The sequence below is a fragment of the Qipengyuania sp. genome (assembly GCF_043423005.1).
Taxonomy (GTDB): Bacteria; Pseudomonadota; Alphaproteobacteria; order Sphingomonadales; family Sphingomonadaceae; genus Qipengyuania.
This window is the reverse complement of record NZ_JBHWMI010000004.1, coordinates 1-56052: the sequence shown is the minus strand read 5'-3', so window position 1 is coordinate 56052 and position 56052 is coordinate 1. Positions and strand designations below refer to the sequence as shown.

Below are 56052 nucleotides of genomic sequence, written 5' to 3'. Positions count from 1 at the left end.
CGACAAGAAGATCGACGCGCTGGAAAGCGAGATCGACCGGCTGGCGATCCGTATCATCGCCCTGCGTGCGCCCATGGCCGACGATCTGCGCGAAGTCATCGCCGCGCTGAAGATCGCCGGGGTCGTCGAACGGATCGGCGACTATTCCAAGAACATCGCCAAGGCGAGCCGCGAGATCGGCGAGAACCGCAAGAAATTCGAACCCCTGACCCTCCTTCCCGCGATGGCCGAAGTTGCCAGCGAGATGGTCCACGACGTGCTTACCGCCTATGCCGCGCGCGACCCGGCTCTGGCGCTTGAGGTGATCGCCACCGATAATAAGGTCGATGCCTTCTACAACTCGATTTTCCGCAATCTTGTCAGTCACATGGTGGAAAATCCTGCGACCATTTCGAGTGCCGCACAGCTGCTGTTCGTCGCCCGCAATCTGGAACGGATCGGGGATCATGCGACCAATGTGGCCGAGATGGTTCATTTCGCCGCCACCGGAACGTATCCGGCCGATGACGACAGCTGACACAATAGTGTAGCCTTGCCGACATACGAGCCACGCAGGTCGTCAATGGATGTGCGAAAGGCAAAGGCGTGAAACCGGCGAAGCTCCTGTTGGTCGAAGACGATCCGGCATTGTCGGAACTGCTCGAATACCGCTTCGTCAACGAAGGCTATGCGGTCCGCACCACGCCGGATGGTGACGAAGCCCTGCTTCTCGCACGCGAGGACACGCCCGATCTCGTCATTCTCGACTGGATGATCGAGGGGACCAGCGGCATCGAGGTCTGCCGCCGCCTGCGCCGCGAAAAGGCCACGGCGCATGTCCCTATCATCATGCTGACCGCCCGCGAAACCGAAGACGACCGTGTCCGCGGTCTCGATACCGGGGCGGACGATTATCTCACCAAGCCGTTCTCGCCCCGCGAACTGCTCGCCCGGGTGGCCGCCGTCATGCGCCGCATCCGTCCGGCCCTTGCGGGAGAGACCATCGCCGTGGGCGACCTGTCGCTCGATCCGGTGGCCCACCGCGTCGTCCGGCGGGGCGAGACCGTTCGCCTCGGCCCGACCGAATACCGCATGCTCAAGTTCTTCATGGAGAATCCAGGACGGGTCTTCAGCCGCAACCAGTTGCTCGACGGCGTGTGGGGCACCGAAAGCGATATCGAACTGCGCACGGTCGACGTCCACATCCGCCGCCTGCGAAAGGCCATCGAGATCGACGGCGCCGCCGATCCCATTCGCACCGTGCGCAGCGCCGGTTATTCGATCGAGCCCGCCTGATCCGGTTCATTGCGCCGCCAGCCTGACGGGTGGATAATGGCCCCATGCTGGAACGACCCTTCGCAGCTCTCATGGCGTGCATTTCGACCGCCACCCTGCTGTCCTGCGTACCCACGGTGCGCGAGACGCTGAGCGAGGCCGCGGGAGAGAAACCGCCGCCCGAGGCCACCGCCACGCCGCAGGGGCGGGTGCCCGGGCCGGTCGAGGATGCCGACGAGATTGCAGGCGAATGGGATATCGTCCGCTTCGACGGACATGAGCCCCGGCGGATCGGCGGCGGCGTTCGGCAGGCCTTTGCTGATTTCGGCCCTGAGGGAGTCGCCTTGCGGATCGAGTGCAATCATTCGGGTGCCGAAGGCCGTCTCGAAGGCGGTGTGTTCCGCTCAGAACCGGGCGTTCGCACGATGACGCTGATGGGCTGCGGCCCCGAACGCGAAGCGCGCGATGCTGCCCTGTTCGGGTTCTTCGATCGCGCGCCAGTCGCGGAGTGGTTGCCCGACGGCCGCCTTCGCTTCACCGCCGGTAGCACCGAATTGCTTCTCGAACGGCCCGATCGCCGCCGGCTCGCCTATGCCGTCCCGGCCAAAGAGCTGGTCGGAGAATGGCGGATGACCATGATCCATGCTTACGACGGCGGCGGCTATCGCGGGATTGGACTGGGTGAAGTACCGGGGCGCATTGCCATTGGCCCCGATACCATCGCCTACACCCGCTGCCCGCAATACGCGGTGAGCTATCGCCTTGGCGAGGACGCACGGCTTACCAAGACGGGCGGCACCCACCTTCCCGCAACCCGCCCCGCGGACTGCCGCGACCTTTCAAGTCCCAACGAATTCGGTGACATGCCAACCGCATGGGATGCCTTGCGCATCCTTCACGGCGATCCGTCCGTCGAATGGTCAGGCGAGCGGACGATCCACCTGCGCAGCGGGGATCTCGGCCTCGAGCTGACGCAATCGCCGTGCGAATTGCTGGAGCAGTCCGATGATCACTCGCGCACTATTGTCAGGGACTGCGCCTCGCCCCGCTAGCGGCACACGGCCGACCAGCGGGCGTCCATGTCGAGATGAAAGTGATCGGCATGGGCGGCGTTGTAGTCGGGTGAGAGGGTGGTGGCGAAGGCGCTGCACGCGCCATCGCGGGCGGCGCGGAGGAAGCGCGCCTTGTCGCCATCGCCTGCCCAGTCGCCCAGCACGCTGATGCGGGTGCCGTCCTCGAGGACGAAACCGGCGATGTCGATCGCATTCCCGGTAGCGTGTTCGCTGTAGGGGCCATCGCTGCGGCCATAGAGCCGCCGACAGGAATACACCCCTAGATGCTCGACCCGGGCGATGGTGCTGCCGAAGAGGTCCTGCGCCAGTGGCTCGAGCGTATTGCGCTGCCACAGTTCAAGGCCCGCCGCCACCGCGCAGGTCATCGGCGGAGGCGGCGGGCTGAGCGGGTAATCGCCGAGGCGCAGGCGGTCGGGCCGGGCGCAGGCGCCTTCGCCCGCCGGTTCGAGCGAGGTGAAGGCAATATCGCTCCGCCCAAGGACCTCGCGGCACTGGCCCGGATCGCTGCGCATGGCCTGCAGTTTGCGCGGTGTCGCCCAGCCCGGCGGATCGTCGAGATCGAGGGGCGCCCACGGGTCGTGCTGGGGATGCTCGGCCAGCCAGGCGCGGCCGGCCACGAACAGGGCGGCGAACAGCAGCAGGGCGATCACCCGTCGATCGCCCGTGAAACGGCCGATGCGGCGGGAGATATGCCAGGGGTCGATCTTTCGTGCCATGCTAGTGAAAGTCGCGCGACTTGGGGATGATCCTCACATCGCGCGGGTGCCCCTGATGCCAGCCGCATTCGCGGTTGTTCGGCGGCGGCTCCTGCCACGGTTCGACCGGGCGATAGGGGTCGTCCGCCCCTTCGCGCAGATTGTCGCGCGGATTGAACTTCGAGGGCAGTGGGCTGTTGACGTGATCGGCGCGGGCGAAAGGGGCGTTGAGCATTTCGTCAGACAGCTTGTGCAGCTCGGGCGTCGCATCGGTCATGTGATGGGCGATCACGTGGATCACCTCGTCATCATATTCCACGCGGCCGCGCACCTCCATCAGCCGCGCGCCCATCACCACGCGGCGCTGCTTCTCCTTGAGGTCCGGCCAGACGACCAGATTGATGACGCCGGTCTCGTCCTCCAGCGTGATGAAGCACACCCCCTTGGCGCTGCCCGGCCGCTGGCGGATCAGCACTACGCCGGCGACATGCACCATGCTGCGAAACTTGCGCGCGCGCAGATCGCAGGCGCGCACGAAGCCGCGTTCGGCGAGGCTCGCGCGCAGGAACGCCAGCGGGTGCGCCTTGAGGCTGAGGCGAGTGGTCTGGTAATCGGCCACCACCTCTTCCGACAGGGGCATCGCGGGCAACAGGGTGCGGGCTTTCTCGGCCCCCTCGTCCCGGGCCGCGGCGGCGGCGAACAGCGGCAGGTCCGCCCCGCCGATCAGGCTGCGCGCATCCCACAGGGCCTGGCGGCGCGACAGGCCAATCGAACCGAAGGCATCGGCGCTTGCCAGCCGTTCGACATGGGCCGGCCCGATCCGTGCCCGGTCGCGCAGCGCGCGGACATCGGCGTAGGGACCGTTCGCCTCGCGCTCGGCAAGGAGCTGCGCGGCGACTGCTTCGGCCAGCCCGTCGATCTGGCGCAGCCCCAGACGCAGCGCGATGTGCTTGTCGAGCCGGCCACTATCCGGCCCTGCCTCCGCCCCGCCCTCACCCATCCGGACCAGCGTGCAATCCCACTGCGACAGGTTCACGTCGGGCGGCAGGATCTGCACCCCGTGCTCCGCTGCATCGCGCACGATCTGCGCCGGGGCGTAGAACCCCATCGGCTGCGAATTCAGCAGCGCGCAGCCGAACGCTGCCGGGAAATGGCATTTGAGCCAGCTCGAGACATAGACCAGATGGGCGAAGCTGGCGGCGTGGCTTTCGGGGAAGCCATATTCGCCGAAACCGCGGATCTGGTTGAAACAACGCTGGCTGAAGTCGCGGTCATAGCCGCGCTCCACCATTCGCTCGACCATCATGTCCTGCAATTCGTCGACCATGCCGCGGCTGCGGAAAGTGGCCATCGCCTTGCGCAACCGGTTGGCCTCCTTGCTCGAAAACTTCGCCGCATCGAGGGCGATCTTCATCGCCTGCTCCTGAAAGATCGGGACACCCAGCGTCCGTTCCAGAATGCTCGAAAGCTCGTCCGGCGGGCCGTGCTGCGGGCTTGGCGCGGGGATGACCACCTGTTCCGCCCCGCGCCTGCGCTTGAGATAGGGGTGGACCATATCGCCCTGGATCGGGCCGGGGCGCACGATCGCCACCTGGATGACGAGATCGTAGAACTCGCGCGGACGCAGCCGGGGGAGCATGTTCATCTGCGCCCGGCTTTCCACCTGGAACACGCCCAGCGAATCCCCGGTCCGCAGCATGGCGTAGGTTTCGGGATCCTCGCGCGGGACAGTCGCCAGCGTCAGCGTGCGGCCGTGATGATCGTCCAGCAGATCGAGGCATTTGCGGATGCAGGTCAGCATCCCCAGCGCCAGCACGTCGACCTTGAGGATGCCCAGCGCCTCGATATCGTCCTTGTCCCATTCGATGAAGCTGCGTTCGGGCATAGCGCCATTGCCGATCGGCACCGTTTCGCTCAGCGCACCTTCGGTGAGGATGAACCCGCCGACATGCTGGCTGAGATGGCGCGGCATTCCGATCATCTGCTCGGTCAGCTTGAGCACGCGGCGCAGGTGCGGATCGCTAACGTTCATGCCGGTTTCCGCGGCATGGGCCTCGCTGATCTCGTGCCCCCAGCCGCCCCACACCGTCTTGGCAAGGGCGGCGGTGACGTCCTCGGTCAGCCCCATCGCCTTGCCGACCTCGCGGATCGCCATGCGCGGGCGGTAATGGATCACGGTGGCGCACAGCCCGGCGCGGTGGCGGCCGTATTTGCGATAGAGGTACTGGATCACCTCCTCGCGCCGCTCGTGCTCGAAATCGACGTCGATGTCGGGCGGCTCCTTGCGGTCCTCCGAAATAAAGCGGTCGAACAGGAGCTGGTGCTGCGAAGGATCGACGCTGGTGATGCCGAGACAATAGCAGACCGCCGAGTTCGCCGCGCTGCCGCGCCCCTGGCACAGGATCGGCGGATCGACCTTGTTGCGCGCGAAATCGACGATGTCCTTGATGGTGAGGAAATAGCGCGCCAGATCGAGCTTGCCGATCAGCGCCAGTTCCTTGTGCAGCGTCTCGGTCACGCTGTTCGGCACACCGGCGGGAAAGCGCCACTCGGCCCCCTTCCAGGTTTCGCTTTCGAGATAGTCCTGCGGTTCCATCCCGCCGGGATAGAGCTCCTCGGGGTATTCGTAGCGCAGCTGATCGAGGCTGAAGGTGCAGGCATCAGCCACCTCGCGCGTGGCGGCGATGGCGTGGGGCCAGCGTTCGAACAGGCGCACCATGGTTTCCGGCGGCTTGAGATAACGCTCGGCATTGCCGTGCAGGAGGTGGCCGGCCTGCGCCACCGTGGTCTTGTGGCGGATCGCGGTCATGACGTCCTGCAAGGGGCGCTTGTCCGGCGTTGCATAATGCACGTCGTTGGTCGCGAGGATGGAGAGGCCGTTCGCCTTTGCCAGCGCATCGAGCCGCTCGATCCGGGCAATGTCGCTATCGCCATAGAGATAGGCGGCGGCGATGTACTTCAGGCTCGGTAGTTGAGCGGCGAGATGAGGCAGCAGTTCGTCGAGAGTGCCTTCGACGTCCACCGGCTCGATTTCCGGCTCACCATTGAGAGCAACGACATTGCTCTGCGTCGCTATCGTGAACGCCTCTTCGAGATCGGGCGGCGGCAGCAGGATCAGCTGCACCCCCTCGGCATGGCGGGCAAGCATGGCGAGGCTGATGTCGCAGACGCCCTTCTCCTGCCATTCGCCATCGAGATCGCGCATCCGCCCGGCCGAGATCAGGCGGCACAGGCGTCCATAGGCCTTGCGGTTCCGGGGATAGGCGAGGAACGCAAGCCCCTCGACGGTCTCGATCCGGCAGCCGATGCAGGGCTTGATCTTGAGCGTCCTCGCCTCCGTATGCACCCGCACCACGCCCGCCATGGTGTTGGCGTCGGCGATGCCCAGCGCATCGTAGCCCAGCGCACGGGCGCGCAGCACCAGATCGACCGCATCGGATGCGCCGCGCAGGAAGCTGAAGCACGAGACCAGCCCCAGTTCGACGAAGGGTGCGCGCGGCGGCGCGTCGATCAGGTCGGGATCGAGCTCGATCCGCCGCTTGGGTATCTGATGGTCGTTTTCGGGCATCGGCCGCTCATGGCGCTTCGGCCAGCTCCGCCAGCCGTTCCTTCACCGCCGCCAGATCGGCATCGAACAGCCGCGCCTGTTCCTCGCGCGCCGGGCCTTCGAGCCGCAGCAGGTAGGAGGGGTGCGCCGTCACCCACAGCTCGCTGCCATCGTCGAGCGCAATCGGCGCGCCGCGGACCCTGGAAATGCTGACCGTCTTGCCCAGCATGCCCCGCGCGGCACTGGCGCCCATTGCCAGCACCAGCTTGGGCTGGACGATCGCGCGCTCGCTTTCCACCCACCAGCGGCAGGTGTCGATCTCCTTTGCGCCGGGCGACTGGTGCAGCCGCCGCTTGCCCCGCTGGACGTATTTGAAATGCTTGACCGCATTGGTGACATAGGCGGCCCGCCGGTCGATCCCGGCGCGTTCGAGATGCACGTCGAGCAGCTGCCCCGCCGGGCCGACGAAGGGCCGTCCCGACAGATCCTCCTGATCGCCCGGCTGTTCGCCCACGATCATCAGTGCGGCATTGTCGGGCCCCTCGCCCATGACGGCGGTGTTGTCGAGCAGGCCGATGGGGCATTTGCGGCAGGCGTGGATCGCCTTGTCGATCGCGGGGAGCGTTTCGGGTCGTTCCTCGAACTCGAGCGAGCCTGCCTCGACCATCGCGCTTTCCCTCCTTTGCGCCCCCGCCACCAGCTCGGGAATGAGCGCGGCCTCGGGCATGTTCTTCCAGTACTTGCGCGGCATCTCCTTGAGCATCGCGCCGATCTTGAGCCGCGCGGGATTGAAGATCGAGGCGTAATAGCTGCGCCACAGCTCTTCCATCGGATCGCCGCCGGGGGCATCGCCGCGCTGGGCCGGCGGGCCTTCGCGCATGGTCTCGGTATCCCAGTGGAGCGAGCCCTGGGGGGTCAGGATCGACCAGCGCATGTTGGCGAAACGGCGCATGAAGAAGCCGGCATTGGCGCGCAGGATGTGATGATCGGGTTCGAACCAGGCGACGTAATGTTCCTCGCCCGGCTCTTCGCCCTCTTGCGGTTCGACCAGGCGGAAGCGGACGAAGGCGTGCATCTTGTGACTGTCGCGCCGGACCGCCTTGTCGAGCTCCTCCAGCCGCCGCACATCGGGATCGGCCTTGTCCTCCATGATCCGCGGAGTGCCCTGCAGGCGCCAGAGCAGGCGATAGAGCAGCGCGAAGCGTTCAGGCTCGGAATGGAGGATCGCGTTGCGCGCAAGGTTCACGAACCGGCGGTTGGCGCGGACCGGGCGGGCATCCGCCGGCGGCACGGGCGCGCGGCGCTCGCCATGCGAAAACAGGTCGCCATTGCCGCCCGGCTCGACCCAGGCGATCCGATCGGGCGGAACATCGCACTGCACCAGCGCCCGCGCCCGTTCGCGCCAGAACTCGAAATCGTCAGGTTCGGGCATCTGCACGACATAGTAGGTGCCGAGCCTGACGTTCTGGAGGGAACGCGCCTCCTTCATGCGTTCGCCGGACGAAAAGGCCATGCCGGCCTCATGCCGCGAACAGTTCGAGCTGTTCGGTCCTGGGCGCAAGCAGGCTGCGCAAGTCCGCCTTGTCGGTCAGCAGGACGGGCCGCCAGTCGGCCGTGACGATGAACGGCCGCACCTTGGTGACCGACAGCGTCAGCCGGGCCACATCGTCGAGCCGCAGGGTGCGGTGGCGCCGGCTGGCAAGGATCTTGCCGACTGCCTTCACCCCCAGCCCCGGAACCCGCAGCAGATCCTCCTTCGAGGCGCGGTTGACGTCGACCGGAAAGCGTTCGCGGAACTTCAGGGCCCAGGCGAGCTTGGGATCGATATCGAGCGGCAGGTTCCCGTCCGCCTCGGTCGCCTGCATCACCTCTGCCGGTTCGTAGCCGTAAAAGCGCATCAGCCAGTCCGACTGGTACAGCCGGTGCTCGCGGATCAGCGGCGGGCGCTTCAGCGGCAGCACCGCGCTGGCATCCGGAATGGGTGAAAAGGCGCTGTAATACACGCGGCGGAGGCCGAAATTGTCATACAGGCGGCTGGCCTTGCCCATGATATCGGCATCGCTTGCCGCATCGGCGCCGACGATCATCTGGGTCGACTGGCCGGCCGGAGCGAAACGCGGCGCATGGCGAAAGCGCTTCCGAGCATCCTTCGCTTCGACCAGATCGTCCTTCACCTTGCTCATCGCACCTTCGATCTGGCGAGCGTTCTTGTCGGGCGCGAGGCGGGTGAGACCGGCATCGGTCGGCAGTTCGACATTGATCGAGACCCGATCGGCATAGAGCCCCGCCTGATGCACCAGTCCGGGATCGGCTTCGGGAATGGTCTTCAGGTGGATGTACCCGCGAAAATCATGCTTTTCGCGAAGGATGCGGGCAACCTCCACAATCTGTTCCATCGTGTGGTTCGAGCTCTTGACGATGCCCGATGACAGGAACAGCCCCTCGATATAGTTGCGACGATAGAACGCCAGCGTCAGATCGACCACCTCCTGCGGGGTAAAGCGCGCCCGGCGCACGTTCGAGCTCTTGCGATTGACGCAGTAATGACAGTCGAACACGCAGTGGTTGGTGAGCAGTATCTTGAGCAGCGAGATGCAGCGCCCGTCCGGCGCATAGGCATGGCAGATACCCATGCCTTCGGTGGAACCGATGCCCTTGCCGCCGAGCGAGTTCTTCTTCGCCGTTCCGGATGATGCGCACGAGGCATCGTACTTTGCCGCATCGGCAAGGATTTCAAGCTTCTCGAGCGTGGACGGCGACGTCATGTGTTCCATATATGTTCCGCTGTGGGATTCGCCTAGGGGTAATCGCGAAGAAGGGTGGTCCTTGGGCGACCGGGCAGACATTAGCGGAACGATGCGCATCCTTCTCCCGTTCCGATCATTCGCGCACGACCGGTCAGGAGCAACTGGAACGCCCGATGATTACCGCGCCGTTTACCCTGTTTGTTGAAACGGGTTTAACCAGCGGCCCACACATTCCTCGGTCCAGCAGGGGGTCGGCAGATGGCGTTATTCGGTCGCAGAACGGCAGTCGCGCAGCAATCCGAACGACGGCTGGCGAAACGCCGCACGGTGGACTGTGCCGCGCGGCTCAAATTGCTCGGCGGGGAACGCGAAGGCCGTCTTTCCGACCTGTCGGAGGCCGGCGCCCGGTTCGATACGCCCGATCCGCCCGCCAAGGACATGTCGGGCCTCCTCGTCTGGCATGACCATGCCTTCTTCGGCAAGGTGGTGTGGGCGAAGGACGACAGCTGCGGTATCGTTTTCGAACGGCCGATCCCGCACGGCATCGTCGAGCAGACGATCGCCGCCGCCGGCCCGGCGCATGTGCCGCTGGGGCCGGTCGCCCGGTTCGGCCAGATCCCGCTCGGCCAGAAACGCGGGCGGGGCCATCTCGCGATCGTCGAATGATCAGCGCTGATCCACGCGGCTAGGCATAGAGCCCCTGCAGATACCAGTCGGGCAGGTCGCCGCGCCCGTCACCCACGATGCCAAGGCGATAGATCCAGTAGCGGCGGCCCGCCTCGTCCTCGATCCGGTAATAATCGCGCAGCCGGGCCGAACCGCGTTCACGCCACCATTCGGGCGCGATCCGCTCCGGTCCCTCGACCCGCGCGACCTCGTGCACCTTGCCGCGCCAGCGGAAGCGCTTGGGATAACCATCGGGCGTGGCATAAAGCACGGCGATCCGCTCTGCCGTGTCGAGCAGCTTCAGCGGCCGCTTGTGAAAGGCGAGTTGTTCCTGGCTCGCCGGTTCGGGGTCGAGCGGGCGCTGCCAGCGCTGGGCGCGTTCGGGGATGTGGCTGGCGAAGGGCACCGGGCGGCTGACCGCCTTCTCGCCCAGCCGCACGGTCAGCCGGTCGATGCAGGCGGCAAGGCTGGTGCCCTGCGCCTCGGCCGAGGCTTCGATATCGCCCTGCGCCAGTTCGAGCGGTTCGGCCCAGCTGGCCCGTAGCCGTACCATTTCGATCCCGAAGCCGGCATCGACATCGTCGAGCTTCATCGCAAACAGACGGCAGATATGCGCCGCCTCGCGGGTGGCGGCGGCAAGCTCGAGCCGGCGCACCGCCACTTCGCCATCAACGCGCCATAGCCCCAGTTCCAGCCGCCGGGCCCCCTCGCCCCGCCCTTCCAGCTCGCGCGCCATGTCCGCGGCTAGATCGGCCAGCACCCGGTCGAGCAGCGGGCGGTGGCGGATCGGCTCCAGCAACCGCCGCTGAACCAGCGGCATGTCCTGCTGTACCACCGGCAGCAGCGGCTCGGGCACACGGCCGAGCAGCTGGTCCATCCGGATCAGCGGATTGGCCGCCGGGGACTTGCGGTTGCGGAACCGGCGCTGGATCGCGTCGCGGCCGATCGTGCCAAGCTCGCCCAGCCGCTTCAGGCCCAGACGGCGCAACACGGTGAGGACATCGCGGTCGAGCCGGAGCGCCGCCACGGGAAGTCCGGACAGGGCCCGGGCAATGCCTTGCTCCGGGTCGAAATCCGGACCGGCCCCGTCGACGATCGCATCCGGCGGGCCGTAATGCGACAGCGCCCACGCCGCCCCCGCGGTTGGCGCGATGGCGGCACGCACGGTTAGCCGGCGGCCGGCGAAGGCACGGTTCACATCGGCGAGCAGCGCGCGTTCCCCGCCATAGAGGTGGGGCACCGCGGTCACGTCGATCAGCAGCCCGTCGGGCGCGTCGAGTGCGGACCATGGCCCCCAGCGCCTGGCCCACAAGGCCAGCTTCTCGAGAAAGGCGAGATCGGCGGCGGGATCGGCCGGGGCGGTGGCGATCGCCGGGCACAGCGTGCGGGCATCGGCCAGCATCATGCCGCGCTGCGCCCCGGCGGCGCCGGCGTGACGGTTGATCGCCTCGATCCGGGGCCCATGCGCGGTATCGGCGATCAGCACCAGCGGCCCGTGGTCCAGCGCCGCCTGCGTTGCATCCGCCGCCAGCCGCCAGCGATCCAGCGCAAGATCGGGAAGCCACAGCGAAAGGATCCGCCGCCCGCACCCGCCGGTCATGCGGTGAGGGGCGAAGACCGCTGCATTGCCGGGGTTTCGCTATCCCTGTCCCGTTTCGCCGATGTCCGTAGCGCAAGCCTGCCGCCCGCCCCTTCCTCCAGCAACCAGTTGCCGGGCATGTGACTGCGCGCCCGGAACAGCTCTGCCTGCCATACCGGATCGCCCGGTGCCTGCGCGTTCCAGCGCGGTGCGGCAGAGGGGAAGCTGGCCACCTCCCACCGCATGCGGGCAGAGGAAAGGTCGCGCTCCGCATCGAGCCGCACCAGGAACAGCGGCACGCCGTGGCGCTGCGACACCAGGGTCAACCGGCGCGAGGCGGTGAAATCGAGCGCCTTGGGATTGCCTGCGATCTCGCCCATCACGAAGGCGAGTTCACGGCAGCGCAACCCCTCCTCCAGCGCGAACAGCGCATCTTCCGCCCTGTCGGCCAGAACATGAATGACCCGGTGGCGCAGATCCTCCGGCAGCCCGGCACGGTAGGGCCGACCCGACAAGCGCGCCGCATCGCGCGTCTGCACCCACAGTACCGAACGGCGATCCTGCGCCTCGTCGGTGTCCGTGCGGGGCGTATTATGCCAATCGTCGCGCGCCAGGGCCAGCGCCGCCCCGGCCCCGGCCCCCTCGTCTCCGCGGGCGAACAGTTCGCAATGAAAGGCCCGTTCGCCGGTCGCCGCCAGCCCGGGACGCCAGCGATCGCCATGCCGCTTGCACAGCGTCGCCACATCATGGAAAACGGTGGCCGGAAGAGGGGACAGATCGGGCTGGGTCATGCTGGAACGACTCGTCTGTTCTCTTTATGTTCCAACTTTGGCGGAATGACAATCCGCCCTTCTCCCCAGACCGGCGCGTTTCCCACAAGCTGCGGGACCGAACCTGTCGTTCGGCCATTGATAGGCCGGATACAAGGAGACGATCAGCATGAAGTATGCCGAAGGCAACGCCGACAAGCTCAAGGAAAAGTTCTGGAAGGCCCTGGCGGATTCGCCCTATGTCTTTCTCGAACTCGACGGCCGGCCCGACACTGCGGTGGTCATGACCGCCCAGCTCGACAAGGACGCCAACAGCGCCATCTGGTTCTTCAGCCATCGCAACAGCGACTTCACCAAGCTGGGCGGCGCGACGGTCAATTTCGCGGGCAAGGGGCATGAGATGTTCGCCCGCTTCGACGGCACGCTGGCAGAAGAGACCAGCCGCGAGCGTTTCGAGCAGTTCTGGAACAACTTCGTCGAGGCCTGGTACGACGGCGGGAAGGACGATCCCGACATCTTCTTCATGCGCCTCGATCTCGGCAATGCCGAGATCTGGAGCAGCGAACTGGGCGTGCTCAATACCGCGAAGATGGCGCTTGGCATGTATGTCGAGCCCAAGGCCGAAGAGCAGCACGTGAAAAGCACCCCGCTTTAAACCGGCGTACCACTCAACGAAAAGGGCCGCCCCCAATCGGGAGCGGCCCTTTTTTGATGCCGGCGAAGTGCCGCCGGTTCAGCGTCGATCGTCGATCGGCAGCATGGTTTCATGACCCGCCACATCGTCGACCACCTCGACCACGCCGCGCCCGAGATGACTGTTGCGGCGGCTGTAGGAAAAGTAGACCACGGCCCCCACCAGCGTCCAGACCGGCAGCACGATCATTGCTTCCAGGGGGAGATTGAGGAACAGGAACAGACAGCCGGCGATGGTCAGCGGGCCGACGATCATCAGGCCCGGCACACGGAACGGCCGCTTGCGCTGCGGATCGCGCCGACGCAGCAACATCACCGCCACCGCCACCATCAGGAAGGCATAAAGCGTTCCGGCATTGGCGATATCGGCCAATGCGCCAACCGGCAGGAAGGCCGCGGCCACGGCGACCACGATCCCGGTCAGCAAGGTCACCTTGTACGGCGTCTTCCACTTGGGATGCACCGCCGACAGCGTCTCCGGCAGCAGTCCGTCGCGAGCCATCACGAAGAAGATGCGCGTCTGGCCGAACAACAGGATGAGGATCACCGAAGGCAAGGCCAGGAACGCCGCGATGCCGAGCATGTTGCCGATGCCCGAGAACCCGATCTCGCGCAGGACGTGGGCCAGCGCCTCGTTGGAGCAGACCAGCTGGCCCGCATATTGCGGCAGGGCACACTGGCGCGCGAGCTCTTCCGAGCCGGCCGGGAACGGAATGCCATTGGGCCCCATGATCGGCTGTCCACCGATGGTGCCGACTGCACCGGCGGCGACGAGGATGTAGAAGATCGTGCAGATGAGCAGACTGCCGACCAGCCCGATCGGCACGTTGCGTTGCGGGTTGCGGGTTTCCTCGGCCGCGGTCGAGACCGCATCGAAGCCGACATAGGCGAAGAAGATGGTCGCCGCCGCGCCGACCGCGCCCACACCCGAACCGAAGCCGCCGAACAGGCCCGCAGGCAGGAACGGGTTGAACTTGTCAGGATCGAAATAGGCGCTCGTCAGGGTGAGCGCGATGAACACGGTGAGTGCGGTAATCTTGATCGCCACCAGCACCGCGTTGACCCGGGCGCTTTCCGTCGTCCCGATCATCAGCAGCCAGGTGACCAGCAGAGCGATGATCAAAGCCGGCAGGTTGATGAACCCGCCCGCTGCACCGCCCAGCGCCAGCGGCCCGGCACTGAGCCAGGCCGGCAGTTGCACGCCCAGGAACTCATTGAGGATCGTCCCGCTGAAATACCCCGACCAGCCGACCGACACGGCCGAAGCCGCGATCGCGTATTCGAGGACCAGCGCCCAACCCACGGTCCAGGCCAGGAACTCGCCCATCGTGGCATAGCTGTAGGTATAGGCGGACCCCGCCACCGGGATCATCGCCGCGATTTCGGCATAGCACAGTGCCGCGACGATGCAGACCGCGCCTGCGATCACGAAGGCCAGCATAAGCCCCGGCCCGGCCTTCTGGGCGCCGGCGGAGGTCAGCACGAAAATCCCGGTGCCGATGATGCAGCCGATGCCGAACAGCGTCAGCTGCAGGGCACCGAGCGAGCGGTGCAGGGATTTCTTTTCCGCGGTCGCCAGAATGGCGTCCAGCGGCTTCACCCGATCTAGAAACATTGACGAAAATCCTCCCTCTCGGCGCGTCCCTTCGTGCGGCGCGCCTGCGGACGGGTCGGGACGCTAATCGAAAGCGAGCAGTTTACAAGGCGCAAACTGTGCTCTTTCCCCCCATTGCGCCCGCGTCTAGAAGCCCCGCCATGTCGACGACATTCCAGCTCGATACCGCGACCAGCCGCGCCAACCCCACCCCGCAGCCGATGAAACGGCTGACGGTACCCAAGATCCGTGCTCGCAAGACCGACGGGCAGGAGGGCGAACCGCTGGTGATGCTGACCGCTTATACCGCGCGTCAGGCCCAGCTGCTCGATGCGCATTGCGACATGCTGCTGGTTGGCGATTCGCTGGGACAGGTCATCTACGGGCTCCCCTCCACCATCCCGGTCACTCTCGACATGATGGCCGCCCACGCCGCCGCGGTCGTGCGTGGAAGCTATCATGCCGTGGTCGTGGTCGACCTGCCGTTCGGGGCCTATGAACAGTCGAAGGAACAGGCCTTTGCCAGTGCCAGCAAGCTGCTGAAGGAAAGCAACGCCGCCGCGGTGAAGCTCGAAGGCGGGGTGGCGATGGCGGAAACGGTCGCCTTCCTGTCTGCCCGCGGCATCCCCGTGATGGGCCATGTGGGGCTGACCCCGCAGGCGGTGAACTCGCTTGGCGGCTATGCCGCGCGCGGCCGAAGCGACGCCGAAGCGGCGAAGATCATCGGCGATGCCAAGGCGCTCGACGAGGCCGGCGCCTTCGCCATCGTCCTTGAAGGCGTGGTCGAGCCGATCGCGATCGCGGCGACGGCGGCGGTCGCCTGTCCCACAATCGGCATCGGTGCTTCGCCCCGGTGCGACGGGCAGGTGCTGGTGACCGAGGACATGCTCGGCATGTTCGAGCGCGTCCCGCGGTTCGTCAAACGCTACGAAGATCTCGCGAGCGTGATCTCGAAGGCGGCCGAAACCTATGCCGCCGAAGTGCGCGCCCGCAGCTTTCCCGGTCCAGATCAGACCTATCAACCCAAGGACTGAGTTCCCCTCGCCATGCAGACCTTTACCCGTTTCTACGGTTTTTCCGTCATCTTCACGCTCGCCTGCCTCGGACTGGGGGCATGGTACGGGTGGGAAAGCACCGGCACCCTTGGCGGCACGGCAGCGATGCTGTGGATCATCGTCGTCCTTTCGGTCCTCGAGATCTCGCTCAGCTTCGACAACGCGGTGATCAATGCCTCGGTCCTGAAGGAGATGGACGAGGTGTGGCAAAAGCGCTTCCTCACCTGGGGCATCGCCTTTGCCGTGTTCGGCATGCGGGTCGTCTTCCCGCTTGCCATCGTGGCGATCGCAGCGGGTTTGGGACCGCTCGAGACGCTCGACCTGTCGCTCAACAATCCGACCGAATACGAACGCATCGTATCGAGCGCGCATGTCGGCATTGCCGGCTTCGGCGGGGCGTTCCTGGCCATGGTGGGGCTGAAATTCTTCTTCGATCTCGACAAGGATGTGCACTGGATCGACGTGATCGAGCGGCGGCTGTCGGCGGTGGCCGCCCTTCCGGCGATCGAAATTGCGCTGTTGCTGCTGGCGCTGTGGGGGATTTCGACCATGCTGCCCGAAGAGGAAGCGCTGACCTTCGTCGTCGCCGGGATCCTCGGGCTGGTCGCGTTCATCGCGGTTGAGGGGATCAACGCCTATCTCGAACTGCGCGAGGAAAAGGCCCGCCTGGCGGGGGCCATGGTCCGCAGCGGGCTGGGCGGCTTTCTCTACCTCAACGTGCTCGACGCAAGCTTCAGCTTCGACGGCGTGATCGGCGCGTTCGCGCTGTCCAACAACATGATCGTCATCGCGCTGGGCCTGTCGATCGGGGCGATGTTCGTGCGTTCGATGACCATCCATCTGGTCAAGCAGGGCACGCTGTCGGCCTATCGCTTTCTCGAGCATGGCGCGTTCTGGGCGATCATCGTGCTGGGGGCGATCATGCTGCTGTCGGCGCGGTTCCACATTCCCGAAACCATCACCGGACTGATCGGCGCGATCCTTATCGCTCTTTCGCTGTGGTGGTCGGTGCGCTGGAACCGGCGTCATCCCGAGGTCGTGCCAGCCGGCTAGAAAGCGGCGCGGCAAGCACCAGCTGCAACAGGTGATATAGAAGCAGCGGCACGACCACGAAGCCCGCCGCGTCGGACGAAAACAGCACAGCGGCGAGGGGAACGCCGACCGCCGCCGATTTCTGCGCGCCGGCAAACATGAACGATATACGCTCCGCCCGATCGAGGCGGAGCATTCTGCCCGTCCCCCACGCTCCGGCATGGGCGATGGTCAGCATCGCCAGCACGAGGACGCCGATCGCCGCCCAATCCGCGGCGCCGACCCGCGATCCGATGCCCTGCACCACCGCGCCTGATACCGCGACATAGACCGCAAGCCCGATGATCAAGCGGTCCATCCAGACGATCCTGTCCCGCTGCGCCGCCACGAACGTGCGGGTACGGGTCTGGACAAGCTGCCCGATGGCAAAGGGCAGGATCAGCACGAGGAAGATCTTGAGCGCAGTTGCCCCGCTCACCGCTCCCTCTCCGCTCCCGCCCAGCGCGACGAATAACGGAACCGATACGATCACGCCGAGGATATTGAGCATCGCCGCAGCAATGACCGACAGCGCGACATTGCCGCCGGCCAGCGTGCTGTAGGACGTGGCCGACTGCACGGTCGACGGGAGAACACCGAGATAGAGGAAGCCTGTCGCCAGCAGCGGCGGGACCATGCCTTCGGCCACACCTGCCGCCCCCGCGCCGAGAATGGCCATCGCGCCGAACACCCAGAGGACGAGCGGCCCGAAAAAGCGCCAGTGGCGAAAGCCGGCGATCATGTCGCTCCGCGCGACGCGCATGCCGTTCAGGAGGAACAGCACGAAGATCGCGCCGTCGGCGATCGCCGCCGCCGCGGTGCGGGCCTCGCCTTCGACCGGCAGGACGATGGCCAGCAGGATCGCCCCGACAAGGATGCGCAGCATCGGGTCGCCAGCGAGAGTGCTCAGGATCATGTCGGCGCCCCTGCCCCTGGCCCGCCACCCTGTCCAGCGCGGGCTTTTGTCAGGCCTGCAGGTCGTACTGCTTCATCAGGTCGTAGAGTGTCGGGCGGCTGATGCCCAGCAGCCGCGCAGTACCGGAGATGTTGCCTTCGCTGCGCGCCAGCGCGTGACGGATCATCCGCCGGTCGGCCTGCTCGCGCGCATGCTTTAGGTTCAGTACCCCTTCGCCTTCGTCGTCGTGCTCGGCAAGGTCGAGATCCTCGGCCGTCACGAGCCGGCCATCGGCCATGATCACCGCTCGCTTGACCCGGTTTTCCAGCTCGCGGACATTGCCGGGCCATGGCCAGCCGTCGATCGCGGCAAGGGCATCGGGGGTGAAGCCGCCGACCCGGGGGTTCATCTCCCTGGCAAAGCGCTGAAGGAAATGCTTGGCCAGCAGCACGGCATCGCCCGCCCGCTGGGCCAGTGTGGGGATGCGGACCACCACTTCGGCCAGCCGGTAGAACAGATCTTCGCGAAAGCGCCCTTGCGCGATCATCGCCTCGAGATCCTGATGGGTCGCGCTGACGATCCGCACGTCGACCGGGATCGCCTTGCGACCGCCGACCCGTTCGATCACCCGTTCCTGCAGGAAGCGCAGCAGCTTGACCTGCAGCGGCAGCGGGATGTCGCCCACCTCGTCAAGGAACAGCGTGCCGCCATCAGCCAGTTCGACCTTGCCCTCGCTGGTTCGCACCGCGCCCGTGAAGGCGCCCTTTTCGTGGCCGAACAGCTCGCTTTCCAGCAGGGTTTCGGGGATCGCCGCGCAGTTGATGGCGACGAACGGGCCGGCCTGCCGATCGCCATGATCATGCAATCCGCGGGCGAGCAGTTCCTTGCCGGTTCCGCTGGCTCCCAGCAGCATCACCGAAACGTTGGTGGGGGCAACCCGCTCGATCGTGCGGGCGACCTTCGCCATTTCGGGCGCGGCGGTAATCATCTGGCCGAGGATGCGGCGATCATCGCCCACCCGCCCTGCGAGCCGGCGGTTCTCTGCCTCGATCCGGTGCAGCGCGAAGGCCCGCCTGACGATCAGGCCCAGTTCGTCGATGTCGACCGGTTTCTTGTAGAAGTCGTATGCCCCCCGGCCAATCGCATCGAGGGCACTCTCGCGTGCCTCGTGGCCCGACGCGACGACCACCTTGGTATCAGGCTTGAGGTCCATGATCGCGTCGAGGACGGCGAAGCCCTCGCTGGTTCCGTCGGGGTCGGGCGGCAGGCCCAGGTCCAGCGTGACGACGGCCGGCTCCTCCGCTCGCAACAGGGCCAGTGCCTGCTCGCGATTGTGTGCGCTCAGCACCTCGTAATCCTCGTAGGCCCAGCGCAATTGCGCCTGCAGCCCCTCGTCGTCCTCGACCACCAAGAGCCGGGGCTTGCGCGGTTCACAGCTCTTCATCAGGCAGCTTCCGCCGCGCGGGTTTCGGCCGCCGCCAGCACCTTGCGCGCGGCGCTGAGGGGGAGGCTGACGGTAAAACGCGTTCCAAGGCCGATCCGGGATTCGACATCCAGCGTTCCCCCCATCGCGCGGATGGTTTCGCGCGCTTCGTAGGCGCCGATCCCGAACCCGCCGGCCTTCGATGAAACGAAGGGTTTGAACAGTCCGTCGCGCAGGAAGGCCGGGGTCATGCCGGTCCCGCTGTCGATGACGCTGATCATGCCGCGCAGCCCGTCGCTATAGGCTTCGATCAGGATCGGCGCGTCATCGCTGCTCGCGTCGATCGCGTTCTGGACGAGATGGGCGAGCGCCTGCTCCAGCGCTTCGCTCCCCCCGATGACGCCGGCAGGTTCGGCGCGAACGATGCGGACGGCATGCAGCGCGGCGAACCGCTTGGCGACCGCGGCGGCGATGTCCCTCAGTTCGAAAGCGGTACCGGGTTGCGCAGGCCCGCTGACATAGCGCCCCAGGCGGCTCAGCAGTGCTTCGAGCTTGCCCGCGCTGTTGCGCACGGTGAGGATCATGTCGCGCTGGAATTCGGGCTTGTCGGCATGGCGTTCGGCATTGCGGGTCAGCAGCGACAACTGGCTCGCAAGATTCTTGATGTCGTGCATGACGAAGGCCATCCGGCGATTGAACTCGTCGAACCGCGCCGCTTCCATCAGGGCGGCCTGGCCCGCCCGCTCGGCGAGGTAGCTGGCCAGTTGGCGCCCGACGATCTCCAGCATGTCGAAGTCTTCCCAGTCGAGCTTGCGCTCGTAATCCGGACGGGCGAGCACGACGATGCCGACCAGGCGATCGAAATGCATCAGCGGAACCGCCGCCCAGGCATGGGGGCAATCGAGCAGCCACGGCGGGGTGATGACCCGCTCGATCTCGGGATCGGGCGAGATCCGCTGCACGGCGATGTCGACCACCGCGGCCTTGACCTCCATCAATCGCGCATGGGCGGCGGGAAAGCTGCGCCCTTCCAGCGCATCGTCGGGCCAGTTCCAGTGCGCTGCCCGGGTGAAGTCGCGGCCTTCATCGGGCGCGAAGAGTAACCCGCCGGGGCTGTCGGTCAGATCGGCCAGCGCCTTGATCGCCCGTTCGGGCAGATCCGCATCGCTGGCGTTGCCACCTTGCGCGATGGTCTGGGTGAACCGCATCCACTCGGCACGGTAATCGTAACGGTGACGGAAAAAATGCTTGAGGACCGTGATCCGCAGATACTGGCGGGCCGACTTTGCCGGCAACCACACCAGCGCCAGCGCCCCCGCCGCCGCCAGCGTGCCCAGTTGCAGGAGCATCGACACATCGGCCGAAAGCACCGCCAGCCAGCGCGCAACGAACACCAGCACCACGAGGTATCCGCTCGTTATGATCAACGACAGGACATGGAATGTCGCGGTGCGCGAAGGGCGGAATTGCAGGCCGCTGACCGAGCGGCTGAACCCGCAGGCGAACGCCAGCGCGCATAGCATGACGACCATGGCGTGGACCGGCACCAGCGCTGCCGGAACCTCGCTCGTCAGCCATGCCAGCATCGAGAAATTGAGCGCGAACGCCCACAGCGCCAGCATCGCCGCGATGTTCCAGCGCAAGAGAATGCGCGATGTCATCGCCGCGCCGCGATAGGCGTTGTGCACGATGACGAGCGCGCCCGTTGCCAGGAGCACACGAAGGATCGCCGAGGTATCGAAGGCCAGGGTCGCGAAAGCCGGATCGCGGCTTGCCAGCCTTGCCGCAAGCAAGCCGGCCTGCATCAGTTCGAGCAGCACCAGCGCGGCGATCGCCGGGCGGACCGGACGCAAGGTTTCGTGCCGGCCATCGTTGGCAAACAACCGGTAGAGCGCGAACAACCATGCAAGATTGCGGACGATCTCCATCGTCTGGGCAAAAGACGATGCAAAACCGGTGCCGGCAACGCAGATGCACCACGCAGAGGTGGCGAGCATTGCCAGCACCGCGGCGCGCCGGTCACGCCGCACGCCCTTGCCCGCGCGGGCGATCCAAACCGCGGCAGCGATGCACGATGCGGAGGCCACCAGATATGCGGCAAGATTGAAGGCGGAGAAGACCTGATCGTTCATCCAGGCCCTCGCCGTCCCGTTGGCGGCGCCTCGCGAAGGTTCAACCTGTTTGCGCTACCCGCCAAGACCCGACCCGCTTTACCGTCATTCTTCGAACGTCGGGGCTAGCAGCCGATGGTAAACACCGGGTAAAATCGGGCCTCTGATGCGCAAAGGCGGCGCCCATGATCGGGAACGCCGCCCATGCTTCGATTAACCCCTACTCGGTAACCGCGTCGCTCACGTTCTCGGCAGCGGCACCCACTGAATTTGCGGCGTCCGCGACGGCGTTGTCCTTCGCCACTTCCGCCCCGCTCATTTGCGAGAAGATCAGGAACGCCGCGACAGCAGCCAGTGCGACGAGCAGGAGCAGACCCCATTTCGCCCCGCCGCCGGAACGTCCGCGATCGTCGGTGACGACGGTGTGGGTGGTATGCGTATCGCCGGAGGGCGTACGGGTTTCAGTTATGCGTTCTTCGGTCATGAGTGCATGTCCTTCCCTGTTATCGCCGCCGAAACGTCCGGTATTCGGCCGCGGTTCCGCGAGGGATGGTTAACGATCGGCAAAGTCGAAGGGAGTGCGTCCGCGCTGCATTGGCGGGAACGCCAGCCGCCGCCCGCCCGGCGGCAGCGACCGTTGGGCGCAACCCTCTCTCAGGCACCGGGCACAACCCGGGCCGATCGGCTGGGCGTCCTGCGGGCGCAGCGACAGTCCGCGTGAATGGGCCAGCTCATTGGCGAGGACTGCCTCGATCCCGAGCGCAACGACGAACCGTGACGAGCCGGGCGCCCCTGACCCTTCGACGCTGCGGGCAAGGGTCAGCCACGCTCCGGTTTCGTCTTCGCCTTCCAGCGCCACCAGTTGGACAAGCGTTTCGCCCGCTCGCTCGAAGGCGCGGTGCACGTCCCACAGGGGGCAGGTCACGTCCTGTGCAACGAACCGGGCGGAGCTCGCGCCGACGAAGCGTTTGGAAAACTGGCCCGCCCGATCGATCCGGATCATGAAGAAAGGCAAGCCCCGCCGCCCCACCCGCTGCAGCGTGGTAAGGCGGTGGGCCAGTTGCTCGAAACTCACAGCGAAGCGCCGCTCGAGGATGACGAGGTCATAGCCGGTCGCCTCGCACGCGCGCAGGAAGCGGCCATAGGGCATCAGCAGCGCGGCGGCGAAATAGCCTTCGAGATGGCGCCGGAAAAGCGCCCGCGCAGCTTCGTCCGGCAACCGGGCGCCCTGCGCCAGCGTCGCAATCATCTCGCGCTGTTCGAGCTGACCGAGTTGCACTGCCAGGTGGAAATTGCGCGAAGCGGGCGGCAGCAGTTCCGACAGCTGGATTTGCCGGGCATGAAGGTCCAACCGGGACAGTGCGTCGGGCAGCACTTCCTGCGGCAGGATGCGCACCGAAAGCTGGTGGTGTTCGCGCAGGCGTTCGGCGAGGGCCGAGCCGATGTCGCCGCGCGAGAGGCGCATCTGGTCGGCGAGGGCCTCTGCCGCATGGTCAAGATCGGCGAAGTGGTTGCGCCACCGCTCGATCTCGCGGCGCGATGCCGATAGCGGATCGTCTTCGGGCAGAACTCCCCGTTCGCCGCCATCATAGAGGCGGGCGAAGGCGGCGGCAGCATTCGGGGCCGTGGCGAGGAATTCGGATACCTCCTCGCGATCGACGCCAAGGTCCCGGAAGCGATCGTCCGCAAGACGCCGGGCCAGGCCGCCCACCCCGCCGATCGCCTCGTCCTCCTTGAGGGCGGCCGGATCGATGCCGAACTCCTCGACCAGACCCATCACGACCCGGGCGGTCAGCGGTCTCTGGTTACGCTCGATCAAGGTGAGATAGGTCGGCGAAATACCGAGACGCGCGGCCATCGCGGACTGGGTCAGCTCGGCCTTGCGCCGCAAGCGGCGGACTTGCGGCCCGGCAAAGATCGCGCGCTGTGCCATGTAACGTTCCTTACATAATTACTTGCTGCTGACCAAGATTTAACCGCTTGCTTACAGCGCGAATTGTAAAATTTCGTATCGCGCGGTGATGTCCTGGTCAAAGTTGCGGGCAAGGCATCTGCCGAATCTTATGGAGCGAACATGACCTATCAGGCCCGCATCGAAGACATGCAGCAGCACCTGGACCGGGCGGGCTTTTCCGTCGCCGGGATCGACGGCGTCAACGCAGCGAGGATGGCGGCACAGAACCCGTTCCAGACGGGTCTCGACATCGCGCGCCATACCGCCCGCGTCATGCGCGAGGACATGGCTGCCTACGACGCGGACCCTGCCGCCTACACCCAGTCGCTTGGCTGCTGGCACGGCTTCATCGCGCAGCAGAAGATGATCGCGATCAAGAAGCATTTCGGCACCACCAAGCGCCGCTACCTCTATCTTTCCGGCTGGATGGTCGCCGCGCTGCGCAGCGAGTTCGGCCCGCTGCCAGACCAGTCGATGCATGAAAAGACCAGCGTGCCCGCGCTGATCGAGGAGCTCTACACCTTCCTCAAACAGGCCGATGCGCGCGAACTGGGCGGGCTGTTCCGCGAACTCGACGCCGCGCGTGAGGCAGGTGACGAGGTGAAGGCGCGCGAGGTCCAGAACCGGATCGACAATCACGAGACTCATGTCGTCCCGATCATCGCCGATATCGACGCGGGCTTCGGCAATGCCGAGGCGACCTATCTGCTGGCGAAGAAGATGATCGAGGCGGGCGCCTGCGCGCTCCAGATCGAGAACCAGGTGTCGGACGAGAAGCAGTGCGGCCACCAGGACGGCAAGGTCACGGTGCCCCACGAGGACTTCCTCCAGAAGATCCGCGCGATCCGCTATGCCTTCCTCGAACTCGGCGTGCCCGAGGGCATCATCGTCGCGCGCACCGACAGCCTCGGCGCGGGTCTGACCAAGCAGATCGCCTATTCGACCGCTCCTGGCGACCTTGGCGATCAGTACAACGGCTTCCTTGATTGCGAGGAGGTCGATCCCGCGAACGTCACCAACGGGCAGGTGTTCATCAGCCGCGAGGGCAAGCTGCTGGCGCCCAGGCGTCTGCCGAGCAACCTCTACCAGTTTCGTGCCGGCACCGGCGAGGATCGCTGCGTGCTTGATTGCATCACCGCGTTGCAGCATGGCGCCGACCTCCTGTGGATCGAGACCGAGAAGCCGCATATCGAGCAGATCGCCGGCATGGTGGATCGCATTCGCGAGGTGATCCCCAATGCCAAGCTCGTTTACAACAACTCGCCCAGCTTCAACTGGACGCTTAATTTCCGTCAGCAGGTGTTCGATGCCTGGACCGCGGCGGGCAAGGATGTCTCGGCTTATGTTCGCGACCGGCTGATGAGCATCGACTACGACGGCACCGACCTGGCCATCGAGGCGGACGAGCGGATCCGCACCTTCCAGGCGGATGCGGCGAAGCGGGCGGGCATCTTCCACCACCTCATCACCCTGCCGACCTATCACACCGCCGCCCTCAGCACCGACAATCTCGCCCGCGAGTATTTCGGCGAGGCGGGGATGCTCGGCTACGTCAAGAACGTGCAGCGCGAGGAGATCCGCCAGGGCATCGCCTGCGTTAAGCACCAGAACATGGCCGGCAGCGACATCGGCGATGACCACAAGGACTATTTCGCCGGCGAAGCGGCCCTCAAGGCGGGCGGCAAGGACAATACGATGAACCAGTTCGCCGCGGCGTAAGGAGAGAGAGGATGACCACGATGACCGACGAGACCACCACTACGCCCAGCGAGCCGGGCCGCGCCCGCGCCCTGTTCTCCACCGCGGACTTTCGCCTGCTGCGCACCGCGCTGATGCACTATGCGCGCCAGACCGACGACCGTGACGAGCTAGCCAGGATCAATGCGCTGCATCACCGCCTCGGCACCTACGTGCCGACCGGGGACTAGCGCCCGACCGGTTCTCCTGGGGAGGAGAAGCGGCCGCCGCGGCCTTTGGGGCTGCGGCGGCCGTCATCGTCAAACGCTCATCCGCCCGAACGCGGCATCAGGTCGAGCGCGGCCGCCGCCATCGCCTCTGCCCCGGTGGCCACCACCTTCTCCGCGTCGGGTGCCCAGAACGGCGAATGGAGCGAAGGCAGCGGCGTGCCCTTCTCCTTCAGCGCGGTCAGCATGGGTGCGGGTGTGCCGCTGATCCAGAAAATCACCGACTTCACGTCCTCGGGTGCGGCGCGGCGGAACTGGCTGAAATCCTCGCCCCCCATCACCGCCGGCCATTCCTGCACCCGCTCCGCCCCGAAACGCTGCGCGAACCGGCCCATCACCTCCTTGCTGAAATCGGGATCGTTGTAGGTCGAAGGGGTATAGGGGTCTTCGACCGTCAACACCGGCATGAGATTGTCCGGCAGCCCCGCCGCGATCGCCTCGCCCCGGGCCACACGCTTGATCCCTTCGAGCAGCTGGTTGCGGCTTTCGTCGGAATAGCTGCGCACGGTCAGTTGCAGCTTCGCCTCGTCAGAGATGATGTTGTGCTTGGCGCCGGCATGGAAGCTGCCGACGGTGATCACGGCCGGGTCGAGCGGGCTCGATTCGCGGCTGATCACGGTCTGCAACTTCATCACGATCGCGCTCGCCAGCACGATCGGATCCTTGGTCGTATGGGGATAGGCGCCATGCCCGCCCACGCCCTTCACCGTGATATCGACACTGTCGACATTGGCGAGCGCATAGCCCGGCGTGACCCCGATGGTCCCCGCCGGAACAGGGGCGGCGGCATCGTGAAAGGCGATGGCGTAATCGGGTTTGGGGAAACGGGTGTAAAGCCCGTCCTCCAGCATGGCGAGCGCGCCGAGGCCGATTTCCTCGGCCGGTTGCAGCACCATCACGAGGGTGCCCTGCCACTGATCCTTGCGTTCCGCGAGAAGCTGCGCCGCCCCGATGAACGCGGCCATGTGGGTATCGTGCCCGCAGGCATGCATGACGCCCGTGGTTACTCCCGATGCCGGCGTCGCCATGACCTTGGAGGCATAGGGCAAGCCGGTCTGCTCGATCACCGGCAGCCCGTCCATGTCGGCGCGCAGCAGGATCACTGGCCCGTCGCCATTCTTCATCACCGAGACGACCCCGGTCTTGCCGACCTTCTCGGTCACCTCGAATCCGAGCGCGCGCATCCGCTTGGCGAGCTTGGCCGCCGTCTTGACCTCTTCGAAGCTCAATTCGGGGTTGGCATGAAGATCGCGGTAGAGTGCCATCAGATCGGGCAGGTCCTCGGCCACGGCAGCGGACAGATCCTTCGCCTGCGCCGGTGGCGCAAGGGCGAGAGTCAGAACGGCGGCGAGCGTCGGAAGGGTGTTGGAAGTCATGCGCGGTTTCCCCTTGGCTGTCACACGTGGCACATAGTCCTGGCGCGAAAACCGGGCTGCCCGGCCGGCCCCTGAATCTGATGGCACAATGAACTCGTCGGGGGGCTTAGGAAAGCCGCAAACTGGCGGCCTGCCGCCGCGCCTCCACAGGGGGAAGACAGCCGCGCCGCACATGACAAGGGCGGGAGCGTCATCAAAACGCCCCCGCCCCGGTCGGCGGTCAATCCACCCGATTCAGGATCAATCCTGCTTGGTCTTGCTCTCGCGGTCCCACAGCCGCAGCTTGCCGCAGGCATCGATGAAGGACTTGGCATTGCCTCCGCCCGACACATCGAAAAAGCCTTCGTCCTTCTTCGCCCAGACCCAGGCCGCCTCGAACAGGGGCTGCGTCTCGGGGACATAGGCGATGAACTTTGCATGGGCGAAGGCATCGCTGACGAAATCGAGGCTGGGCTTGTCATTGGCGAACCGCTTTGCCGAAGCTTCGCTCATCACCACCGCGACCGCATCGTAGACAACCGAGGGGCCGCCATCGATCTTCTGGTCCGCCTTCGCCATGCTGCCGTCCGAAAGCTTGGCCCCGGTGATATGCGGGGCGACGATCTCGGCCATCGCGCCGGCAGCCTTGGCCGCCTCCTTCAAGGCATTCACCACCCCGGCATCGCCGCCTTCGGCGACATAGATGCCGAGCTTGCGGCCCTTGAAGCTCTGCGGCCCGTTCTTGATGATCGAGAGGGCGTCGCTGGGCGCAAGATCGGTGCGCGGCTCCAGTGCCAGCGGAACCTTGGGTGGCATCTCGGTGAGGCCCAGCCCGTCGGCCACGTCCTTGGCCAGCGTCCCGTCGATGTGCAGCAGGTGGCCGACCACCCGCTTGCGGATATCGGCGCGTTCGCATTTCGACAGCTCGAACACCAGCGCGTTGGCGAGGTGGGTCTGTTCGACCGGAGTCTGCGAGACATAGAACTGCCGCGCCTGGCTGTAGTGATCGGCAAATGTCTCGCTGCGATGGCGAACCTTGGGGCTCGGCACCGGCGCCTCGTAGGACTTGAAGCCGCGCATCGGGCAGGCACGGGGCCCGCGATCCTCGTCCTCGCCATCGCCCGAACCCCAGCTGTTGGGCTCGTAGTTCACCCGCCCCTTGGGGTTGGTCATCGCCATGTGCCCGTCCTGCTGGAAATGCCGTACCGGGCAGCGGGGTGCGTTGATCGGTATGTGGGTAAAGTTCGGGCCACCAAGCCGCTTCAACTGGGTGTCGAGATAGCTGAAATTGCGCCCTTGCAGCAGCGGATCGTCCGAAAAATCGATCCCCGGCACGATGTTCTGCGTGCAGAAGGCAACCTGTTCGGTTTCGGCGAAGAAATTGTCGACATTCCCGTCGAGAGTGAGCGTACCGATGATCTCCACCGGCACCTGCTCTTCGGGAATGATTTTGGTGGCATCGAGCACGTCGAACTCGAAGTTTTCGGCAAACTCGTCATCGAAGACCTGAATGCCGAGATCCCATTGCGGGAAGTCGCCGGCTTCGATCGCATCCCACATGTCGCGGCGATGGAAATCGGGATCGGCCCCGTTGATCTTGACTGCCTCGTTCCACACGACCGATTGCAGCCCGAGCCGCGGCTTCCAGTGAAACTTGACGAAATGGGCGTCGCCCTGCTCGTTGATCAGGCGGAAGGTGTGGACCCCGAACCCTTCCATGAACCGGAACGAGCGCGGGATCGTCCGGTCGGACATCTGCCACATGATCATGTGCATCGATTCCGGGGTCAGCGAGACGAAATCCCAAAAGTTGTCATGCGCGCTCTGCGCCTGCGGGAAGGCGCGATCGGGTGCGGGCTTCACCGAATGGACAAGGTCGGGAAACTTGATCGCGTCCTGGATGAAGAACACCGGGATGTTGTTGCCGACGATGTCCCAGTTGCCTTCCGGGGTGTAGAACTTGGTGGCAAATCCGCGCACGTCGCGGGCCAGGTCAAATGAGCCCTTGCTGCCTGCGACGGTGGAGAAGCGAGTGAAGGTCGGCGTCTTGACGCCGGTCTCGTTGAGCACCCGCGCGTGGGAATACTGCGGGATCGCCTTGGTCAGCTCGAAATGGCCGTGAACGCCATAGCCGCGGGCATGGACGACGCGTTCGGGGATGCGTTCGTGATCGAAATGGAAAATCTTCTCGCGCGCGATATGATCCTCGAGCAGCATCGGCCCGCGCGCCCCGGCCTTGAGCCAGTTCTGATCGTCGGCGATGGGCGAACCCTGCGCGGTCGTCATCACGTCGTCGTCGCCAAGGGGTTTCTGGTGGTTGACCCCGCTCTTATCGAGATCGAATTCTATGGCCATGAGGCTCTCCCGCTGGAATGGTTAATGCATTCCGAACGCGGTCCGGGCGCTTTCGTGCCGCGAAAAACCGGCAAGCGACAGAGGCTTGATGCAGGTTAAGTCGAAATGTCGCGGAAGCGCCGGCTGCGGCGTGGTACCCCTGGCCGGACTCGAACCGGCACTTCAAAGAAACTCGATTTTGAGTCGAGCGCGTCTACCAATTCCGCCACAGGGGCACTGGACTGTGGGCACTGGGCGCTGGGCTCAGGGCGTGGCGGGGTTAGCCGTCCGCCCCTTGCGCATCAAGCGTTTTGACCCGGCGCCTTGATCGCGCCGGCCACCATCTTGTGGAGGCGCGAATGCAGCGCATCGTTGGCCGCCAGCACCTGCTCCGAATGGATCGGCAGCGAACGGCCGCGATAGTCGGAGACGAAGCCGCCCGCCTCGCGCACGATCAGGCAGCCGGCCGCGGTGTCCCAGTCGCTCAATCCGCTTTCCCAGAAGCCATCGAAGCGTCCGGCGGCGAGCCAGGCGAGGTCGAGCGAGGCGGCACCATAACGGCGGATCCCGGCGACATTGGGCCCGATCGCAGCGAAAATGCGCGACCATTCGCCAAAATCGCCGTGACCCTGGAACGGAATGCCGGTGGCAATCAGCGCCTCGGACGGATTGCGCCGGGCCGAAACCCGCAGGCGCCCGTCGTGAAGCCACGCGCCGCGGCTCTTTTCGGCCCAGAAGCTTTCATCGGTGATCGGGTTGTAGACGAGGCCCGCCGTCACCTCGCCCCAGCCCCCACCGCCCGGCTTCGGTTCCTGCACCGCGATGCTGATCGCGAAATGCGGGATGCCGTGCAGGAAGTTGCTCGTCCCGTCGAGCGGATCGATGATCCAGCGCGGCTTGGTTTCGTCGCCTTCGATGATGCCCGCCTCTTCCAGCACGAAGCCCCAATCCGGGCGGGCGTGGAGCAGCTCGTCGTAGATCGTGCGTTCGGACACCTGATCGGCCTTGGACACGAAATCGGCCGGTCCCTTGCGGCTGACCTGCAGATGCGCGACCTCGCCGAAATCGCGGCGCAACCGCCCGCCTGCCTTGCGGGCGGCCTTTTCCATCACGCGGATCAAACCGGAAATTGCGGCCATGGAACTCTCTTATTCGGTCAGGACGCGGATCGATCGGGCCTGCAGGTGGATGTCTCCCCACTCGCAGGCCATGTCGAACTTCGTTCCTTCGATGTTGAAGGTATCGATTGCAAAGCGCCGTTGCCGGCCCTCGCCCGGGTTGGCCTCGCGCCGCTCGATGGCGAGCCGCGAGATGCCGGCAAAGCGCAGCATGCCGGGGTGGAAGCAATGCTCCTCCCCCGCCCCCGGCGCTTCGTAATCGGGGTGCTGCGGCAGCAGGCAGAAATCCATTTCCAGCGTCAGCTCGTCGTCATTGATGATGACCGCGCGAAGGCAGCTGTCCTCGATGGCGATGTGATCGAACCGGCTGGCGATGGATTTGCCCATGCGGCGTCTCAGCCGGCCTTGCTGACATAGGTGCGCTCGTACACGTCGACCACGATGCGCGTTCCGCTTTCGATATGCGGCGGGACCATCACCCGCACCCCGTTGTCGAGCACGGCGGGCTTGTAGCTGGACGAGGCAGTCTGCCCCTTGACCACCGCATCGGCCTCGACAATCGTCGCCTCGACCTGTTCGGGCAGCGCGACCGAGATCGGCTTTTCGTCCCACAGCTCCAGCGTCACGTCCATGCCGTCGGTCAGGAAAGCCGAGGCATCGCCGAGGAGGTCGGCCGGCAGGTTGATCTGCTCGTAGCTGTCCTTGTCCATGAAGACGAGGCTGTCGCCATCGTTGTAGAGGTACTGAAACTCCTTCTGGTCCAGCCGGACGCGTTCGATGGTATCGGCGCTGCGGAAGCGGACATTGGTCTTGCGGCCGTCCTGCAGGTTCTTCATCTCGACCTGCATGTAGGCACCCCCCTTGCCGGGCTGGGTATGCTGGATCTTGGCGACCTTCCAGATGCCGCCTTCATACTCGAGAATATTGCCCGGACGAATGTCCACGCCGCTGATCTTCATGGGGATACCTTCGATTGGAAAGAGCGCCCGCCGCACAGGGGCGCCGGGCTATCGGCTGCGCGCCTTACAGGACCATGCCCGCCGGGGCAAGCGACTGGCTTTTGGCAGGAGCAGTGCCTATGGTGGGGCCAGGATTGACGATGGCCCGGTCGCTCGCCCTCCTTTCGGCCCTGCTTGCCGCAGCGGCATTGCCCGCCCCCGCCGGGGCGCAGGGCCGCCTGAACCTGCTGCCCACGGGCGAATACCGCTGCGCCCTGCCGGGCAGCGCCGCGGGGCGGGCCTGGATCGATCAGCCGGAGCGCGGGTTCACCATCGTGCGCGCCTCGCGCTATCGCAGCGCGGACGGCGCGGGCACCTACCTGATGACGGGGCGCGAAGTGCGCTTCACCGGCGGCCCGATGAAGGGCACGCGCCTGCTTCGGGTGTCGGGCAGGATGCTGCGCGAGATCGATGCCGAGGGGGTGCCGGGGCGGCTCCGCTGCCTCAGGACCGGCCCCATCCCCGATCGCCGCTAGCCCCCGCCGGTAAGCAGCGGATAGGGATTGATCGGGTTCGTCGTCTCGGACCAACCGGCCTGCGGAGTGGTGGCGAACAAGGCGAAGTGGAGATGAGGGGCGGCAGGATCGGCATTCCCGCTCGACCCCACGGTGCCCAGCACCTGCCCCTGTCCGATGCGCTGCCCTTCGCCCAGCCCCTGGGCATAGGCATCGAGATGGGCGTAGTAATGGATCATGCGCCGGTCCTGGGAGCGGACATAGATCGTCTTGCCTCCGTCGTCCGACAGGAACAGTTTTTCCACCGTGCCCGGTGCCGCCGCGAGCACCGGGGTGCCGACAGGAGCCATGATGTCGATCGCTTCGTGGGCGCGCGTGCCCCCGCCCCGTTCGGCGTTCCAGGTATCGGTAAGCGCATTCGCCGCCACCCCGGCGACCGGGATCGCCAAGGCCGCGCCCGGCGCAATGGTGCCGCGGGCTTGAGGCATGCCCGGCGCTGTGACCTGCCGCTGTTGCGGCAAGCCGGCCGGCACCGGACCCGCCCCGCCAGACGACACCGCCCCTGACACCGCCGAATCCGCACTATCAGCGCGCTCCAGCAGCGCCGGCCCCGCCACGATCCAGACGAGGCTGGTTATCGTGGCGGTGACGACGATGGTGAGAAGGCGATCGAGCCCCGACATCAGACGCTGCCTGCCCCGCATCCTACGCCTCGAAGATGACCTGCGTATCCTGGGACACCATCTGCGCCAGTCGGGCGGCGTCCCAGTTCGTCAGCCGGACGCACCCGCTGCTCTGGGCGCGGCCGATGGTATCGGGCTCGGGGGTGCCGTGGATGCCGTAATGCTCCTTGCTGAGGTCGATCCAGACGACGCCGACCGGGCTGTTCGGCCCCGGCGGCAGCTTGTAGGTCTCGCTGTCGCCGCCATCCTTGCCGAGCACCTCGGGATCGTAGCTGTAGGGCGGATTGTACGCCTCGCCCAGGATCTTCCATTCGCCCAGCGGCAAGGGAAACTCGCTCGAACCCGAGCTGACGGTGAACAAGGCGACCAGCTTGTTGCCCTGATACGCCTTCAGCGTCTTACCCGCCTTGCTGACGACGATGCGGTCGACCTCGGGCTGCTTGGAGCCGACGCCCAGTGCCGCAAGCGTCTGTTGCCAGCCGCGCTCGCCGATCGCGCCCGGTTCGATGCGGTCCCCGCCGATGTTGGGCACACGAATTCGCTGGCCCGGCTTGAAGAAGGATTGCGGCCCGGGCTGCGGGGCGAAGCCCTCGCCGCTGGCCGACGCGCTCGGCCTGGGCGAGGCGGTCGCACTGGCGGTGGGGGCCGGCGTCGGGCTCGCCGAGCCCGTGGCGCCTGCCGCGGGTGCTGGTGCCCCTGCAGGGCGGCCACCGGGGTTCAGTTCTTTCAGCACGTCGACGGTGGTGTGAAACCGTTCGGCCAGCTTCTCGTCGAGCGAGACATAGCCGAGCTGCTTCATCTTCGCCTGATCTTCCGGTTCGTCGGGCATGGCGAAATAATCGAGTTCGGCCCAGTTCGCCGGGATCGTCACCACTCGGGTCGCCGGAATGCGGTCCCATTTGGCCAGCGCCGCCTTGGTCGCTTCGTCCAGTTCGCCCGTTTCGGCAAGATTGTTGGCGATCTGGAACCCGGTCAGCGCGTTGGTGGTGCTCATGCCCATCCTGCCGTCGATCACGCCGGGGCCGAAACCGATGCGGTCGAGCACGACCTGCGCCTGCATGATCGGACGTTCTTGCGAATCGGGGATGGCATCGGGGCTGGTGGCGCCGTCGCTCGACGCCATGCTGTCGGCAAGGTTGTCGTCGCTGAAGGTGTCGTAACCGTAATCCGTGCCTGCGCTGGCGGTGGTCTGCGCGTCCTCGCCTTCGGCATTGTCCTGCCCGTGCATTCCGCATGCAGCGAGAGCGAGCGACGATACGGCAAGCAGCGACAGTCGGCGGAACGGAATTCTACGCATGAACATCTCCTCGGACGCCCACCGGCGGGCGCCTTCCTGTTGCGCAGAATAACTTACGAGGCGGCGATTTGCTCCGCGAAGGCACGCACCGCGGCGGCTTCGTCACCGTTCCAGACCGCTCCCGAGACTGCGAGGAAATCGGCCCCGGCCTCGATCAGCGGACGGCAATTGGCCGGGGTGATGCCGCCAATCGCGACCGACGGGATCTCGACCATCTCGTGCCACCATTCGAGCAGTTCGAGCTCGGCCCGGTGCTCGCTATCCTTGGTGGTGCTGGGAAAGAAGGCTCCGAAGGCGACATAATCCGCCCCCGCCTCGCCTGCCTCGAGCGCCAGATGGCGCGAGGCGTGGCAGGTGACGCCGATCTGCGCCTCGCGCCCCAGCGCATCGCGGGCTTCCGCAACCGTGCCGTCGCTTTGCCCGAGATGGACGCCATCCGCGCCGAGCCGCCTGGCCAGCGCGATGCTGTCGTTGACGATAAAGGCAACGTCGCGGGCGGCGCACATCTCCTGCAGCGGGGCGGCTAGCGCGGCCGCCTCGTGCTGGTCGACGCCCTTCACCCGGAACTGGAACGCGGTGACGATCCCTGCCCCCGCATCAAGCGCACGGGCGAGCCGGTCCGGAAAGGTGCCGCCTACGTCGAGGGGGGATATGAGATAGAGCTGGCATGGCGTTTCGGTCATGGCGAAGCGCCTTAGGCGTCCTGCCGATGCCCGCCAAGCGTTCGGGTGGCGTTCATGGGCGGCAGCACACCAATTCGCCATGTCCGGTATCTTCTCCACGCTCGCCGCAGGTCTTGCCGCCACTTTCACGATGGCCGCCGCCACGGTTTCGGCAGTCGCGCTCGGCGAAACGCAGCAGTTGGCTCCCGACATCGCGATCACCCCGCTCGCGGTGGTCGAGGACAGCCGCTGCCCGCCCGATGTAAGGTGCATCCAGGCGGGCAGGCTGGTGGTCGAGGCGGAACTGCGGCACGGTGCCGACACAAGCCGCCCGATCCTGGCGCTGGGCGAACAGATGCGCGTGAAGGGCGGGATGCTGACCTTCACCTATGCGACGCCTCCTGCGCCGGCGCGGGGCGGAAGCGGCGATGAGACACCGCCGCTTCGCCTCGGCTACAGTTATACGCCCGATACTGCGGGCTGACCCTTAGGCCACGCTGGCGGCGTGGATCTGGTCGATCGCCTTGCTCAAGGTGCCGTCGAAATCGCTATCGCTTTGCTGATGGCGCAGTTCCTGGAGCAACCCGCGGCTGAAGCTGGCGATCATGCCGGGGTTCTGCGCCAGCTTCTCGCAGGCTTCATCGGTCGAGAAGCCGCCCGACAGCGCGACCACGCGCAGCACCCTGGGGTGGCTGATGAGCGGCGCATAGAGCCCCGCCTCGCTCGGGATCGACAGCTTGAGCATCACCTGCTGGTCATCGGCCAGCGTATCGAGATGCCGCAGGATCGCGTCGCGCAGCAGGGTCTCTCCCTCCGCCCGGTCGTCGGCGGTGATGTCGTATTCGGGTTCGAGAATCGGCATGAGACCGGCGCCGAGGATGCGGCGCCCTTCCTCGAATTGCTGCGCCACGACAGCCTCGATTCCGCCAGGGCTGGAGCGCTTGATGACGCTGCGCATCTTGGTGCCGAATACGCCCTTGGCCTTTGCCCGGGCACATAGCGCCTCGAGATCGGGCATCGGCTTCATCAGCTGGACCCCGTCGGCCTCGTCCTCGAGCCCCTTGTCGACCTTGAGGAACGGCACCACGCCGCGCTCTGCCAGACGCTGCGGCACCGGCACGCCGCCGCTGGTTCCGTCCATCGTCTTTTCGAACAGGATCGCGCCGATGACCTTGCCATTGCCGAAGCACGGGCTTTCGATGATCCGTTCGCGCATCTGGTGGATGAGGCCGAACATCTCGTCCTCGTCAGCCCAGCTGCCGTCTTCGATCCCGTAGCCCTTGAGCGCCTTGGGTGTGGAGCCGCCCGACTGGTCCAGCGCCGCGATAAAGCCCTGCCCGTCACGCGTCCGCGCTGTCATCTGCTCGAAATTCATGTGTCCTCGCTTGCCAGAAGGTGCATTCGTATGCGGACGGCGCATAGCGAGGTCGCCCAAGGCCCGCAACGGCGAGGTTTTATATCTCCGTGCGGGACAAAGCGTGGTCGCGCTCGGTAATCTTGCGGATGATTCCGGTGAAGGCGAGCGCGGCTCGGCCGTTGGCCAGCAGCGTGCCGCGCGCATAGATCGTCTTGCCGCCGGCGCGCACGACCTCGCCGGTCGCCTCCATCAGTGCACCCGGCGGGACGGGTTCGAGAAAGTCCCCTGCCAGATGCATCGTGACCCCGCGAGCCTCCCCCAGCGCCTCGCGCGCCACGAAGAACAAGGCCGCGTCGGCAAAGCTCATCAGGCAGCCGCCATGCATGAAGCCGCCGTTGTTCATGTGCCGCGCCTCGGCCCGGAATGCGAGGCGGCCGGCACCATCCACGCCGCGGTATTCGTAATAGGGCCCGGCGTTGTGTTCGAACGGGTCGATGTCCCACAGGTGCCAGCCAGCAAACTCGCCCTCGGTTTGAAGGCGCGGTTGAAGCCGCTCCAGCCGGCCCTGCGCCTCGCTCATCCCTTGAGCGCGGCGACGCCCGGAAGATCGCGCCCCTCGAGCCATTCGAGAAAGGCGCCGCCCGCCGTCGAAACGAAGCTGAACTCGTCCTTCACCCCGGCATGGGCCAGCGCGGCAACCGTATCGCCGCCGCCGGCCACGCTGGTCAGCGATCCGTCCTGCGTGAGCGCGGCAGCGGTTCGTGCCAGCGCCACCGTGGCTGCGTCGAACGGCTCGATCTCGAACGCGCCCAGCGGGCCGTTCCACACCAGCGTACGGCAGGTCTTGAGCACGTCGCCCAGCGATTCAACCGCCTGCGGGCCGACGTCGAGGATCATCTCGTCCGCGGCGACCTCGTGGACGTTGCAGGTGCGCCAGCTGGGCGGATTTGCGGCGAACTCCCGGGCCACGACGACATCGTAGGGCAGATGCACCGTGCACCCCGCATGATCCGCGGTATCCATGATGCGGTTGGCGGTTGCGAGCAGATCGTGTTCGCACAGCGACTTGCCCACATCGACCCCGCGCGCAGCCAGGAACGTATTGGCCATCCCCCCGCCGATGATCAGGTGCTGCACCCGGCCGACGAGGTTTTCGAGAACGTCGAGCTTGGTCGAGATCTTGGCCCCGCCCACCACCGCGGCGACGGGCGGCTGCGGGTTGCCCAGCGCTGCGTCGAGCGCGCGCAGCTCGGTCTCCATTGCGCGCCCGGCGTATGCGGGCAGGCAGCGTGCCAGCCCCTCGGTCGAGGCATGGGCACGATGCGCGGCCGAAAAGGCGTCGTTGACATAGAAATCGCCATGCGCCGCCATGCCGCGGGCGAAGTCGGGATCGTTGGCCTCTTCGCCCGGCCAGAAGCGGACATTGTCTAGGAGGCCGATATCGCCGTTGCGCAGGATGCCGATCGATTGCTCCACCACCGGGCCCATAACCTCCGGGATGAACATGATCTCGCGCCCGAGCACGCGGGTGACGTCGCCCTGGACGAGGCTCGTGCTCATGGTCGAGTACCGCCTGCCCTCAGGCCGTCCGAAATGCGCCAGCAGCAGCACTTTTGCGCCGCGATCGGCCAGTTCGAGGATGGTCGGTCGCACCGCTTCCACCCGGGTGACGTCGGTTGCCGACCCATCCTTCATGGGCAGGTTGAGATCGACCCGCACCAGCGCGACCTGGCCGGAGAGATCGGCCGGAAGATCGTCGAGCGTTCTGAAATCCGGCACAGCGGCCTCCCTTCGCCCCGAACCAGTCGTGGGCCTCGTCTTGATTGAGCGCGCCGCGGCGCAGGCAGGCGATGTTACAGGTACTTCGCCATGACGCCCGCGGTGTCGATCATGCGGTTGGAGAAGCCCCATTCGTTGTCGTACCAGCTGACCACCCGGGCAAGCTTGCCCTCGAGCACGGCGGTCTCGAGGCTGTCGACCGTCGAACTTGCCGGATGGTGGTTGAAATCGCTCGAGACGAGCGGCTGGTCGGTATAGTCGAGCACGCCCTTCATCGCCCCCTCGGCGGCGGCCTTCAGCGCGGCGTTCAGTTCCTCTGCCGTGGTGTCGCGGCCGGGGACGAAGGTCAGGTCGATGAGGCTGACATTGGGCGTCGGCACACGGACCGAAGAGCCATCGAGCTTGCCCTTGAGTTCGGGCAACACCAGGCCGACCGCGCGCGCCGCACCGGTGGTGGTGGGGATCATGTTCTGCGCCCCGCCCCGCGCCCGGCGCATGTCGCTGTGCATCTGGTCGAGCATGCGCTGATCGTTGGTGTAGGAATGGATCGTGGTCATGAAGCCGCGCTCCACCCCGACCGTCTCGTGCATCACCTTCGCCACCGGAGCGAGGCAGTTGGTGGTGCAGCTGGCGTTGGAGACGACATCGTCTTCGGCGGTCAGGGTATCGTGGTTGACGCCGTAGACGATGGTCTTGGACACGCCGGTTGCCGGGGCGGAAATGAGAACCTTCTTCGCGCCTGCCGTGATGTGCGGCCGCGCGCCCTCGTCCGACTGGAAGAAACCGGTGCATTCGAGAACGAGATCGATGCCCATGTCACCATGGGGAAGACTGCCCGGCTCGCGTTCCGAGGTCACGCGGATGGTCCTGCCGCCGACGACGATGCTGTTGCCGTCAACCTCGACCTTGCCGGGATAGCGGCCGTGGGTGCTGTCGTACTGGAAAAGCAAAGCGTTGGCGTCGGTCTTTGCCAGATCGTTGATTGCGACCAGTTCAAGATCGTGATCGTCCCGTTCGAGAAGCGCGCGCGCGACAAGGCGGCCGATGCGCCCGAAACCGTTGATTGCAACCTTCGTCGCCATGCCAGAAGCTCCTGATTAGCCGTTCAATTTGTTGATGATTTGCGGAACGATCGCGTCCGCCGTGAAGCCGAATTTGCGGAACAGATCTTCCGCCGGGGCCGAAGCGCCGAAGCTGTCGATGCCGATCGCAAGCCCGTTGGTCATCGTGTAGCGTTCCCAGCCGAACGTCGTCCCCGCCTCGATGCTGACCCGCAGGATCTGAGAGGGATCGACATTGGGCAGCAGGTCGTCACGATAGGACCGATCCTGCTCGTCGAACAGCTGGGTACAGACCATCGAGACGACATCGGCGCCGATCCCCTGCCCTTCGAGCTGCGCTGCACATTCGAGCGCCAGATGCACTTCCGAGCCCGTCGCGATCAGGATGACCTTGCGCGCCGCATCGGCCGCCTTGAGGCGGTAGGCTCCGCGTGCGGACAGCCCCTTGTCATGCGTGCTGCTGCGGACCTGCGGCAGGTTCTGCCGGGTAAGCGCAAGCACCGTCGGGCGGTCGTGCTGCCGCAGGGCGATGTCCCAGCATTCCGCGGTTTCGATCGCATCGGCGGGCCGCATGACGAGAAGGTTCGGGATCATCCGCAGCGATTGGAGGTGTTCGATCGGCTGGTGGGTCGGTCCGTCCTCGCCGAGGCCGATGCTGTCGTGCGTCATCACATAGACGACGCGGGTCTGCTGCAGGGCCGAAAGGCGGATCGCGCCGCGGCAATAGTCGGTAAAGACCAGGAAGGTGCCGCCATAGGGGATGATGCCGCCATGTAGCGCCATCCCGTTCATCGCCGCCGCCATGCCGAATTCGCGGATGCCGTAATAGATGTACCGGCCGGAATAATCCTGCGCCGTCAGCGGTGCGATGCCGCCGGCCTTGGTGTTGTTCGAGCCGGTAAGGTCGGCGCTGCCGCCGATGGTATCGGGAAGCTGGCGATTGATGACGTCCAGCGCCATCTCGCTCGCCTTGCGGGTGGCGACTTTGACCGGATCGGCCAATAGCCCGGAGATATGGTCATCCAGGCTGAATTCAGCGGGAAGATTGCCGGCCATGCGCCGCTCGAACTCGGCCTTGCGCGGGTGTTCGGCGGCGCGGCGCGACCATTGCGCGCGCACGTCCGCGCCGCGGCGCCCGGCCTCGCGCCAGTCGTCGACGATCTCGGCGGGCAGCTCGAACGGGTGCGAGGTCCAGGCAAGCGTCTCGCGCGAGGCGGCGATTTCCTCGTCTCCGAGCGGGGCGCCATGGGTTGCGTGCGTGCCCTGAAGATTGGGCGCGCCCTTGCCGATGATCGTGCGGCAGGCGACCAGCGTGGGCCGCGGATCGGCGGCGGCCTCGTCCAGCGCGCGGCGGATGTCGGCGAAATCATGCCCGTCGCACGCGGTCACGTGCCATCCGGTCGCCGCATAGCGGGCCTTGATATCCTCGCTGGTGGAAAGGTCGGTCGATCCGTCGATGGTGATGCGGTTGTCGTCCCACAAGACCGTCAACCGGCCAAGACCGAGATGGCCGGCAAGGCCGATCGCCTCGTGATTGATGCCTTCCATGAGGCAGCCGTCGCCGGCGATGACCCAGGTGCGGTGATCGACCAGCTCGTCGCCGAAACAGGCGTTCAGGTGACGCTCTGCAATCGCCATGCCGACGGCCATCGCCAATCCCTGGCCCAGCGGCCCGGTGGTGCATTCCACCCCGTCGAGCAGGAAGTTCTCCGGATGGCCGGCACACGGGCTGCCCAGCTTGCGGAACTTGCGCAGATCCTCAATCGTCGGGTGGGCGTAGCCAGTCAGATGCAGCAGCGCATAGATCAGCATCGAGCCATGCCCGGCGCTGAGCACGAACCGATCGCGGTCCGCCCAGTCCGGCGCGGCGGGATCGTGCTTGAGATATTCCCCCCACAGCACGGTTGCCACATCGGCCATGCCCATCGGCATTCCCGGGTGACCCGAGTTCGCCGCCTGAACCGCATCCATGCTGAGCGCCCGGATCGCGTTCGCCATCTGCACGAGGCGGGCGGTATCGAGGCTCATGCGAACATACTCCGTGGGATCAGTCGATTCGATGCGGGCGAAGCCATTGCGGAGGGCCGCTGCAAGGTCAAGCCGCGTGCCCGGAACGGCCCGGTGCGCAACGGCTGTGAACTGGTCGCCATAAGCCTTTGCATCGGGCGACAAACTTGGTAACCGGCACACCCGATGAGCGACCCCCGGATCAATCAGGCGATCGATCGGATCGAACGCGCCGCCGCGCGAATTGAGCGGCAAGCCGGGCGCTGGACCGATGCAGACTCTGGCTCGGGCGACGCTGAACTCGTGCGTCAGAACGAGACCTTGCGCGCGGCGATCGGCGAAAGCATCGCCCGGATCGACGAACTGATCGCGGAGATCGGGGGATGAGCGACGTTCGCCTCAAGGTCGGCGGCAGGTTCTATACTCTCGCCTGCGGGGACGGCGAGGAAGAGCGGGTGCGCGAACTCGCCGCCCGGGTCGACGAGAAGATCAGGGCGATGGAATCGGGCGTGCCGGCGAACGAGGCGCGCGCGTTGCTGTTCGCCGCGATCTTCCTCGCCGACGAGATCGACGAAGCACGAAAGGCTGCGCCGCAACCTGCGCCGCCCCCCGCGCCCGCCTCATATGACGCCGACGAGCTTGCCGCCACGCTCGAGCGGGTTGCGGCGGCACTCGAAAATGCGGCCACCGCTCTTGAGGGGCGGGCGCCGGACGCCTAGATAGAACGCGGCGGGACTGCCCGGCACGAGCCGATCGAAAATCCCTGAGGCTATAAGCAATCCTTGGGAGTTGTCCCTGCTCCGGCAACCAGGCCCCTGCATTCTTCGGAATGGAACCTGGGACCTGGGGCATACGGCGCCCACCTGACGTGTCTGGCGTCAGAGGATTTCAAGGCACCGACCCATGGTGGTTCCGCCACATCTTTCACGGCACGGGAATGGCACGCTGGACAAGGACGCACTGCGCAAGGAACTGAGGATGCGCCGGCGCGAGCACGTCGCCGCGCTGCCCCCGTCGATGCAGGCGCTGGTCTTCCACCGCCCCCCGGCCCCGCTGCTCGAACTGGTGCCCGAAGGGGCGCGGATCGGGCTCTACCGCGCCGGCCCGATGGAGGCGCCGCCGGCCTCCTACGCGCGGTTCTTCTTCGAACGGGGCCATGCGCTGTCGCTGCCCCGGTTCGAACACCGCGCCGCGCCGATGCATTTTGCCGCCTTTGTCGATCCGTTCGAAGAATGCGATCTCGAGATTGGACCCTTCGGACTGCTGCAACCGGCAGCCGATGCCCCGGTGGCGACGCCCGAGGTGCTGATCGTCCCGCTGGTGGGTTTCACCGCCGAAGGCCAGCGCCTTGGCCAGGGCGGCGGTCACTACGACCGCTGGTTCGCCGCCAACCCGGGTGCGCGGGCCATCGGGCTGGCATGGGATTGCCAGCTGGTCGGTACCTTGCCGACCGAGGCGCATGACCATCCGCTCGACGCGGTCGTCACCCCGACACGCATCTATGGACCCTTCGCATGAGGACCGAACCCACCTGGCGCATCCCGATCGGCCTGCTCGCGCTGCTGCTGGCGCTGCTGGCCTATGGACTGGTGATCGCGCGCTATGTGCCCGAGGTGATCGGCGGCTGGCCCGGCCTCTTGCAGGCGGGGGTCTATCTGGTGCTGGGGCTGAGCTGGCTGCTCCCCCTCAAGCGCTACCTGCGCTGGATGGAAACCGGCAACTGGCGCTGAAGCGCCCGGCCAGCGGGGAGTAGCGATAAGAAAGGTCCCAAGTGGCGCGAGTGACGGGACTTGAACCCGCGACCCTCGGCGTGACAGGCCGATACTCTAACCAACTGAGCTACACCCGCGCATTCGCGCGTCAGCGCCTCTTGGGAGCCGCGCTACTAGGCCGCGGCTGAAATCCTGTCAATGCGGTTTTCCGGCCTTTCTGGTCCTTTTTCGACCCGGCAAATCAAGGCGCCCGAACGGTCACGCGACCAGGATCAGGGCCGGCGTCTCGAGCAGGTTCTTGAGCGCCTGGACGAAGCTTGCCGCGTCGTAACCATCCACCACCCGGTGATCGCAGCTGATCGAGATGTTCATCAGCTTGCGCTTCTCGATCCGTTCGCCGCCGGCACCGTCGCTGACGTACATCGGCCGCTCGATTATGCGGTTGGGGCCGATGATGGCGACTTCCGGGCGGTTGATCACCGGCGTCGTCGCCACCCCGCCGAGCGGGCCGAGCGAGGTGACGGTAAGGGTGCCGCCCTCCATGTCTTCCTTCTTCGCAGTGCCCTTGCGCGCATCGTCTGCCAGCCGCGTTATCTCGTTGGCGAGCTGCCACGGGTTCATGCCTTGCGCATTCTTGATGACCGGCACCATCAGCCCGGCGTCGGTCTGCGCCGCCATGCCCATGTTGACCGCGCCGTGACGGGTGACGACCCCCGCCTCGTCGTCGTAGCGCGCATTGATCATGGGGAAGTCGGGCAAGGTCTTGCAGATCGCGCTGATCAGCAGCGGCAGGATGGTCAGCTTCGGCCGCTCGCCGCGATTGGCGTTGAGCTGCGCGCGCAGAGCCTCCAGATCAGTGACATCCACCTCCTCGACATAGGAGAAGTGGGGGATGTTGCGCTTCGACGCGGCCATGTTCTCGGCAATGCGGCGGCGCATGCCGATGACCTTGCGCTCCTCGTCGGGGCGGCGCGGGGCCGAGCCGGCATAGCGGGCATTGTACGACAGGAACTGGTCGAGGTCGCCGTGACGCACGCGGCCATCGCCTGCGGGGCGGACCTCGGCGAGATCGACGCCAAGTTCCTTCGCCCGCTTGCGCACTGCAGGAGAGGCGAGAACCTTGCCCTCACGCGTTTGTCCTGAGCCTGTCGAAGGGTCGCCGCTTGATTTTGCAGTCCCGGAAGGAGGCGGCGCTGCGGCAGGTTCTGCACGAAGGCTATCCTGTCCTGCGGCCGCAATCACCTTGTCCGCATCGCCGGCATCGGGGTTCTCTGCCTCGATCCGGGTCGCGACCTCGTCATCCCTGGGTGCCGGAGCCGCTTCGACAGGCGCAACCTCGTCCGCGCGCGTCTCCTCGTCGCCCGTGCCGTCGTTTGTGCCCTCGCCCTCGATCTCGATCACGACCAGCATCGAACCGATGGCGACCATGTCACCTTCCTCGCCGGCAATCTCGAGGATCTTGCCGGTCACCGGGCTTTCCATCGGCACGGTCGCCTTGTCGGTCATCATGTCGACGAATTCCTCGTCTTCGCGCACGATGTCGCCGACCTGCTTGTGCCACTGGACGATTTCCGCCTCGGCGATGCCTTCACCGATATCGGGCATATTGAAGGTGAACTTGGTCATCGGGATCAATCCTGCAAAATCTTGTCGAGTGCATCGCCGATGCGGATGGGGCCGGGGAAATAGGCCCATTCGAGGCTGTGCGGATAGGGCGTGTCGAACCCGGTTACCCTCTCCACCGGGGCTTCGAGATCATAGAAGCAGCGTTCGGTTACAAGCGCCGACAGTTCGGCGCCGAACCCGCTGGTGCGGGTCGCCTCGTGGACGATCAGGCAGCGTCCCGTCTTGCGCACGCTTTCCTCGATCGCCTCGATGTCGAGCGGCACGAGCGTCCGCAGGTCGAGCAGATCGGCGGATACGCCCCGTGCCTTGCATACCGCCTCGGTCACGTGGACCATCGTGCCATAGGCAAGGATCGTCAGGTCCTCGCCCTCGGTCACGCGCCGTGCCTTGCCAAGGGGGATGGTGTAATGCCCCTCGGGCACCAGGCTGGCGTCGAACTTCTTCCACGGCTGCACCGGCTGGTCGTAATAGCCCGAGAACGGTCCGTTGTAGATCCGCTTGGGTTCGAAGAAGATCACCGGATCGTCGTCCTCGATCGCCGCGATCAGCAGGCCCTTGGCGTCGTACGGGGTCGAGGGAACTACCGTCTTCAGGCCGGCGACATGGGTGAAGATCGCCTCCGGGCTCTGGCTATGGGTCTGCCCGCCGAAAATGCCGCCGCCGAAGGGTGACCGGACGGTCATCGGCGAGATGAACTCACCGGCCGAACGATAACGCAGTCGCGCCGCCTCGCTGACCAGCTGATCGAACCCGGGATAGATATAGTCGGCGAACTGGATTTCGGGCACGGGCCGCAGCCCATAGGCCCCCATCCCGACCGCCGCGGCGATGATCCCGCATTCGCTGATCGGCGTGTCGAACACGCGGGTCTTGCCGTATTTCTGCTGGAGCCCGGCGGTGCACCGGAACACCCCGCCGAAATAGCCCACGTCTTCGCCCATGACGACGACGCTGTCGTCGCGTGCCATCGACACGTCGAGCGCGTCGTTGATGGCCTCGATCATGTTGAGGCGCCGTTCGGCCTGGGCTCCGGCGCCGGTTTCGGCGGCGTTCGCGGGCGCGTCCTTGGCTTCGATCTCGCTCATGCGTTGGGCAGCCCTTCGGGAAACTTGATCTCGCGTTCGCGGATGGCCTGCGCCGCCTGCTCCTGGAGGTGCCAGGGCAATTCCTCGAAGACGTCCTCGAACATGGTGTGGAACGGGTGGTGGAGCCCGTGGCCGAGGATCCCGTTGGCCTCGGCTTCCTTGGTGACCGCCTTGACCTTCTCCGCCGCTTCGAGGTCCATGCGCTCCTGCCGGTCCTCGTCCCATTCGCCGAGCGCGATGAGGTGGTTCTTCAGGCGCATGACGGGATCGCCCAGCGGCCATTCCTCGCGTTCCTGCGCGCTGCGATAGCCGCTGGGATCGTCGGAGGTGGAATGCCCTTCGGCACGGTAGGTGAAGAACTCGATCAACGTCGGCCCGGCGTTGGCGCGGGCGCGGTTGGCGGCCCAGCGTTCGGCGGCATAGCACGCCAGCGGATCGTTGCCGTCTACCCGCAGCCCGGCGAGGCCATAGCCCAGCGCCCGGGCAGCGAAGGTCGTCCGCTCGGCCCCGGCGAAGCCCGAGAAGCTGCTGATGGCCCACTGGTTGTTGACCACGTTGAGGATGACCGGCGCATTATAGACAGTGGCAAAGGTGCAGGCGGCGTGGAAATCGCCCTCTGCCGTGCTGCCCTCGCCCACCCAGGTGGCGGCGATCCGGCTGTCGCCCTTGATCGCGCTGGCCATCGCCCAGCCCACCGCCTGCGGAGTCTGGGTCGCCAGATTGCCGCTGATGGTGAAGAAGCTGTGCTCGCGGCTCGAATACATGATCGGCAGCTGGCGGCCCTTAAGCTTGTCGCCCCGGTTCGAGTAGATCTGGTTCATCATCTCGATCAGCGGATACCCGCGCTGAATCAGGATGCCCTGCTGGCGATAGCTCGGGAACACCATGTCGTCCGCCGCCAGCGCCATCGAGGCGGCCACGCTGGTCGCCTCCTCGCCGGTGCACTTCATGTAGAAGCTGGTCTTGCCCTGCCGCTGCCCGCGGAACATCCGCTCGTCGAAGGCGCGGGTCAGCGCCATGTGACCGAGCATGGCGCGCAGGGTATCGGCGTCGAGCTTGGGGTCCCACGGACCGTGGGCCCGATGATCCTCGCCCAGCACCCTCACCAGACCATAGGCCAGATCGTGCATCTCGGCCGGCGCGGCGGTTTCATCGGGGCGCGGCTGGGTGCCGGCGGGGGGAACGGCGATGTGCGAGAAGTCGACCTTGTCGCCCGGGCGGAAGCGCGGTTCGGGCACGTGCAACGCCAGTCCGGGGCGGTTGCCCCCTTGCATTCCCTGCCCGTCGCCACTGCCGGGGCCTGTCTCGGCCATAAACTCTCTCCAGACGCAATCTTGCATTGCTGCGTTATTTTATTTCGCGCCCTTTAGACGGTCAAGCCGCCGGCGGCGTCACACCGCCACCGGCGCACTGAGCGGGGCGTGGGGGGTGTAGTCGCGAACTGCGAAATCCTCAATCCGGTAGTCAAACACGGTTGGAGGGCGCCGCAGAATGTCCAGCCGGGGGTGGCCGCGAGGTGCGCGGGAAAGCTGTTCCTCGACCAGGTGACGGTGGTTGAGGTAAAGGTGGGTGTCGCCCCCGCTCCACACCAGCTCGCCTGGCTCGAGGTCCACCTGCTGCGCGATCATCCGGGTCAGCAGGGCCGCCGACCACAGGTTGAACGGCAGACCGAGCGCGACATCGCAGCTGCGCTGATAGAGCAAGCACGACAACCGCCCGCCCGCGACATGGAACTGGTAGGTCTTGTGACAGGGCGGCAGGGCCATCCGTTCAAGCTCGGCGACGTTCCAGCCCTCGATGATATGCCGGCGGCTGCCCGGATTGTCGCGCAACGAGGTGACCACCTCGGCCACCTGGTTGATCCCGGCACCTTTCTCGTACAACCCGTCGGGGCGATAGCGGTAGGTCGGCCAGTCGACCCACTGCTTGCCATAGACCGGGCCAAGCTCGCCCCAGCGCGCGGCAAAGCCCTCATCTTCCGCGATCCGGCGAACGAAGGTGTCGAGCGGCAGCTCGTCGCCCGTTTCCCGGACATAGCGGGCATGGGGCCATTCGTTCCAGATCCTGACGCCTTGCAGAACCAGCGGGCGGATGTTCGTCTCTCCGCTAAGGAACCACAGAAGTTCGCGGGTGGCGGTTTTCCAGTATACCCGCTTGGTCGTGACAAGGGGCATGGCCCCGCCCGCAAGATCGAACCGCAGCATGGCCCCGAACACCGCGCGGGTGCCGATCCCGGTGCGATCGATCCGTTCCTCGCCCTCGGCCCAGATGCGGGCCATGAGATCGAGATATTGCTGTTCGTAATGCATCTGGGTCACGCCGCAGCCTTAGGCCGCGGGCGCGGAAATTGCCCGCTTGCATGGCCGGCAATCCACACCTATAGGCCGCGCCTGCCTCGCCCTCGCAGCGTTTCGAAACGCCGCGGGTCGCGCCGGTCGGGGAGTAGCTCAGCCTGGTAGAGCACTGTCTTCGGGAGGCAGGGGCCGGAGGTTCGAATCCTCTCTCCCCGACCAACTAACCGTCGGTTTTCTGCGGTTTTCGCGCTCCGCAAAGACAGGGGCCAGAGCCACATTTTGAACCTCTCGGGCCATCTCCCGATCGAACCGCAGGCGTGACGTGCCGGGAACCCCGAGGCAGCCTCAGCCCGCGGTCGAGAGCGGAAGGCGAGCCTCGAAGGTGCTGCCTTCGCCCGGCGTGCTGCTGACCAGCCTGACCTGCCCGTCATGCAATTCGACGAGCTGCTTCACCAACGCCAGCCCGATGCCCAGCCCGTCGCCGACGACGCCGGTGCCGTTTTCGACCTGTTCGAAAATCTGGAAGATGCGCTCCTGCTCTGCCGCGGGGATGCCGATGCCGCTGTCGGCGACGGTGATCACCGCCCAGCGCCCCTCGGTTCCCGTCGCAATCTGGATCTCGCCCGGCTCTGGCGTATATTTGACCGCATTACCGACAAGATTGCTGATGATCTGTTTCAGCCGCGCCGGATCGGCGTCCAGCATGATCGGCTCTGCCGGCCCTTCGACCGTGACGACATGGCCCGCCTGCTCGATCCCCGGCCGCAGGATCTCGAGCGCGAAGGAAACCCGCTCTGCGAGGTCGACCCGCTCCTTGCGCAGCGAGATCTTGCCCTGCTCGATCCGCGCGATGTCGAGCAGATCGTCGATCAGACGGCTCATGTGGTCGAGACTGCGCTGCATGTGCGAGCGCAGTTCGTCGACGCCGAACTTGTCGCTCCCGCGGTCGAAGAGGCGCAGCCCGGCATAAAGGCTCATGATCGGGTTGCGCAATTCGTGGCCCAGCACCGCAAGAAAACGGTTCTTCTGCTGATCCGCGGCTTGCAGGCGCCCACCGAGCCGGGCCAACTCGTCGCGCTGCGCGGCGACGCGGCGACGCTGCTCGTAAAGGTCGAGGAACACGCTCGCCTTGGAGCGCAGCACGTCCGCCTCGATCGGCTTCTGGATGAAATCGACGGCACCGGCCTCGTACCCGCGAAAGCGCCGGCTGGCATCGCCCGTGCCGGCAGTGACGAAGATGATCGGGATATGGCGCGAGCGTTCGTTGGCCCGCATGAATTCGGCCAGTTCGAACCCGTCCATTCCCGGCATCTGCACATCGAGCAGCGCGAGTGCATATTCGTGCCGCAGCATCAGTTCCAGCGCATCCTCGCCGGTGCGTGCGGTATCGCAGACCAGCCCTTCGCGTTTCAGCAAGGCTTCGAGGGCAAGGAGGTTTTCGGGCAGGTCGTCAACCAGCAGGAACCGGATGGGATCGGCAGATGCGGTCATCGGGCGCTCGTTGACGTGAGGTGCGTTACAATTTGCTGAAGATCCATGACCAGCGCACCCGGGGCCGCGGCCAGTGCGGCGGCGGGCATCGTCGCGACCTCGGCACTGGCGGGATCCTGGACGATCGTCGTCCCGCCGGCCTCGCCGACCAGTTGCAATCCGCGAGCACCGTCATCATTGGCGCCGGTCAGGACGATCGCGGTCAGCGCCGGCCCGAACACATCGGCGGCGGTTTCGAACAGGACATCGATCGCCGGGCGCGAATGGTTGACCGGCTCGTCAGCCGACAGGGCGAGCGCATCGGGCGTCTCGATCAGCAGGTGGTAGTCGGGCGGAGCGAAATAGATCGTTCCGGGAACGAGCGGCTCCTTGTCCTCGGCTTCCTTGACCGGCAGCGCGCATTTTTGCCCGAACAGCTGGATCAGCGCATTGTCCTTGCGCGGCGGAATGTGGATGACGACCAGGACCGGCAGCGGGTAATTCGCGGGCAAGGCGCCGAGGATGGCGGAAAGCGCCTGCACCCCGCCCGCCGATGCGCCGATGACGATGGCAGCGGCGCTCATGCGGCCATCTTTCGGTAGATCTTTTCTTCCCGGTCGAACTCGCGAAAGGCATCCGCATGGGCGGAAAAGCGCAGACTTTCCTTGGAACCGAGACCGAGAAAGCCCCGCCGGACCAGCGATTCGCCGAACAATGCAACCGCACGATCCTGCAACGGCCGATCAAAATAGATCAGCACGTTGCGGCATGAAATCAGGTGCATTTCACCGAAAGCGGCGTCGGTGACGAGACTGTGGTCGGAAAACACCGTCTGTTTGCGCAAGGATGCATCGAAGACCGCCCGTCCGTAAGCCGCGGTATAGTAATCGGACAGCGAAGTCCGGCCGCCCGATTGCTGATGGTTTTCGGTGAACTGCCGGATCCTGTCGAGCGGATAGACGCCCGCCTGTGCCGCGTTCAACGCCGCGGGGTTGATATCGGTGGCGTAGAACATGGTCTTGTCGCCCAGCCCCTCCTCGCGGAACAGGATGGCGAGGGAATAGAGTTCCTCCCCTTCGCTGCAACCGGCCACCCAGACCTTCAGCGACGGGTAGGTCCTGAGATGCGGCACCACCTTCTCGCGCAGGGCCCGGTAGTAGGACGGATCGCGAAACATCTCGCTGACCTGCACGGTCAACCAGTCGAGCAGGACCGGCAGCATCGTCTCGTCATGCAGCACCGCGGATTGCATCGCCGATATGCTGTCGAAGCCCAGCCGTTGGCGGGCCTGCGCCAGCCGCCGCTTGATCGAAGCGCGGGCATAATGGCGAAAATCGTAGTGGTAATGCTGGTAGAGCGCATCCAGCAGAAGTTCGATCTCGATATCCTCGACCCGGTTGCCCATCAGCGGGGCATCCAGACGCGCACCAGCGACAGCAGCTTGTCGACGTCGATGGGCTTGGCCATGTAATCGTTGGCGCCTGCCTCGAGGCACTTGCGCTGATCGTCGGGCATGGCCTTGGCCGTCAGCATCAGGATCGGCAGCTTGCTCCACGCCTCGTTCGCACGGATCTTGCGGGCGGCGGCAAGGCCGTCCATCACCGGCATCATCACGTCCATGAGGACGAGGTCGATGCGCTTGTCGGGATCGCTTTCTGCCGCTTCCAGCGCGTCGAGTGCCTCCTGCCCGTTGCGGGCGATCTGCGTCAGCGCCCCGCGCGGTTCGAGAACGCTGGTCAGAGAGTAGACGTTGCGCACATCGTCCTCGACGATGAGGATGCGCTTGCCCTCGATCGCGGCGTCGCGGTGGCGCGCCTTCTCGATCATGCGGCGTTGTTCCGCAGGCAGGTCGGCGACGACCTGATGCAGGAACAGCGAAACCTCGTCGAGCAGGCGCTCGGGCGATTTTGCGCCCTTGATGATGATCGAACTGGAATACCGCTGGAGCCGCTGCTCCTCATCTGCCGACAGGTCGCGGCCCGTATAGACGATGACCGGGGGAAAGCTGCCCTCGCCCTTCTGGCTGAGGGTTTCGAGCAAGGTGAAGCCCGAAGCGTCGGGCAGCGACAGGTCGAGCACCATGCAATCGTATTCGCCGGTGCCGAGTTCCTCGAGGCAATCGGCCGCGGTTCCCACGCCGACGGTTTCCACGTCCCGCGAACGAAGCAGCGAACACACCGCCTCGCGCTGTACGGCGTCGTCCTCGACCACCAGCACCCGCCGCATGCGCGATGTGAACTTGGCCTGCAGCTTGGCGAGAACGCTGGCCAGCTCCTCGCGCTTGGCGGGCTTTTCGAGGAACCCGACAGCACCCAGTTCGAGCGCGGTCTGGCTCTTCTCTTCGCCCGAAACGACGTGGATCGGGATATGCCGCGTCTCGTGCTGCTGCTTCAGCTGGTCCAGCACGGTGAGGCCGGAATGGTCGGGCAGCCCGATGTCGAGCACGATGGCGTGCGGCCGATAGCTCGTCGCCAGCTCGATCGCCTCCTGCGCGGTGCCGGCGATAATGCACTGGAACCCCAGTTCGCGGGACAGTTCGCACAGGATCCGGGCAAAGGTCGGGTCGTCCTCGATTACCAGGAGCAGGCGCTTGCCCTCGTTGAGGGCGTCGCGATCATCGGCAATCGCGTGGAGTTCCCCCGGGACGCGGGGCCGGGCGGTGCCGGCCGACCTGCCCTCGCCATGGGCAGCGCGCGCCGGAAGGTCAGCGTTATCGCCGGCCCGTGCGGGCGCGGTCTCACGCTCGCCCACGCGGGCCGGGTCGTACACGACCGGGAGAGTGACGATGAAGCTGCTGCCCGATCCCAATTCGCTTTCGAGACGGATCGTCCCGCCCAGCAGGCGCACCAGTTCGCGTGTGATCGACAGGCCGAGCCCGGTCCCGCCGAACCTGCGGCTGATCGTCCCGTCAGCCTGCCGGAACGCCTCGAAGATGAGATCGCGCTGTTCGTCCGAAATGCCGATCCCGGTATCGCGGACCGCGATCGCGATGCTGTCGTCGGGGGCCGGGGCAAGTTCGAGCTGCACGCTTCCCTGCTCGGTGAACTTGAGCGCGTTGGAAAGCAGGTTCTTCAGGATCTGTTCGAGCCGTACGCGATCGGTCTCGATGGTCGGTTCGAGGCCGGGTGCCAGCGTGACCTCGAACGCAAGGCCGCGCTCGCGCGCCACCGGTTCGAACAGCTTGCGCATGTCGCTCGCCACCCGCTCGGTCGATACCGGAGCCGGCACGATCTCGACATGACCGGCCTCGATCTTCGAAAGGTCGAGAATGTCGTTGATCAGCGTCAGCAGGTCGTTGCCCGAGGATTCGATGGTTTGGGCAAAGCGCACCTGCTCGTCCGACAAATTGCCGTCCGGGTTGTCGCCCAGCAGTTTCGACAGGATGAGCAGCGAATTGAGCGGCGTGCGCAATTCGTGGCTCATGTTGGCGAGAAAATCCGACTTGTACTGGCTCGCCTGTTCCAGTTCGCGCGCCTTGAGGGTCAGGTTCGCCGCTGCCCGGCCCAGCTCGTCACGCTGATTTTCGAGCGTCTGCGCCTGTTCCTCGAGCTGACTGTTGGTCTGTTCGAGCTCGACCTGCTGCAATTCCAGGCGCGCCTGCGATTCCTTGAGAGCGGCGCCCTGCTCTTCCAGTTCCTCGTTCGAGACCCGCAATTCCTCGCTCTGCGCCTGCAGTTCGCCCGCTTGGCGCTGGGTTTCCTCCAGCGCATCCTGCAAACGGGCGCGAAACCGGGCCGAGCGCAAGCTTACGCCGATCGCGCTGCGCGTCTGTTCCAGAAGATCGAGGACGCGCGGCTGAACGGGTTCGAAGAAGCCGAGCTCGATCACTGCATTGACGGTCTCTTCGGTTTCGGCCGGCATGATCACCAGATGGCGCGGAGAATCGCGGCCGAGTGCGGAACCGATCGTCAGATATCCTTCGGGCACATCATTGAGGACGATCGCCTGGCCATCCGCCGCCGCCTTGCCGAGCAGCCCTTCTCCAACGGCGAAAGACGTCGGAACAGGGGCGTCAGCCGGCACGCCCAGGGTTGCCGTGCGCTTGAACACGCCGCCCTCGCCCTTGAAGATCGCGCCTGCGGAGCACCCCGTCCGATCGGCAAAGAACTGGAGGATGGTGGCGGAAAGCTGTTGCAGCGACTGGTCGCCGATCATGGCATGGGCAAGGTCGACTTGCGCAGTCTCGAGCCAGCGGCGACGATGCTGGCTGCGGGCCGTGCGGAGCAGGAGCAGGAAGATAGCGATCGCCAGGACGGCGCCGATGACGCTCGCCCCGACCGCGCCGGTGACCGTAGCGCGCGAGGCGGCGGCATGTTCGGCAACCCGGTTGGCACGGATGCCGAGTTCGGTCTCGGTCATCTCCTCGATCCGGCTGCGCACCTGCGCCATCGTCTCGAGGCTGGTTTGTGCATCGACGAGGCGATCGGCCTCCTGCATGTCTCCGGCGCGCAGGGCCGCGACCCCCACGGACAACTGATCGAGCTTACGCTGGATTGCGGTCCTCAGCTCGATGTATTTTTCGTGCTGGGCAGGATCGTTGCGGGTGTGATTTTCGAGTTTCGCGAGGCTGCGCCGGGCAGCGGCGGAACCGTCCTCATAGGGCCTCAGGAATTGCTCGTCGCCGGTCAGGTGATAGCCGCGCTTGCCGGTTTCGGCATCGAGCACCTGGATCATAAGATCATCGAGCGTGGTCAGTACCTCGTGCGTGTTGCGGATGCGCGTCTCGCTCGCGCGGATATTCTGCACGTTCGAATAGGCCGAAAGGGCGCTGAGGACGAAAAAGCCAAGGCCGAGAACGAGCCCGGCAAGAGACCACCAGCTCAACCCGTCGCGAAGGGGGAGCCTGCTTGTGTTGTCAGTCAAAGATTGCTTGCCCTGAAGCTGATGGAACGTCGACGCCTAGCCGCAGGTGATCCCTTCGATCAACACCCATGCAACGGCTATCGTCCGAAGGCGCTGCCGGAATGAGGCGTCAACGCCTCGCACGCTGCGCCACCTGCACCCGCGGATCGGCTGCGCCACCGATCGCTTCCGGCCGGCCGAAGTGATATCCTTGCAAATGAGTGCAGCCGGCGGCGCGCATAGCGTCCGCATGCTGCGCGGTTTCGACGCCTTCGGCCGTCACGGTCAGGTCGAGCGAGCGGGCGAGCGAGACGATCGCATCGACGATTGCGGCGCTGCGCGGCGACCCGGCAGAGGCTGCCTGCACGAATTCGCGATGGATTTTGACCGCGGAAAGGTTGAGCCGTTCCAGATAGCTGAGCGAGGAGGAGCCGCGCCCGAAATGGTCGAGCACCAGCTTTACCCCCAGAACGTGCAGGCTTTGCAGCAGCGCGAACAAGCTGTCGTCGATGCCGGCGAAGATCGTCTCGTCGAATTCGAGCATCAACCGGTCGGCAGGCAGCCCGCTCGATGCCAAAGCCTCGACCACGCTTTTGAGGAACGCCGGATCGAGCAGCTGCACGGTCGAGATATTCAGCGACAGGCAAATCGTGTCGTCCCACCGGGCCGCCTCGGTGCAGGCCTCGCGCAGCACCCAAGCCCCGATCTGCTGGATGATCTGGCGACTTTCCGCCAGCGGGATGAACAGATCGGGATAAAGCAGACCGCGGACCGGATGATGCCACCGCACCAGCGCCTCACGGCAGACGATCGCTTCATCGCCCGCGCCAACGATCGGCTGATAACACAGGCCGAGCTGCCCGTGCTGCAAGGCCAGCGACAGATCGCCTTCGAGCAGTTCGCGTTCCTCGATGGCCGCGCGCATCTCGGGGCGATAGACGACGCTGGTGCCCCGCCCCCGCCGCTTGGCCTCGTAAAGCGCAAGGTCGGCATTGCTGGTGAGCGCGGAAGCGCCCGGCGCTCCTGCCGCAGCGATGACGATCCCGATCGAGGCGCCGATGCACAATTCCTCGGCGTTGACCACGAACGGCATCTTGACCCGCGCGATCAGCCGGTCGGCCAGCTTCTTGGCCGCGGCATCGTCGGCCGCATCCGCGACGATCACGGCGAACTCGTCACCGCCCAGCCGTCCGACGATGTTGGCCGGACCGACCACTTCGCGGAATCGCCGGGCAACATCGACCAGCACCGCGTCCCCGGCGCGGTGGCCGTGCGCATCGTTGATCTTCTTGAAGAAATCGAGATCGATCAGCATCAGCGCGATGCCCGGGCGCGAACCGCCATGAACTTCGGACAGCAATTCCTCGAACCGTTCGCGGAAGTGACCCCGCTCGACCAGCCCGGTGAGACTGTCGTGGCGCGAGGCGTGGAGTAATTGCCGGTTCGCCTCATCGAGCGCCTTGCGCTTGCGATTGACCTCGCGAAAAGCCCTGAAGATACCGCACGCCAGCACAAGAGCGCCGACGAACCCGATCGCCAGCATCACGGTCAGCACGTGGCCCGGTGTGACGAGTTCGGGGATCGGCGCGGAGGCGGCGATCGCGAAGGGCGATGCGTCAGTCTGCACTGTTCCCTCCCCGGTGCGAAACCTGCCGCCCACAGCGCCCGCATCATGCAGAACGCCCGGCCCTTTTCGCACGAAGGGTTTAAACCTCGCCTACCTTGCAACCTTAAAATTTGCCTTACGCCGCCCCCATATCCTCGCCCCTGAGGGCGACAAAGGTCACGGGTGGCTCACGCCGGATACGCTGAACGAAGATGGTTAACGGCCACCTGGTCGCCGCGTTTCTTTCGCTGCTGTCTTAGGAAGTTACGCGGTTGCGTGCATGGAAACGCCAGGCCGAAAGGTCGCGATCAAGGAGCCGTTCCAGACGGTCCAGATCGGGTTCGACGAGATCGCTCATCAAGGCCCGGTCCGCGGATGTCATCGGCGCTGGCCGGGTGCCGGACCGGTAGACGAACTTGCGCGCGACAGCGACCGCCGAGCGCACCGATGCCACCGCCGATGCGGGCAGGACACCGCGCACCACGCGCCCGAGCCGCTGGTTGTGCGTAAGCCGGGCCGCAGCGCGCGCGGCGGTCCCTTCAAGCAGCACCGTCTCGTTCTCGAACACCATGCCGATGTCGTGCGACGGCAGGCCGAGGAACCGAAACACCGGATCGAGCCCGCCTGCACCGACCAGGTCTTCGAAGAACACCACCAATCGCTCGGCCTCGGGCACCTCGGCGAACAATCGCGCCACCTGTTCGAAATAGAGGCTCGAGAAGACATACCGCCAGCCGTACATCCACGTGTCACGCGCGCCGGAGCGTTCGTGGGCGATTGCTTCGGCGAAAGTCGCTGCCGGCTCGCGCATCCGCGAGCGTTGATACTGATAGGCGGAATAGGCGCGGGCGTAGGGATCGCGCAGTACGGCGATGAAACGGGCATCGGGCGACGCCGCGCGGGCAAGCGCTATCGCGTCGGGCGATTGCAGGTACATCGTGCTGGCATCCAGCCGGTACCGAGCGTCTTGTGCCCCGGCAAAACCGGACAGGTAGGTTTCCAGATCGACATAGCTGATCGAGTTGTGCGGCGTGACCCGATCATAGCTTTCGCCATCGGGACTGAGCAGTTCATAGAGCTTTTCGCGCGATGCGGGGGTCTGGGCGAAATACATCGGCTCCTTGAAGGGGTGGAGCGCGATTTGCGGGTGCTGGTCGAGCGCGGCGGCAAGGCTGGTCGTGCCTGCCTTCATCGCCCCCGGAACGAAGAGGTTCGAGTAT

Annotated in this window: 50 protein-coding genes and 3 tRNA genes (1 of these 53 only partly in view); 16 read left to right on the top strand and 37 right to left on the bottom strand. The window is 65.7% G+C overall.

Annotated elements, in window-relative coordinates:
• The 3 genes from phoU to ACHFFA_RS00555 all read left to right on the top strand — a co-directional run.
• A protein-coding gene (gene phoU / locus ACHFFA_RS00565) for a phosphate signaling complex protein PhoU (protein ID WP_394268889.1) crosses the window boundary here: on the top strand, positions 1-517 show its 3' portion. The gene continues 155 nt to the left of window position 1, outside the view; only the last 517 of its 672 coding nucleotides appear in the window; its start codon lies beyond the left edge, outside the window; it ends in the stop codon at positions 515-517.
• A 68-nt stretch (positions 518-585) separates the two neighbouring features.
• Positions 586-1275 (top strand): phosphate regulon transcriptional regulator PhoB, encoded by a 690-nt coding sequence (phoB, locus tag ACHFFA_RS00560; protein WP_394268888.1) that lies wholly within the window; start codon positions 586-588, stop codon positions 1273-1275.
• Between the two features lie 44 nt (positions 1276-1319).
• Positions 1320-2306, top strand: a complete 987-nt coding sequence (locus tag ACHFFA_RS00555; protein WP_394268887.1) for a hypothetical protein — start codon at positions 1320-1322, stop codon at positions 2304-2306.
• On the opposite strand, the gene ACHFFA_RS00550 is transcribed toward ACHFFA_RS00555, so the two are convergent.
• From ACHFFA_RS00550 to ACHFFA_RS00535, 4 genes are read right to left on the bottom strand one after another with little or no spacing between them, the layout of a single operon-like run.
• The gene (locus tag ACHFFA_RS00550; protein WP_394268886.1) at positions 2303-3043 is read right to left on the bottom strand and encodes an extensin family protein; all 741 of its coding nucleotides are present in this window, start codon (positions 3041-3043) and stop codon (positions 2303-2305) included. The two genes, ACHFFA_RS00555 and ACHFFA_RS00550, sit on opposite strands and share 4 nt — an antisense overlap.
• 1 nt (position 3044) lies before the next feature.
• The gene (locus ACHFFA_RS00545) at positions 3045-6590 is read right to left on the bottom strand and encodes an error-prone DNA polymerase (protein ID WP_394268885.1); all 3546 of its coding nucleotides are present in this window, start codon (positions 6588-6590) and stop codon (positions 3045-3047) included.
• Between the two features lie 7 nt (positions 6591-6597).
• Positions 6598-8082: a UdgX family uracil-DNA binding protein gene (locus ACHFFA_RS00540; protein WP_394268884.1), complete on the bottom strand. Its 1485-nt coding sequence runs from the start codon at positions 8080-8082 to the stop codon at positions 6598-6600.
• 7 nt (positions 8083-8089) lie between these two features.
• Positions 8090-9334 carry a putative DNA modification/repair radical SAM protein gene (locus tag ACHFFA_RS00535; protein WP_394268961.1) on the bottom strand — a complete coding sequence of 415 codons (1245 nt, stop codon included), beginning with the start codon at positions 9332-9334 and terminating at the stop codon, positions 8090-8092.
• A gap of 240 nt (positions 9335-9574) precedes the next feature.
• Here ACHFFA_RS00535 and ACHFFA_RS00530 point away from each other — a divergent pair, with 240 nt between their 5' ends.
• Positions 9575-9982, top strand: a complete 408-nt coding sequence (locus tag ACHFFA_RS00530; protein ID WP_394268883.1) for a PilZ domain-containing protein — start codon at positions 9575-9577, stop codon at positions 9980-9982.
• Between the two features lie 19 nt (positions 9983-10001).
• Here ACHFFA_RS00530 and ACHFFA_RS00525 read toward each other — a convergent pair whose 3' ends face one another.
• Both ACHFFA_RS00525 and ACHFFA_RS00520 read right to left on the bottom strand, forming a co-directional pair.
• Positions 10002-11582: a DUF6504 family protein gene (locus ACHFFA_RS00525; protein WP_394268882.1), complete on the bottom strand. Its 1581-nt coding sequence runs from the start codon at positions 11580-11582 to the stop codon at positions 10002-10004.
• Positions 11579-12352, bottom strand: coding sequence for a hypothetical protein (locus ACHFFA_RS00520; RefSeq protein ID WP_394268881.1), 774 nt, complete (start codon positions 12350-12352; stop codon positions 11579-11581). Before ACHFFA_RS00520 ends, ACHFFA_RS00525 begins: the two co-directional genes overlap by 4 nt.
• A gap of 148 nt (positions 12353-12500) precedes the next feature.
• Here ACHFFA_RS00520 and ACHFFA_RS00515 point away from each other — a divergent pair, with 148 nt between their 5' ends.
• The gene (locus ACHFFA_RS00515) at positions 12501-12986 is read left to right on the top strand and encodes a pyridoxamine 5'-phosphate oxidase family protein (protein WP_394268880.1); all 486 of its coding nucleotides are present in this window, start codon (positions 12501-12503) and stop codon (positions 12984-12986) included.
• Positions 12987-13064: 78 nt separating this feature from the next.
• Here ACHFFA_RS00515 and ACHFFA_RS00510 read toward each other — a convergent pair whose 3' ends face one another.
• A complete protein-coding gene (locus ACHFFA_RS00510) occupies positions 13065-14639 on the bottom strand; it encodes an amino acid permease (RefSeq protein WP_394268879.1) in 1575 nt (524 codons plus the stop codon).
• A gap of 140 nt (positions 14640-14779) precedes the next feature.
• Here ACHFFA_RS00510 and panB point away from each other — a divergent pair, with 140 nt between their 5' ends.
• Both panB and ACHFFA_RS00500 read left to right on the top strand, forming a co-directional pair.
• On the top strand, positions 14780-15652 hold the full coding sequence (gene panB / locus ACHFFA_RS00505; RefSeq protein WP_394268878.1) for a 3-methyl-2-oxobutanoate hydroxymethyltransferase: 873 nt from the start codon (positions 14780-14782) through the stop codon (positions 15650-15652).
• 12 nt (positions 15653-15664) lie between these two features.
• Positions 15665-16726, top strand: coding sequence for a DUF475 domain-containing protein (locus ACHFFA_RS00500; protein ID WP_394268877.1), 1062 nt, complete (start codon positions 15665-15667; stop codon positions 16724-16726).
• On the opposite strand, the gene ACHFFA_RS00495 is transcribed toward ACHFFA_RS00500, so the two are convergent.
• From ACHFFA_RS00495 to ACHFFA_RS00475, 5 genes are all read right to left on the bottom strand, one after another.
• Positions 16656-17660, bottom strand: a complete 1005-nt coding sequence (locus ACHFFA_RS00495) for a bile acid:sodium symporter (RefSeq protein WP_394268876.1) — start codon at positions 17658-17660, stop codon at positions 16656-16658. The two genes, ACHFFA_RS00500 and ACHFFA_RS00495, sit on opposite strands and share 71 nt — an antisense overlap.
• Positions 17661-17709: 49 nt before the next feature.
• On the bottom strand, positions 17710-19083 hold the full coding sequence (prsR, locus tag ACHFFA_RS00490; RefSeq protein WP_394268875.1) for a PEP-CTERM-box response regulator transcription factor: 1374 nt from the start codon (positions 19081-19083) through the stop codon (positions 17710-17712).
• Positions 19083-21194 (bottom strand): XrtA/PEP-CTERM system histidine kinase PrsK, encoded by a 2112-nt coding sequence (gene prsK / locus ACHFFA_RS00485; RefSeq protein WP_394268874.1) that lies wholly within the window; start codon positions 21192-21194, stop codon positions 19083-19085. Before prsK ends, prsR begins: the two co-directional genes overlap by 1 nt.
• 199 nt (positions 21195-21393) lie before the next feature.
• Positions 21394-21657 carry a hypothetical protein gene (locus ACHFFA_RS00480; RefSeq protein ID WP_394268873.1) on the bottom strand — a complete coding sequence of 88 codons (264 nt, stop codon included), beginning with the start codon at positions 21655-21657 and terminating at the stop codon, positions 21394-21396.
• Positions 21658-21726: 69 nt separating this feature from the next.
• Positions 21727-23106, bottom strand: coding sequence for a short-chain fatty acyl-CoA regulator family protein (locus ACHFFA_RS00475; protein ID WP_394268872.1), 1380 nt, complete (start codon positions 23104-23106; stop codon positions 21727-21729).
• A gap of 141 nt (positions 23107-23247) precedes the next feature.
• Here ACHFFA_RS00475 and ACHFFA_RS00470 point away from each other — a divergent pair, with 141 nt between their 5' ends.
• Both ACHFFA_RS00470 and ACHFFA_RS00465 read left to right on the top strand, forming a co-directional pair.
• Positions 23248-24846, top strand: coding sequence for an isocitrate lyase (locus ACHFFA_RS00470; RefSeq protein WP_394268871.1), 1599 nt, complete (start codon positions 23248-23250; stop codon positions 24844-24846).
• Positions 24847-24857: 11 nt separating this feature from the next.
• Entirely contained in the window at positions 24858-25055 is a 198-nt protein-coding gene (locus ACHFFA_RS00465; RefSeq protein WP_394268870.1) for a hypothetical protein, read from the top strand.
• A 77-nt stretch (positions 25056-25132) separates the two neighbouring features.
• Here the strand turns inward: ACHFFA_RS00465 and ACHFFA_RS00460 are convergent, their stop codons facing one another.
• From ACHFFA_RS00460 to efp, 6 genes are all read right to left on the bottom strand, one after another.
• Positions 25133-26467, bottom strand: a complete 1335-nt coding sequence (locus tag ACHFFA_RS00460; RefSeq protein ID WP_394268869.1) for an amidohydrolase — start codon at positions 26465-26467, stop codon at positions 25133-25135.
• 240 nt (positions 26468-26707) lie between these two features.
• Entirely contained in the window at positions 26708-28801 is a 2094-nt protein-coding gene (locus ACHFFA_RS00455) for a catalase (protein ID WP_394268868.1), read from the bottom strand.
• Positions 28802-28932: 131 nt separating this feature from the next.
• A tRNA-Leu gene (locus ACHFFA_RS00450) sits at positions 28933-29016 on the bottom strand.
• Positions 29017-29082: 66 nt separating this feature from the next.
• On the bottom strand, positions 29083-29919 hold the full coding sequence (locus ACHFFA_RS00445; RefSeq protein ID WP_394268867.1) for an inositol monophosphatase family protein: 837 nt from the start codon (positions 29917-29919) through the stop codon (positions 29083-29085).
• A gap of 9 nt (positions 29920-29928) precedes the next feature.
• Positions 29929-30285 (bottom strand): hypothetical protein, encoded by a 357-nt coding sequence (locus tag ACHFFA_RS00440; protein ID WP_394268866.1) that lies wholly within the window; start codon positions 30283-30285, stop codon positions 29929-29931.
• An 8-nt stretch (positions 30286-30293) separates the two neighbouring features.
• Positions 30294-30857 carry an elongation factor P gene (efp, locus tag ACHFFA_RS00435; protein WP_394268865.1) on the bottom strand — a complete coding sequence of 188 codons (564 nt, stop codon included), beginning with the start codon at positions 30855-30857 and terminating at the stop codon, positions 30294-30296.
• Between the two features lie 140 nt (positions 30858-30997).
• On the opposite strand from efp, the gene ACHFFA_RS00430 reads away from it, so the two are divergent.
• Positions 30998-31372 (top strand): hypothetical protein, encoded by a 375-nt coding sequence (locus tag ACHFFA_RS00430; RefSeq protein ID WP_394268864.1) that lies wholly within the window; start codon positions 30998-31000, stop codon positions 31370-31372.
• Here the strand turns inward: ACHFFA_RS00430 and ACHFFA_RS00425 are convergent.
• Genes ACHFFA_RS00425 through thiE form a run of 3 tightly spaced genes read right to left on the bottom strand, consistent with a single transcriptional unit; the run spans position 31369 to position 34014 of the window.
• Entirely contained in the window at positions 31369-32034 is a 666-nt protein-coding gene (locus ACHFFA_RS00425; protein ID WP_394268863.1) for a M23 family metallopeptidase, read from the bottom strand. The genes ACHFFA_RS00430 and ACHFFA_RS00425 overlap by 4 nt on opposite strands.
• Before the next feature lie 22 nt (positions 32035-32056).
• A complete protein-coding gene (locus ACHFFA_RS00420; protein WP_394268862.1) occupies positions 32057-33331 on the bottom strand; it encodes a L,D-transpeptidase in 1275 nt (424 codons plus the stop codon).
• Between the two features lie 53 nt (positions 33332-33384).
• Complete coding sequence (gene thiE / locus ACHFFA_RS00415; RefSeq protein ID WP_394268861.1) at positions 33385-34014, bottom strand: thiamine phosphate synthase; 630 nt, start codon at positions 34012-34014, stop codon at positions 33385-33387.
• Here thiE and ACHFFA_RS00410 point away from each other — a divergent pair.
• Positions 34013-34477, top strand: coding sequence for a hypothetical protein (locus ACHFFA_RS00410; RefSeq protein WP_394268860.1), 465 nt, complete (start codon positions 34013-34015; stop codon positions 34475-34477). The genes thiE and ACHFFA_RS00410 overlap by 2 nt on opposite strands.
• A 3-nt stretch (positions 34478-34480) precedes the next feature.
• Here ACHFFA_RS00410 and ACHFFA_RS00405 read toward each other — a convergent pair whose 3' ends face one another.
• The 5 genes from ACHFFA_RS00405 to tkt all read right to left on the bottom strand — a co-directional run bounded on the left by ACHFFA_RS00405 (position 34481) and on the right by tkt (position 40218).
• Positions 34481-35368, bottom strand: a complete 888-nt coding sequence (locus tag ACHFFA_RS00405; protein ID WP_394268859.1) for a fructose bisphosphate aldolase — start codon at positions 35366-35368, stop codon at positions 34481-34483.
• 79 nt (positions 35369-35447) lie between these two features.
• Positions 35448-35930 carry a PaaI family thioesterase gene (locus ACHFFA_RS00400; protein ID WP_394268858.1) on the bottom strand — a complete coding sequence of 161 codons (483 nt, stop codon included), beginning with the start codon at positions 35928-35930 and terminating at the stop codon, positions 35448-35450.
• The gene (locus tag ACHFFA_RS00395) at positions 35927-37129 is read right to left on the bottom strand and encodes a phosphoglycerate kinase (RefSeq protein ID WP_394268857.1); all 1203 of its coding nucleotides are present in this window, start codon (positions 37127-37129) and stop codon (positions 35927-35929) included. The genes ACHFFA_RS00400 and ACHFFA_RS00395 overlap by 4 nt, the downstream gene beginning before the upstream one ends.
• A 74-nt stretch (positions 37130-37203) precedes the next feature.
• Positions 37204-38211 carry a type I glyceraldehyde-3-phosphate dehydrogenase gene (gene gap, locus ACHFFA_RS00390; protein WP_394268856.1) on the bottom strand — a complete coding sequence of 336 codons (1008 nt, stop codon included), beginning with the start codon at positions 38209-38211 and terminating at the stop codon, positions 37204-37206.
• A 15-nt stretch (positions 38212-38226) separates the two neighbouring features.
• Complete coding sequence (tkt, locus tag ACHFFA_RS00385) at positions 38227-40218, bottom strand: transketolase (RefSeq protein WP_394268855.1); 1992 nt, start codon at positions 40216-40218, stop codon at positions 38227-38229.
• A gap of 165 nt (positions 40219-40383) precedes the next feature.
• On the opposite strand from tkt, the gene ACHFFA_RS00380 reads away from it, so the two are divergent.
• The 4 genes from ACHFFA_RS00380 to ACHFFA_RS00365 all read left to right on the top strand — a co-directional run bounded on the left by ACHFFA_RS00380 (position 40384) and on the right by ACHFFA_RS00365 (position 41927).
• Entirely contained in the window at positions 40384-40584 is a 201-nt protein-coding gene (locus ACHFFA_RS00380; RefSeq protein ID WP_394268854.1) for a hypothetical protein, read from the top strand.
• Positions 40581-40916 (top strand): cell division protein ZapA, encoded by a 336-nt coding sequence (locus ACHFFA_RS00375; protein ID WP_394268853.1) that lies wholly within the window; start codon positions 40581-40583, stop codon positions 40914-40916. The genes ACHFFA_RS00380 and ACHFFA_RS00375 overlap by 4 nt, the downstream gene beginning before the upstream one ends.
• Before the next feature lie 184 nt (positions 40917-41100).
• The gene (locus tag ACHFFA_RS00370) at positions 41101-41715 is read left to right on the top strand and encodes a 5-formyltetrahydrofolate cyclo-ligase (protein ID WP_394268852.1); all 615 of its coding nucleotides are present in this window, start codon (positions 41101-41103) and stop codon (positions 41713-41715) included.
• A complete protein-coding gene (locus tag ACHFFA_RS00365; RefSeq protein ID WP_394268851.1) occupies positions 41712-41927 on the top strand; it encodes a DUF2842 domain-containing protein in 216 nt (71 codons plus the stop codon). Before ACHFFA_RS00370 ends, ACHFFA_RS00365 begins: the two co-directional genes overlap by 4 nt.
• A gap of 42 nt (positions 41928-41969) precedes the next feature.
• On the opposite strand, the gene ACHFFA_RS00360 is transcribed toward ACHFFA_RS00365, so the two are convergent.
• The 5 genes from ACHFFA_RS00360 to ACHFFA_RS00340 form a co-directional block, all read right to left on the bottom strand.
• Positions 41970-42046: transfer RNA gene (locus ACHFFA_RS00360), tRNA-Asp, on the bottom strand.
• A 121-nt stretch (positions 42047-42167) separates the two neighbouring features.
• Positions 42168-43535 (bottom strand): dihydrolipoamide acetyltransferase family protein, encoded by a 1368-nt coding sequence (locus tag ACHFFA_RS00355; protein ID WP_394268850.1) that lies wholly within the window; start codon positions 43533-43535, stop codon positions 42168-42170.
• Positions 43536-43540: 5 nt separating this feature from the next.
• Positions 43541-44620: an alpha-ketoacid dehydrogenase subunit beta gene (locus tag ACHFFA_RS00350; RefSeq protein ID WP_394268849.1), complete on the bottom strand. Its 1080-nt coding sequence runs from the start codon at positions 44618-44620 to the stop codon at positions 43541-43543.
• Positions 44617-45933 carry a 3-methyl-2-oxobutanoate dehydrogenase (2-methylpropanoyl-transferring) subunit alpha gene (locus ACHFFA_RS00345; RefSeq protein ID WP_394268848.1) on the bottom strand — a complete coding sequence of 439 codons (1317 nt, stop codon included), beginning with the start codon at positions 45931-45933 and terminating at the stop codon, positions 44617-44619. The genes ACHFFA_RS00350 and ACHFFA_RS00345 overlap by 4 nt, the downstream gene beginning before the upstream one ends.
• A 78-nt stretch (positions 45934-46011) precedes the next feature.
• Positions 46012-46929, bottom strand: coding sequence for a thymidylate synthase (locus tag ACHFFA_RS00340; protein ID WP_394268960.1), 918 nt, complete (start codon positions 46927-46929; stop codon positions 46012-46014).
• 127 nt (positions 46930-47056) lie between these two features.
• Between ACHFFA_RS00340 and ACHFFA_RS00335 the strand changes: the two genes are divergently transcribed.
• Positions 47057-47133, top strand: a tRNA-Pro gene (locus tag ACHFFA_RS00335).
• A 126-nt stretch (positions 47134-47259) separates the two neighbouring features.
• Here ACHFFA_RS00335 and ACHFFA_RS00330 read toward each other — a convergent pair.
• The 6 genes from ACHFFA_RS00330 to ACHFFA_RS00305 all read right to left on the bottom strand — a co-directional run.
• Positions 47260-48405: a hybrid sensor histidine kinase/response regulator gene (locus tag ACHFFA_RS00330; protein ID WP_394268847.1), complete on the bottom strand. Its 1146-nt coding sequence runs from the start codon at positions 48403-48405 to the stop codon at positions 47260-47262.
• Positions 48402-48968 carry a chemotaxis protein CheB gene (locus tag ACHFFA_RS00325; RefSeq protein WP_394268846.1) on the bottom strand — a complete coding sequence of 189 codons (567 nt, stop codon included), beginning with the start codon at positions 48966-48968 and terminating at the stop codon, positions 48402-48404. The genes ACHFFA_RS00330 and ACHFFA_RS00325 overlap by 4 nt, the downstream gene beginning before the upstream one ends.
• Entirely contained in the window at positions 48965-49789 is an 825-nt protein-coding gene (locus ACHFFA_RS00320) for a CheR family methyltransferase (RefSeq protein WP_394268845.1), read from the bottom strand. Before ACHFFA_RS00320 ends, ACHFFA_RS00325 begins: the two co-directional genes overlap by 4 nt.
• A complete protein-coding gene (locus tag ACHFFA_RS00315; RefSeq protein WP_394268844.1) occupies positions 49789-53208 on the bottom strand; it encodes a response regulator in 3420 nt (1139 codons plus the stop codon). The genes ACHFFA_RS00320 and ACHFFA_RS00315 overlap by 1 nt, the downstream gene beginning before the upstream one ends.
• A 148-nt stretch (positions 53209-53356) precedes the next feature.
• A complete protein-coding gene (locus ACHFFA_RS00310) occupies positions 53357-54853 on the bottom strand; it encodes a putative bifunctional diguanylate cyclase/phosphodiesterase (protein WP_394268843.1) in 1497 nt (498 codons plus the stop codon).
• Positions 54854-55088: 235 nt separating this feature from the next.
• The coding region (locus ACHFFA_RS00305) for a sulfotransferase family protein (protein WP_394268842.1) at positions 55089-56052 on the bottom strand (964 nt) is incomplete at its 5' end.

Coding starts and splice junctions, on each gene's coding strand:
- ACHFFA_RS00555 (WP_394268887.1), top strand. CDS start 1,320: ATGCTGGAACGACCCTTCGCAGCTCTCATGGCGTGCATTTCGACCGCC.
- ACHFFA_RS00550 (WP_394268886.1), bottom strand. CDS start 3,043: ATGGCACGAAAGATCGACCCCTGGCATATCTCCCGCCGCATCGGCCGT.
- ACHFFA_RS00545 (WP_394268885.1), bottom strand. CDS start 6,590: ATGCCCGAAAACGACCATCAGATACCCAAGCGGCGGATCGAGCTCGAT.
- ACHFFA_RS00540 (WP_394268884.1), bottom strand. CDS start 8,082: ATGGCCTTTTCGTCCGGCGAACGCATGAAGGAGGCGCGTTCCCTCCAG.
- ACHFFA_RS00535 (WP_394268961.1), bottom strand. CDS start 9,334: ATGACGTCGCCGTCCACGCTCGAGAAGCTTGAAATCCTTGCCGATGCG.
- ACHFFA_RS00530 (WP_394268883.1), top strand. CDS start 9,575: ATGGCGTTATTCGGTCGCAGAACGGCAGTCGCGCAGCAATCCGAACGA.
- ACHFFA_RS00525 (WP_394268882.1), bottom strand. CDS start 11,582: ATGACCGGCGGGTGCGGGCGGCGGATCCTTTCGCTGTGGCTTCCCGAT.
- ACHFFA_RS00520 (WP_394268881.1), bottom strand. CDS start 12,352: ATGACCCAGCCCGATCTGTCCCCTCTTCCGGCCACCGTTTTCCATGAT.
- ACHFFA_RS00515 (WP_394268880.1), top strand. CDS start 12,501: ATGAAGTATGCCGAAGGCAACGCCGACAAGCTCAAGGAAAAGTTCTGG.
- ACHFFA_RS00510 (WP_394268879.1), bottom strand. CDS start 14,639: ATGTTTCTAGATCGGGTGAAGCCGCTGGACGCCATTCTGGCGACCGCG.
- panB (WP_394268878.1), top strand. CDS start 14,780: ATGTCGACGACATTCCAGCTCGATACCGCGACCAGCCGCGCCAACCCC.
- ACHFFA_RS00500 (WP_394268877.1), top strand. CDS start 15,665: ATGCAGACCTTTACCCGTTTCTACGGTTTTTCCGTCATCTTCACGCTC.
- ACHFFA_RS00495 (WP_394268876.1), bottom strand. CDS start 17,660: ATGATCCTGAGCACTCTCGCTGGCGACCCGATGCTGCGCATCCTTGTC.
- prsR (WP_394268875.1), bottom strand. CDS start 19,083: ATGAAGAGCTGTGAACCGCGCAAGCCCCGGCTCTTGGTGGTCGAGGAC.
- prsK (WP_394268874.1), bottom strand. CDS start 21,194: ATGAACGATCAGGTCTTCTCCGCCTTCAATCTTGCCGCATATCTGGTG.
- ACHFFA_RS00480 (WP_394268873.1), bottom strand. CDS start 21,657: ATGACCGAAGAACGCATAACTGAAACCCGTACGCCCTCCGGCGATACG.
- ACHFFA_RS00475 (WP_394268872.1), bottom strand. CDS start 23,106: ATGGCACAGCGCGCGATCTTTGCCGGGCCGCAAGTCCGCCGCTTGCGG.
- ACHFFA_RS00470 (WP_394268871.1), top strand. CDS start 23,248: ATGACCTATCAGGCCCGCATCGAAGACATGCAGCAGCACCTGGACCGG.
- ACHFFA_RS00465 (WP_394268870.1), top strand. CDS start 24,858: ATGACCACGATGACCGACGAGACCACCACTACGCCCAGCGAGCCGGGC.
- ACHFFA_RS00460 (WP_394268869.1), bottom strand. CDS start 26,467: ATGACTTCCAACACCCTTCCGACGCTCGCCGCCGTTCTGACTCTCGCC.
- ACHFFA_RS00455 (WP_394268868.1), bottom strand. CDS start 28,801: ATGGCCATAGAATTCGATCTCGATAAGAGCGGGGTCAACCACCAGAAA.
- ACHFFA_RS00445 (WP_394268867.1), bottom strand. CDS start 29,919: ATGGCCGCAATTTCCGGTTTGATCCGCGTGATGGAAAAGGCCGCCCGC.
- ACHFFA_RS00440 (WP_394268866.1), bottom strand. CDS start 30,285: ATGGGCAAATCCATCGCCAGCCGGTTCGATCACATCGCCATCGAGGAC.
- efp (WP_394268865.1), bottom strand. CDS start 30,857: ATGAAGATCAGCGGCGTGGACATTCGTCCGGGCAATATTCTCGAGTAT.
- ACHFFA_RS00430 (WP_394268864.1), top strand. CDS start 30,998: ATGGCCCGGTCGCTCGCCCTCCTTTCGGCCCTGCTTGCCGCAGCGGCA.
- ACHFFA_RS00425 (WP_394268863.1), bottom strand. CDS start 32,034: ATGTCGGGGCTCGATCGCCTTCTCACCATCGTCGTCACCGCCACGATA.
- ACHFFA_RS00420 (WP_394268862.1), bottom strand. CDS start 33,331: ATGCGTAGAATTCCGTTCCGCCGACTGTCGCTGCTTGCCGTATCGTCG.
- ACHFFA_RS00410 (WP_394268860.1), top strand. CDS start 34,013: ATGGCGAAGCGCCTTAGGCGTCCTGCCGATGCCCGCCAAGCGTTCGGG.
- thiE (WP_394268861.1), bottom strand. CDS start 34,014: ATGACCGAAACGCCATGCCAGCTCTATCTCATATCCCCCCTCGACGTA.
- ACHFFA_RS00405 (WP_394268859.1), bottom strand. CDS start 35,368: ATGAATTTCGAGCAGATGACAGCGCGGACGCGTGACGGGCAGGGCTTT.
- ACHFFA_RS00400 (WP_394268858.1), bottom strand. CDS start 35,930: ATGAGCGAGGCGCAGGGCCGGCTGGAGCGGCTTCAACCGCGCCTTCAA.
- gap (WP_394268856.1), bottom strand. CDS start 38,211: ATGGCGACGAAGGTTGCAATCAACGGTTTCGGGCGCATCGGCCGCCTT.
- tkt (WP_394268855.1), bottom strand. CDS start 40,218: ATGAGCCTCGATACCGCCCGCCTCGTGCAGATGGCGAACGCGATCCGG.
- ACHFFA_RS00380 (WP_394268854.1), top strand. CDS start 40,384: ATGAGCGACCCCCGGATCAATCAGGCGATCGATCGGATCGAACGCGCC.
- ACHFFA_RS00375 (WP_394268853.1), top strand. CDS start 40,581: ATGAGCGACGTTCGCCTCAAGGTCGGCGGCAGGTTCTATACTCTCGCC.
- ACHFFA_RS00370 (WP_394268852.1), top strand. CDS start 41,101: ATGGTGGTTCCGCCACATCTTTCACGGCACGGGAATGGCACGCTGGAC.
- ACHFFA_RS00365 (WP_394268851.1), top strand. CDS start 41,712: ATGAGGACCGAACCCACCTGGCGCATCCCGATCGGCCTGCTCGCGCTG.
- ACHFFA_RS00355 (WP_394268850.1), bottom strand. CDS start 43,535: ATGACCAAGTTCACCTTCAATATGCCCGATATCGGTGAAGGCATCGCC.
- ACHFFA_RS00350 (WP_394268849.1), bottom strand. CDS start 44,620: ATGAGCGAGATCGAAGCCAAGGACGCGCCCGCGAACGCCGCCGAAACC.
- ACHFFA_RS00345 (WP_394268848.1), bottom strand. CDS start 45,933: ATGGCCGAGACAGGCCCCGGCAGTGGCGACGGGCAGGGAATGCAAGGG.
- ACHFFA_RS00340 (WP_394268960.1), bottom strand. CDS start 46,929: ATGCATTACGAACAGCAATATCTCGATCTCATGGCCCGCATCTGGGCC.
- ACHFFA_RS00330 (WP_394268847.1), bottom strand. CDS start 48,405: ATGACCGCATCTGCCGATCCCATCCGGTTCCTGCTGGTTGACGACCTG.
- ACHFFA_RS00325 (WP_394268846.1), bottom strand. CDS start 48,968: ATGAGCGCCGCTGCCATCGTCATCGGCGCATCGGCGGGCGGGGTGCAG.
- ACHFFA_RS00320 (WP_394268845.1), bottom strand. CDS start 49,789: ATGGGCAACCGGGTCGAGGATATCGAGATCGAACTTCTGCTGGATGCG.